The following is a 57,671-nucleotide window of genomic DNA, read 5'->3' as shown; positions in this document are numbered from 1 at the left end:
TACCCTTTAACTTAGAATAATTATCATACGGAGAAACTAGGATTGTGCCTACTGTCGAGCGTTCACTTGATAAGTTCACAGCGATTCCCGTTCCTAAACTATATCCCATCGAGACGATTTTCTTATTATCAATATCACTTCTTTTTGAAAAATAATCATAAATTGAATTAGCGTCATTGTATAAACTAATCATACTTGGTTTTCCTTCACTCAGTCCATACGATCTATAATTAATCAGAGCTACAGACCATCCATCTAAACCCTCAGCAATCGATAGCATATCCGATACTTCTTCCCCAGAACCGCCAAAGTATATAAGTAGCGGGGCTTCTTTAACACTCGATTTTTTAATAAGCCATCCGTACAAGTTTATATTGTCAGTTGTGTTGATTTTAATCTCTTCAGCATCACTATAAAGTATCCTAATCTTTTCAGCAGTAGATTGATCAATCTTTTTAGGTTGGTAAATAAGATGATTCATTTCAATAAGTTCGTCCAGATTTTGATAAAAAAAGAGACAAAGGATTAAATAGGTGCCAATTAATATAGAAGAAATTAAAGAGAATACTGCTATTAATTTTCTTGTATTACTTCGAATTATTCTCAATAAAATAAAAGTTGTAAATATACATAGAGTAATGGAACATATAGCGAAAATATTTATTGTTATTGTATGTTCGTTGAATATATCTAGATACCCTAGCTTTATTTGCTCTATATTCTTAACCCAAGAAGTAACTTTGTATGAGATAAATAAAACTGTTATTCCCAGAACACCCAAAAAAGCAGAAAGAATAGTAATCATATAAAATGCTCTCTTGCTAATTTTCAAATTTAAACCTCCATTCTCATCTTATAATTGTTATCATATTCATTTTATATTCTATATTTTGGAAATTCAACGAACTAATTTTACCTTTTCTTTAAAATTATTGACCTGATTTTTTTATGAAATATAACAAAAAAAAGGTAGATTCAATTGAACCTCCCTTTCATTTATTAAACTATAGAAGTAACGTTTTTCGTCTAAACTCCTCTACCCGTAACTTTAACGAGGCTGCCGCTTAATGCCGGAACTCAATCAGTTTCTTGTCTATCTCGCTAATCTTTCCAATATCCGATGTACCGTCCCATAAAATAATACACCTAGCTTCATCATTCTCAACAAAATCATCAAGTTGACTTAATTGACCCGAAAACAAAGCTCCATACTCTGTTCTTTCAGGGCCATGGTAACTTGGTTGAAGTCTAAATTTCATTAAACCTTTGAAGTAAACTTCATCGATTTTTTGATTGGTTTCCTCAAATAATTCCCTAATTACGCATTGCTTAGCAGTTTCTCCATCTTCAATAATACCTCCAGGCAATTCCCAACTGTTTCTCCATTTATTATGCATGAATAGGTACTTCCCTTGGTATTCCGCTACAATTAATGCATGTGTTAATGGGGCATCGAGTTCGGCAGCACTGAGTTGATCCTCATTGAATTCAAAGAATTCTAAGAATACATTTCCTTTTGCATCTGTTATGATTGCCATTTCTGAATACCTCCGTTTTCTATTTGTCCTGAAACAAAAAACGCGCTAGACCTTGTACCGAACAATAATCATCGGCAGCCTTCTCATTTTTTTGTTGAACTAGAGTTTTCCGATAGTTTAGCGTACCGTACTATTGAATGCCAGCAGTTCCAAAGGTGCTATTAATTATTTTTTTATAATGATCCCACTCAAAATAAAAAGGATCGATATTAATTTTTTTCATCTCAGGCTCAAGGAAAAAGTCCTTCCAAGTAACAACATTATTCTCCCTATCGATTTTTACAGAGATAATTCCGCAACCTTCATCTCCACACCACGAGCAAACCATTAAAGGATATCTGTACCACATTGTTTCGTGTGGTTTTCTCAGTAAAAAATAATCAATCATATCTCTCTGATAGTCATTACTCATCCAGCCTAGAGAAGGAACCTTATCATAGCTTATCAGCATTTTATAAAGCGATTTACCATCTATGATCAGATCAGCAAATCTTATGTTTTTCTCGCCCTCCTTGATCGTCTCAAAATCAGTGCGACATGAGGGCTTTGTTTCTAAGGTATTCATTCTCTTCATAGTTACTCCCTATATTTCAATATCGTTAGCCGTCCATTTTTCTGCTCAGCTATAGTCTCTCGTTAGCACAACGAGGAACAATTCCAACTTGATATTCATCTTCATAAATAAGTACGCCAGGAAGCTCTTTGGAAATGGACTCAATGATTTCGACGTTATATTTCTTAGCAATATTAATGAAGGACTCCAAGTAGACTATCATCTCTGGGGTCTTATTACCATCCTTAAACCATGTTACTGCATTCACTGAATTGTTATCATCGTAGAATGACGGATTGGGCAAATTCTGCTCGAACCATTCTTTGGTGTCTAGGTAAAGCTTGCTATCACTTTCCGAAAGCTTATCATCACGAAATAAGTGATAAATAACGACAAAGATGCCATAAGGTTGTTTAGTTTTAGGACTAGAATAATTACCATGAAATCTACTGTACAAAAATCTCTCCCCCTAAAATTACGTGGTTCGTAAACAAAAAAACGCGCTAGACCCCAATGGGTCCTGCGCGTTGTATATCGCAGGATGGGAAGCGCAAAGAGCGTTAACCCATCCCTAATCTCTAGGAATGTGTTAACGCCTGTCATGATGATGAAATTGTTTCAAAATCAAATTATACATGTAATTACCCCACCTCATAATATTATGGTAATAATAACCATTGTACTGTATTTCGTCAATACTTACATTTTCTTTTCAGATAGTGCAATGACGAACTGCCGCAGGGCAGCCGTTTTATGTTGAACTTACTTTGTAAAGATTGTATCTATCGCCAAAAAGCTCTTTTATGTAACTTAGCAAACAATTTTCTTCTAAAGTGAGCATGTAGAAACAAGTTCGTTTAGAGATTATTTAATGTTAGGACTAATAATACTCCAAAGCCACCTAAGAATCCTCCCATTGTGGGGGAAGGGTTGTCACGTTCTACTACCCGTTAACACATTAGCCAGCACTCGGCAGTCAATTAAGGTTTATTCAACTCGTTTTCCGTTAGCTCATAGAAATAAATTCATTCCAGGAGCATCAGATGCTCTAGATTGAAATCCAAATTTTTCATAAAACTCTTTTTTACCTTTTGCACAAGCTAATTGCACCCATCTAATACCATTGTTTTTACAATGGTCCAAAAGTTCGTTCATAATTCTTTTGCCGATTCCTCTATTCTGATACTCAGGTGAAACAATCATCTCACAGATAAAACATTGAATATATCCATCGGAAACTAGGCGACCAGATGCTACAAGCTTCTCATTATCGTAAAGAGTTACGATATACCAACTATTCTTTATTGCTTCATAAAGTATGTCGGCATTCCAAGCTCCATTTGCATTCCAGCCAGTTGTCTGAAATAAGTTGAAATAATCGGCTTTACTAGGAATATCTGAACGACAAGAAATACTCAAGTTTTCACACCCAGTTCATTTTTCTATTTCTCTTACTCTAGTCCTGTACATTCGTCTAATCCGAGCATAATGTTCATATTTTGAATAGCTGCCCCTGAGGCACCTTTTCCTAAATTATCAAATCTTGAAATAAGTAATATCTGGTCTTTATGACCAAAAACAAATATATCCAAATAATTAGTGTTATTGCATTGCATAAGATTAAAGAAACCATCTTCAAGATATGCCTCCGAATCGAAGGGGGCAACTCGAACAAAACGTTCATCTTTATAATAAGAGGCTAGCAGTTGTTGGATATCACTTGCCGTCACATTTTTTTCAAACATTCTAGGAAAGAGAGGAATACTAACTGCATCACCCTGATAATAATTTCCGACAATCGGAGTAAAAAGTGGTTCTGAGTTTAACCCAGAATATAGTTGCATTTCTGGAAGATGCTTATGGTTAAGGTTAAGTGCATATTGTCTTGGTGCAAAAAGCTGTTCTCTGTTTGAGTTCTGATATTCAGATATAAGTTTCCTACCTCCACCACTATATCCTGTAAGCGCATAACAAGACATTGGGTAATCCCTTGGTATAATTCCTTCAGCTACCAAAGGTTGTATAGCTAAAATAAATCCTGTTGCGTGGCATCCTGGGACAGATACCCTAGATGAATTTCGAATTATATTTCTTTGAGTTTTATGCAATTCTGGTAATCCGTATGTCCAGTTCTGGTTAGTCCTAAACGCGGTACTTGCATCAATAATTTTGGTCCTATTATTACTTATCATAGATATGGCATCCTTTGAAGCAGAATCTGGAAGACAAAGAAATACGACATCAGCTTCATTTATTAATGCCCTACGGGCTTCGTAATCTTTTCGATTTTCCGACTCAATTTTGATTACTTCTATGTTAGAAATCTTAGATAAGTAATCATTTATTTTTAAACCAGTTGTACCTTCTTGGCCATCTACAAATATTTTATATGTCACTTTTACACCCCATATCATTTAAATGTCAGCATAATTATACATTTTATTGTATAATTATTCAATAATTATTGTTGAAGTATACTGCCCATAAGCTAGAAAAGACAACCGATTTTAGTCAGTTGCCTTTTAGTCTGCATTGGGTTCTCATTCTTTCGTTAATTTAACCATCTTGTCTATATGAAAGGCTTGTAATCTTGTTCGTAGGATAATTTTATTTCTGCATATGTTGGAATTTCTATGATTTCAAAATGGTATTTTCTGTGATTTCCCACTGTGGATTCCAGACTACCTCCCATAAATGACCATCAGGGTCTTGGAAATAGCCAGAATAACCGCCCCAAAAAGTATCATGTGCCGGTACAGTTATTGTAGCGCCAGCATTCTTCGCCTCTTCCATTACTTTATCAACTTCCTCTTTACTCCCTACATTGTGTCCAAGGGTAAACTCTGTTGGGCTCGGTGAAGTCTGAATAAGCTTTGTATCATGAGCAATATCTTTGCGATTCCAAATTGCAAGCCTCAATCCCGGTTGTAGCTCAAAAAAGGCAACTGAACCATGTTCGAATTCTTTTCCGATGATTCCTTCTGTCGATAACCCCAATCCATCCCGATAGAATTGCAATGATTTCTCTACATCATCTACACCAAGTGTAATCACCGTAACTCGTAGTTTCATAATAACCTCCGCATATTGGTTTATTATTCTCTTTTGACTTATCCCTTTCCATTGAAACTAAACAACCCTTTGGTTGGGGAAAAGCCCCCGCTCCTTTTTGAGGTCTGGCATCTCTACTTTTGCATATTCAACTAAAGTTCACCGTTAAGGTAATAAGTAATATAAGTATCTTAAAAATATTTTAATCAGCAATATAACTAAAACTGCGATCCATCCAAAAAAGAAAACACCTATACAAGCACTAAACATTTGTTTCCCGAAACTTCTTTTTTCATCTGAGATCTTGAGTGTTAATATAAAACTTATAAATAATAGAAAAAATAAAGTCCAAAAAATGCTATTGAATAGAATGATGGCTCCGCCGAATATAAATGAAGCTACTATTAAATAAATTATAGATTCTTTCTTGTTCATTTTTCACCCTCGATTTATTATTCTTACTAATTACCTCACAGTAAATCTCATTTCAGAACTTAGCAAAGAGACTACCATTTCTCATACTATTTTAGTTCAATTTCTTCTTCACGTTATCCTGCACGTTATTTTAACAGACAACAGCAACAGTTAATTTTCACCAGCTGCCGTCAAGTAAGTATCTCAGAAACTGCACTTGTTTTTTAGTCCGAACACTGCCAATACAAAAAGCAGCAATCCATAAGTTTATATAACCTATGCATTACTGCTTTATATTAAATCTATTCGCTAGAATCCTTACTTAAATTCGAACGTCAGGAAAATCTCCAAACCATTCTGATCATGCTTTCAGCCACGAATTTGCCAGCGCAATCGCGCCTCTTGCCGCAGCGGTGTTCGCCAAATCGTTAAGCATTACGAAATCGTGAATAATGCCTTGAAAGCGAACAGCCGTAACGTGAACACCTGCTTCGCGAAGTTTATTGGCATAAGCTTCGCCTTCATCGCGCAGGACATCGGCTTCAGCCGTAATAATCAATGCTTGCGGTAACCCTGTCAATTGCTCTATGGTCGCTCGCAGCGGAGCAGCATAGATTTCTTCTTTATCGCTCGGTTTCGCCACGTACTGTTCCCAAAACCATGCCATCCCGTCTTGCCGAAGGAAGTAACCGGTTGCGAATTCCTTATAAGATTCCGTATCCAAGCTAGAATCCGTTACGGGATAGAAGAGCAGTTGTTTATGAATCCTTGGACCTCCCCGATCTTTCGCCATCAACGTAATAGCCGCAGACATGTTTCCTCCTACGCTGTCCCCAGCTATATAGAGGCGGTCCGTATCGAACCCGTTATCTTTACCATTATAGGCAATCCATTGCAGAACAGCGTAAATTTCTTCGAGAGCCTTCGGATACTTAGCTTCTGGTGAAAGACTGTATTTCGGGAATACAACGCACGCGTCCGTTCCGACCGCCAACTCACGGATGAGACGGTCATGTGTATGCGCGTTGCCAAAAACCCAGCCGGCGCCGTGAATGTAAAGAATGATCGGCAGCTTTGCAGTTACATTTGTCGGGCGTATTAGCCTGATAGGTACATGACCGCTCGGGCCTCCTTCGATCACTAAGTCTTGCATATCGACTTCAAGTTTCTTAATATCTCCGGATTGAACGTCATCGACGGTTTCGCGTCCCTTTTCCGGACTCAGATCAAATAGATAGGGTGGTTTATCCGTATCTTGCGCAAATTTAAGTGCGGCTGCTTCCAATACAACTTTAAGTTCTTTAGCCATGAATAACATCTCCTTTTGAAATGATCCACTCTAATTAATTTGCAATTGCTGAAGTTGCTCGCGCCTGGATCAATTGACAGCAAGCGGCCTCTCCTTTCCTTTTAACCGCAATAATGTGCAGTGAACCAAGTTGCCTCCGTATTCACGAATTGTCTCAGTTCCAAGATCCGCTAATTTATATCCGCTTCCCCTGTTAGCTTATTTTGCGTAAAAGAAAAGACACCCGATCCTCAGACCGACTGCCTTCTCAGTTAAATTAAAATCCATTAAGAACCACTGTACTTGTCGATCAGGTCGTTTAGCGGCATAAGCTGCTTCAGATCGATGAGCGGGTTCAGTAAATTCGGATCAAACTCGTCTTCTTTAATTTGAATATGGCTCTCTTTCAATATCCACATATGTCGAGCCTGCGTTAAAATCCGCTGCATAGAACTCTATTTTGCCAATGTCCGAAACAGCGTTTCTAAGTGTCCCTTGAGTCACCTTCTGGACTCCGTTAATATACAAATCAAATTTATCTGTGCCCGTATATATGACTAATTTCAGATCATACCATGTGCCAGCTGTAAATGTCTGTATGGTTTGCCAGCCCCCGTTGTTGTACGCTTTGATATTGCCATTATCAAATTGTATGGTTTCGGCCAATGTGGTTCCATCACTACTATACACATAAGGCATACACCACAGATTTGAGGTGCTTTCTCTTCTGACTTTCGCTTCAACCACCACTTCGCCAGCCAGCGGGGCAAACTCCTTGGACAAGGATGTTTTAGAGCCCGTCGCGGTACCTATTTTATTTAGCATTACACTCTTGTCAGATGAGCTTGGAACGTCCTGTACGGTTACCGTACCTACGCTTGTGTTTACGTTCCAACCTAAAGGTGCTCCTCCTGTGGGCATGCTATTAAAGTTACCGGAAGTAGAATACGGCTCACTCTCAACATCCACATACGTCGTTCCCGTGTTGAAATCCGCTGCATAGAACTCAATTTTGGCAATGTCCGAAACAGCGTTTCTAAGCGTCCCTTGAGTCACCTTCTGGACACCGTTAATAAACAAATCAAATTTATCTGTGTCCGTATTTATGACTAATTTCAAAGTATACCAAGTCCCTGCCGTAAATGACTGTACGGTCTGCCAGCCTCCGTTGTAGTATGCCTTGATATTGCCATTATCAAATTGTATCGATTCGGCAATCGTGCCATTACTGCTGTATACATAAGGCAAACACCACAGATTAGAGGTACTTTCTCTTCTGACTTTCGCTTCAACCACCACTGTGCCGCTTAGCGGAGCAAACGCCTTGGACAAGGACGTCATGGAGCCGGTTGTGGTACCTGTTTTATTTAGTAATACGCTCTTATCAGCTGAGCTTGGAATGTTTTGTACCGTTACCGTGCCTACACTTGTGTTTGTGTTCCATCCTAATGGCGCTCCTCCTGTGGGCATGTTATTAAAGTTAGCAGGACCACTATTGATTGGCGTCAACAAGATATAGTCTATCGCTCCACCGTAATCCGTAGAAGATGCATTTTTGCCTGTCGCGGTAAATCGGACAGGGTGCTTGCCGGCGCTTAAGGTCACCGTACCCATATCTAAATCTGCAAAGTTTCCTCCGGTCCCATACTGATCAAATGATGATCCCTGATTTATTCCGTCAATTGCCATTTGCAAGATGGCACGAGTGGTACCGGTTTTGTAGCCAATCTTAACGTTATAGGTGCCTGCTTCGGCAACATTAAAATTATTATATTGGACATATTCGCCTGCTGCTTTTAAATCGGCTTTACTCCAATTGCTATTGCTGGCATTCATGCCCGTCAGATATTGATATTCGGCCGTGAGCGCCCGGCTATTGCTTATCGTTGCGCCACCATTCAGGTTTTCAACCTCATATATCGTTGAAGCATCGCTAGTAGAAATATTACCGTGAACTCTAACGACTGAGAAGGAATAAGGCACCAGGGAATAATTGAGGAGATTACCGATTATACTTGCCGTCGTTGTCCCAAAGTCCACTTCATTCAGATCCGTGCTCTGGCCTAGTCCATCATTCCTGTAATTATCGTCCTTGGCATCCTTGTTGCCCTCCACTTTGGGCTTCAAGTAGGTAACATCAGCGGATGATGAGATGTTCGTCATGCCGTTCAACGTGATGTTCGAATTAATCGTATTCGCGCTGTTATTGATAAGCTTCAGGATCACATCACCGGTTTCATCGTCCTTGCCTGCAACTACCATAAGATTCGTGTCACCTGATTGCCTGAAGTTCACATTATAATCCGCCAAGTTTTCCGCCCACATCTTGTCTACGTGATGATAGTTGCTTTTGAATACATTGGCATTATCAAAATCGATTACTCTTCTCAGATGCGTAAACGCGGACATATCCAGAATATCGCCATTTTTCTCGAATACCGTTTTGTCTTTGGCCATATCCAGCGCATCATTGATAGTTGCATCTCTTGAATTAGAGCCATATTCGCCAATCATGACCTTTGGATATTCACGATTATAGCTATAAATAAAATCAATCCAACCAAGGCTGCCACGGGTAAAATAATAATGTGCATCGGTTTCGTAAGCGCCTAATTGAGCGCTGAAATCATACAAGGAATGAGAGTCCCCTGACGTTACAATTAGCTTAAGTGACGGATAGGCTTGATGAACCGCATTATATACTTTTGTAATATCCGCTCTTGCATTCGGAGTGTCATACTCCTCATTTCCCAATCCCAAGTACTCGATATTAAATGGTGCGGGATGACCCATGGCCGCACGTTTCGCTCCCCAAGTTGAAGTAGCACTACCGTTGGCGAACTCTACAAAGTCCAGCGTATCCTGTACAAGCTGGTTCAATGCGGCAGAATTGGGGTCAAGTGCAGAGCTGATATGTGTGACTCCCACCGGTAGTACCGGAACGGCAACCGTGCCTAGGTCTTCGATAAACTGAAGCCACTCGAACATGCCAAAACCGTTTGTTATATGTTCCCTGGGGTCCTGAGTAACCCACATGTTGGGATATTCCTTTCGTGTTTCGACAGGTCCCAATTGATCCTTCCAGTTGTATTGATAGGCAGAACTATGAATAATACAGCCGCCCGGGAAACGTATGAATTTCAGATGTAAATCCTCATATGCTTCGCCCATATCGATCCTCGCGCCATTCGGACGATTCTTGTAGGTTTGATCAGGGAAAAGAGATATAAAATCCAGATACACATTTCCTGTGCCATTGGCCGTTAAAACCAACTTAGCATTGGCATCGTTCGTACTCGACGTAAGGCTGCCTGTGTATTTCACCCAATCCCCCGTCAGTGAGCTGATCGTATTACTCCCATAAACTGTGCCGTTTGCACCTTCAATAGCTAGCGTTAAGGAAGAATTGAAATCAGATCCTTTCTTGGCGAAGAAAGAGTAGTTATACGTGGTGCTTGCTTTAACGCTCATTCCAAACCAGCCTGCATTGGAGATTCCGACTCCAGTTCCCGCTGCAGTAACATTTACATGCAAATAATGGGTATTTACCGTGTTAAGCGGACTACTGTTTTCCACTGTAATGGTTCCTGCTCCGCTGCCTCGGTTAACCTGCGTCCATCCGGTTAAAGGCGTATTATAGGGAGCCTTGTCCAGAGAGCCAAACTCGAAGGAGCGGTTAAAGACCTTTTCTGCATAAAGCCCCCCATCCACTGACAGATTTAGATCCTCAGTAAACCCGCCAACCAGAAGCTGCGAAACTTTATTTCCGATAATGTTAGCGTTTACAGTAACATCTGCAGTAGTTGTAGCCGCATAGGCCGGCTGCACGGTCGCAAACATGCCGATTAATATGGAGGCACTCAGAAACAAGAAGGCACATCTTTTAACATGTTTTCTTAAAACAGTAGACATGTAATATTCAACCCCTTCGATTTGATAACGTAAGTTACTCATTACTATGGCATACATTGATCAAACGCGGTTCAATCCTGGATTGGAGACCGGCAATTACTGTATAACCGCGGCACGTGCTGCACTCAGGATAATAAGTAATAACGCCAAACCACAAACAAACTTCCTAAACCTCCCCCATAATTCACCTCCACTTATTCATATAAGGATAAAGTAAAGGTTGAGGACCGCAGATCGTATGACGGCCCCCATTCTCTATGAAATGAACCTTGCTTATTTCTTCATTTGTTCTTGTTTGGCAACGGTCTCCCATAAATCTTTCATCATGAAACTGCTGTCCTTATTGGTTTTATACCAATCGATTATGAAATCATCCATTTGTTTGCCGCCCACTTTATCCCAAGAAGTCTGAACGTCCTTGTAGGCTTGTTCAACCGAGTATTTATCCCCGCTCAGGACTGATTTCAACCACGTATCGGTAATTTGCTTTTTGACAGTGTTAAATGACGTTTGCATATCTTTTGGGAAAGATGGTATCAGCTCTTGCATAGTGATGAAACGATATTTTTTAGTCGAATCGAGATATAAGGACTCGGCTTTGTTGAACATATCCAGTCCTGCTTTTTGTTCTGGAATGTCAGGATTGAATTGATTTTGGAAGAACGAACACTTGCCTAGCAGCAAACGGGAATAGGATTGCGCATAGTCGCCCGCCCAGCTAATTTCTGCTTTCGTTTTATTCGGATCGATGATTTTCGGACATCCGTTTGCATCCTTCTTATAATGCGTACCTTCCAATCCGAAAAGGATGCTGGTACCCGTTGAGACACGATTCATAAAGTCGATATATTTGATCGCTGCAACCGGATCTTTCGTCTTTGCATTAATCGCAGTTGTCATTTGCACTGGACTTTGTACATCCGGAATAAATTCGCCAACTGGACTTTTTGGCAGTGCGATAGGGATCACACTGGCATCTGGCACTGCCTTCTTCAAGGTTTGTATATCCGTTACTGTCGAATCAAACCAACTGCCTACAAAAGTTGGAAAAATGCCCAACTTGCCATTCAGAAAGTCTTGTTTGGCTTTAGCCCCATTTTTGTCATTCACAAAGTCTTTATCGATTAGTCCCTCATCGAACAAACGTTTTTTGAACTCTGTCGCCAATTTCGCATTCTCAAATGCACGGGTCGGTTGATCGTTCACAAGACCGTATTGCTCCACAGGGTTTCCGAACATCATATCGATCGCAAACTCCGAACGATAACTCAATGCCATACCGTATGTGTCCTTCTTTCCGTTACCGTCAGGGTCTTGCTCCGCAAACGCTTTGGCTACTTTATACAGATCCTCGGTCGTTTTCGGTACGTCGAGATTTAATTTTTTTAACCAATCTTCACGGACGAAGACCGCATAACTTGGAAATGACTCCAGCACCCGACCAATTTTGTACATTTTCCCGTCAGGACTGGTCCCTACTTTCTTCAATGCGGGATAATCCTGAAGAATCTTCTTATATTCAACACTGTACTTGTCGATCAGGTCGTTTAGCGGCATAAGCTGCTTCTGATCGATGAGCGGGTTCAGTATATTCGGATCAAACTCGTTAATAATGTCAGGCGCCGAACTCGATGCAAACAGTACATTGAATTTTTGTGCCGAATCGTTGCGCGGAATTGGCACATATTTGACATTCGCAGGGCCATTCTCGTTTATGAATTTTGTCCAACGATTATCTTCTAATGTGCCTTCTGCTGCAGGAATATTTCCACGGTCATAAACCGATACGGATATATCCCCTTTCTTAGCTGGCGCTGTTGATGCAGTTGGGGTTGATGCAGATGGAGTTGTTGAATTAGCAGAGGAACTCGGCTCTACGGTAGATTTCGTACTGCATGCCGTGAGAACCATTGAAATCGATAATGCCATCGTTAGTGATGTCGCAATCCATTTTCTCATGTTTGATAAACCCCTTTTGAATGAAATTTCTTATTCGTTATTAGTTGATTTAAGCTTACCTTATCGGATCTTTGGGTACCAGATTCTTCTTAGTAGCACCACCTCCTTATCGCTTTCATGCTTCCTTAGCCTTTCACAGAACCTAGCATAACGCCTTTAACAAAGTATTTTTGCAAAAATGGATAAACCACCAGCATCGGGGTAATCATGACAATCACGCCTGCAGCTTTAATGCCCTCTTCCACCACATGAACCTGATCGTCTGGCTGCACCATCATGGTTTGCTGCAGCACGCTCTGGCTTTGAATCATTTGTTGTACGAGAACGGTTAAGTTGTGCTTATCGGTATCGTTGATGTAAATCAGCATACTAAAAAAAATATTCCAGTACGCAACACCATAGAAAAGCGTTAATGTCGCGAGTACAGGCATAGAAATGGGCAATACAACTTGAAGTAGAAGCCGTACTTCGCTGCAACCATCCATTCGTGCCGCATCGTCAATTTCAGACGGGATGTTCTCGAAGTACGTGCGTAGAAGCAACATGTTATAGGTACTTACTAAACCCGGTAACCATAGCGCCCAATAGGAGTTAACCAGTCCCAAACTTTGGATGACAAGGAAAGTAGGGATAATGCCTCCCGTAAAGATCATCGTAAAGATCATTGAAAGCGTAAAGAAGCGTCGTGCATAAAAATTGGGACGTGATAAGGGATATGCAGCCAAAATCGTGGTGAGCATGCATAACGTAACACCTACGAATGTGATCACAGTACTGTTGCTGAAAGATCGGATGAGCGGTGTTCCCTTGATCAAAACGTTAAATGTTTCCCAGGTGAAGCCGATGGGCCATAGATTTACTTTCCCGGTTTCGATGGCGGATGAACTACTAATGGAAAGCGCAATCAAATGAAGAAGTGGAAACAAGCTAGAACAGGCAATTAAGGCTAATACGATATAATTTATGATGTAGAAGATGTTATCTCCATTGGATGCACGCATCTCGATTCCTCCTTTCTAAAATAGACCCTGCTGAAAGCGACGAGCAATCCAATTGACAGAGAGCAGTAGAATTAAAGCAACGACTGATTCAAACATGCCCATTGCTGTAGTTAAACTAAATTGCGCGCCTTGCAGTCCAACGCGATAAATATACGTGGAGATGACATCCGAAACGTCGTTCACCGCAGCATTTTTCAAGACGTAAATGGGGTCGAATCCCACTTCCATCACCCGCCCCATAGAAAGTATAAAGACCAAAATGATGGTCGGCGCAATTCCGGGAATCGTAATATGAATAATCTGTTTCCCTTTATTAGCACCATCCATACTTGCTGATTCGTACAAAGACGGGTCGATTGTCGTCATTGCCGCCAAATAGATGATGGCGTTAAAACCCATATCTTTCCATATCCCTGCACCAACAAAGATGGTGATCCATGATTTGATATTGTATAAGAATGGAAATGGTTCCAGCTTAAAAAGGGTCATCAAATGACTTAACCAGCTTCCTTCGATTCCGAAAATACTAAAGACGATCCCACCGACAATAATCCATGAATAAAAGTAAGGTAAATATACAAGCGTTTGAACGATTTTCTTAAACCACATTTTTCTCGCTTCGTTCAAAAGAATAGCTAATAGGATCGGAAACGGAAATCCCACGAATATATTTAGAGAGCTAAGTAGAAGTGTGTTTCGGATAATTTTCAGCGAATTTGGGTTACTGAACAGCTTTTGGAAATGTTCAAATCCAACCCAGGGACTATGGAACACCCCGTCAAAAAAGTTATAATCTTTAAAAGCGATGATCAGTCCAGCCATTGGTGCGTATTTGAAAATTAAGTAAAATAAAATGACGGGTATGAACATTAGGAGTAGTGGCATATTCTCCCTTAATCTCTTCATGTCGATTCGCCTTCGGTGTATTGCTTTCATATTGTTCCCTCTTTCTTTGTAGTTGCCTGCGATTCAACTGTACAACTGAAAGGTAAGGTGGAACAATCGTTCATTTTCCCTCGATCAACAATATTCGCAAATAAAAAAAGAACCGTCATCCCTGGCTTTTTCACCAGTGAATCCGATCCTATGGCCATCCAAATCCTATTCATCAACAAAAATATATCAATCAATAAAGTTCTTATTTATGATTTCACTTGAGCAGTCTTCCGAAAGTCTCCTGGTGTTTGACCAACCAGCTTTTTAAATGATCGAATGAACGTGTTCGGATGCAGATATCCGATTCTGACCGTAATCTCTTGTATGGAGTGTTCGGTTTGAACCAAAAGCTCTTTCGCATGTTCTGTACGAATTCGAGTCAAATAATCAATAAAATTCTCACCAATTTCTTCTTTAAATGTACGACTAATACTTTTCATATGTACATGAAACACATCGCTTAAATGAAGCAATGATAAATCTGGATTCTGGTAATGTTCCTCCATATATAATTTAATTTTACGAATAAGCATATGGTTGCTGCTCATCTCACGCAACGTCACCATCGCTTCTGTTGTTTTCGTAAAAACATTTCTTAACATATCCTGTAATTCATCCACCGTGTCCCAGTCGTCTACTGCCTTTTGCAGTTTATCCTTCAAACCGTCTGCCCCTATTTTTTGCACACCCGCTCGTAAGTCTGTAAACTCCTTATCAAGGAAAAATATCATGTAGCTCATTAGGTTGTCTAATTCCTTACGCGCATATAGACCGGCTCGAATACCATCAAAAAGTTGTGTGAAGCTAACCTGCCAATCTCCCTCCCCCGTTCGTAATGAAAATGCAATCGCGCGGATATATTCGAGAAGATCGAGTGACTGTTGCTTACTTTCAGGTTTAATCTGCCAATAACAGATCACACGATCCTCACCTAGTGTTGGTTTATATTGAAGTGCTTCCAACGCTTCAACGTAGGCATAATGTACAAGTTCAATACGATCGACTGCTGAACCTATGCCCATTGTAATATTAAAATCAAGGTAGGTCTTCACCCATTGCATCATGTCATTGGCTATATCACTCGCAATCTGCTCGGGCGTACTTTCAGGCGGTACTTTCTGGACCAAGTGCAGCAAAGTCAATTGATCTTTGGACGTCCACTCGGTCCATATGGTTACATTTCGGCCAAATGCGATTTCCTTTACTACGCTACATAAAACGAATTTAAGCAAATTTTGATCATGATCTGAATAAAGATTTGCGAATTTACTATATTTATTAATTTCCAGCACACTAACACATAGCGAGTCAAAATTGCATGGCATTCCGAGACTCTCCATCTCCTGTTGCCACTCTTCGAACTTCAAGGGACGATTCCCATCCACCCATTCGAAAAAGAAGTGTTTTCGCTTAAAAACTAAATCTTCCTCGTGCTGCTTCTGATAGGCATTTGACCGTTCCATCAAATTTACCAAGGCCGTATCGATGAACTTAAATTCGTCTTGATTGCCTTTACGGAACAGTTCGGCGCTTTTTTGCTGGGAGAATAATTGGATACGCTGTATGATCGTTTCTACAGGCTTATAGTTCCGCCTGGTAACTACAACAATCCATATCACACCAATACTAAAGAAAATTGCACAAACAAATATCCAATATTTCGATATTGCGGAGACAAGACGAAACAAATTACCATTCGCCACACTGCTGAAAATAGCCCATTCGGAATAATCAGAATGCATCTCCGTCATCAGGGAATCGTTCCCATGAATGTCACCATAAATAGGCGTCCCCTCGCGGTCATAAAGGCTGAGATGATTGGAATTTTCCGTCGTCAGTGTTTGAACGAAACGGGAAATCGCTTGAAGCTGCACATTAACTACGATTAGTCCGTCATTACCAGAATTCAATGGGACATATCTCACTAAAGATACAAATTCGGTGGGTTCTCCTTGCTCCGTGAAACCTTTCCGCACATCTGACCATTGTTGATTTAGTCCGGATTGCTTCAAAGCTTCTACAATCAATTGTTTATCATTAAATGCAGCTAGCTTGGAAACGGAGTATGGTGTCTGCACTCTATCGTCTGACAGCCTATATAAATAGATCGAGTCGATGAGCGGCATCGTTGCCATGAGACTTTTCACTTTGACAGACGACAAATAGCCCGAATAAAATCGGTCGTCGCGTAAAGCAGGATTAAAAAAAGCCGATAGCATATCATCATCGCTTGCGATCTCATTCGTAATCGTGTTATCGATCAACTTCATTTGATTGTCAATGGACTGGAGCACTTGCTTGGTGAAAATTTTATTGGATTCGACGGCGGTTTTTCGAGAAAGCTCACTGAATGCCATCAATAGGATAAACATGAGTAGAGGCACAATAAAAAGAAAAATCGTTACATAGGAAAACAGGAGACGACGAAACCATGTCTTGTTCAGCGAGATGTTCTTCATCATCGTTTACTCTCCTTTTTTTCAAATATTTATTATGATCATTGTCTAATTACCCGAACCTGTTGCGCGAAATCCTATGCCCACTCAGTCCGATCATTTCCTCAATCAGTCTCCGACTTTCGGGCATCGATATGTTCCATAGACCTAAACCAGGTATCCGTTATCCAACGTGCTTGCCAATGTTTAGACAAATCTTATCACTCCCCTAAAGTTCAATTTGTATAGTTAGTTTAACAAAAGAAAAAAATCATGCTTTCCAACTGTACAACTAAAATGTGGGTAGAACAATATTTCATTTTCCCTCAATCAACAATATTCTCACATAAATAAAGAAACGGTTATGAATCGCCCTTCATAACTTAACCTAAATTAAGCAACTAACAAATACAATAACCCTTAAAAGCAAAAAAAGTGAAAGTTTACAAAAGTAAAATTTCACTAACGAATTCTATTTCTACTAACGATCTTTATTTTCCTTGATCAAGTGGAACTTGCACACCCACCTCAGATTGCGCCAAAGTGGTTCTATTTCTCCCATTATTTTTGGAGACATACAGGCAAGTATCTGCATGATGATACCAGACTTCGAGCGTCATGAGCGGATCGATAAGCTCTGATACCCCGATGCTAATGGTATAGGCGATTTCGCTTTCACTACCCATCGATACCCAACGCAGAGGTTCTTGCTGCAACCGAAGGCGAAGCTGCTCAGCAGCTTGATAGGCCTGTGTCCCGTTCGCACCAGGGAGGACCATGGCAAATTCTTCTCCACCAATACGCCCGACAGCCCCGCCACTACGAACCGCATCCCTCATTAATCCGGCAAAATGCTCCAGCACACGATCGCCTACGAGATGTCCATGGTTGTCATTTATTTTCTTGAAATTATCCAAGTCAATTAAAAGCAAACTAACGGATTCACCGTTTACTCTACTTTCATTCATCGCAGTGTCCAAAATCTCCAGAAACGTACGTCGGTTATATAAATTCGTTAACCCATCCAGTGTCGATTTTTTGATCAATTCATTTTCATAAACCTTACGTTCGGTGATATCTGTTAAAATGAGGAGTGATCCGGTACGCTTAAATCGAATTTGGATTGGAATGAAACGCACAGCCCAATGTCTGCCGCTGCTTTCCACTTCCATCTCATCTTGGTTACCGTTGTTGTAGAAAGCTTGCAGGGTGGGGTGATCTTTCAGATGAGTCAGGAGCTGAGTGCCCTTCAGTTTATTATCGCCGGCTAAGCTTGCCATGATGGGGAATGCTGCTGGATTCGCATCGATAATCATTCCTTGCTCATCCACAATTAAGATTCCTTCCGTCATGTGCTCAAGCACTTTTTCTTTGACCATGGGAGGAACTTGAAGAAAGTTATATGTATATAAAGCATAGAAAAGCAGGAGTCCTGAAGGCAGCATGGATACAGCTACCGTGACTTTGATTCCCATGAAACCGGCCAACTCTGGAACAAAAAAAGGTGAAAGTATAGCTATCATCAAGAGGACATGCTGTGTTCGTTGTGTGCCGACAACTTTTCGGTAATTAAGCAACAACAGCCCCAATCCCCACAGTCCCATCATTTTTTCAAATATAAAAAATAGAAGTCCGAAATGCGTTCGCTCCAACCGCAGGACACCTTCTTGGCCATTTCCCTCAAGTGACGCCGATACGCGAATAAGGTGATGCAGGGGATCGGTAAACAGCAGGATCCAATAGCTCAGCATAATAAAACTCAAAATAACCACGCTTCGAACGACAACACGTCGATTTATCCCAATAAAAGACAAAATGACTCCCAAAATCATCACAGGTGAGTAATAGAGAGGAATCTGCTGGACATTGCGCCAAAATAATTTATCTTCGAGCGTAACAGCGAGGATTTCGAATATGCTAAACAAACCTTGTAAAGACATGAGCGCCGTGGTCACTGTGAAAAAAATTCTTTCTGGTGATTTCCGAAAACGGAACGTTAACAAGAATAAAATGAAGAACACGATACAGCTAAGAAGAATAGGGAATGGATATCCGCCTTTTAAAATCATCTCATAGACCCCTCTGTCTTTCATTATGACTCTCTTTGTATCCTAGCATATCAGAAAAAGTTAGAAAACAACTGTTTTGAGCCCAAAAGAAAGAGCACCCTCTCGGGCGCTCATCCATGTACTTATTATTTATTTCTTCGCAGCAACATACAAGTCGTTCATTTCCTTCACCAAATCATCCCCGCCTGATTTCTTCCACGTGTCAAATGCAGCCTTCAGAGCCGCTTCATCACTTTGACCGACGATAAATTTAATACGTGCATCATTGATGATGTTATCCAGCTGTTGGCCTTTCTGCGAATAAACCGCCGAGATGAATGGCTCGACAGGGTTAGCCACAATGACTGCTTCCGCTTCTTTTTGAATCTTCGTCGTTTGCAAACGAAGCGGGGTTTGCTTCACTTTCAAGCCGCGATCTTCCGGGATAAATGGCAGCATTTGGTTCAAACCTTCTACTTCGGATTCGAGAAGAGCTGTATCCTTGCTTGCCACAAGAGCATCGCCATCTTTGGTGTAGTGCTTACCTTCAATCCCATATCCAGCTAGGGTTTGAAGATCAGGCTCGTTCATTTGATCCAAGAATTTCAGAACTCGCTTCAGCTCTTCTTCTGTTTTCACACTGGACTTCGAGATCGCTAGGATACCTGCAAAACCAGAAGTAGGTAATGCTTTCAGGCCATTTTTACCAGTGACACCAATCATATTATCTACATAGTGAATATTAGGATTATCTTTACCATCTTTCGCTAGTGCTGCGTGAATGCGATCATCAATACGTGAGGCTGTATCTGTAACGTCTACGATAACCCCTGCTTGATTGTTAACAACAGGATCGTTCCACTTTGCTGAATCAAAGACCGCAAAATCTTGATTAATCAGCTTTTCATCATAAAGCTTCTTCATAAATTTAAGCGCTTCCATATATTCGGCCGTTTGATGCTCAGGTATGAGCTTACCGTCTACGACACCCCATTTGTTTGGCGCTCCGAACCAAAGCTTCATGGTATCAAACCCGCTTGCCCATTGCCCTGTCCATTTGACCAGAACCATACCATAGGTGTCATCTTTACCGTTCTTATCCGGATCTTTCTCCTTGAATGCCTTCAGCATCGCATAGAAATCATCAATCGTTTTCGGTTGCTGCATACCTACGGCTTCTAACCAGTCTTTCCGATAACTGATCCCATTGCGACCTAGCGCGCGACCGCGATAAATCCCATAATTTTTCCCATCAATGGATGAGTTGTTCATAATGACTTGGTTGGCTTTGCTTAAGTTCGGGTAATCCTTCAGATATTTCCCAATTTCCCAGAATGCGCCTGATTTCGCCGCGTTAACGAAACTTGGGTTCTTCACATCGCCAACATAAATAATTTGAGGCAGCTTGCCTGAAGCCAATGTAATATTAAATTTATCTGTGTAGGAAGCGTTCGGGACCCACTCCAGATGAATATTGGTGTTGGTTTTCTTCTCAATTTCGGTTGTAACAGGACCATCATCTTTCGGGAAATTCGTTTTGAAAATAGGAAGCATGATGCTTAGCTCCAGTGGTGCTAGATTCTCTGGTGCCTTGGTCTGCGTAGCTGCTTGTGTGGTTGAGGCAGCTGCTGCTGGTGTAGCTGTACTCTCTTTGTCACTGCTGCAACCAACGATGGTTGTCATGACAGCTGTGCCTACGGTTGCTACGGTAACCCATTTTTTCGCATTTTTCTTCATCTAAACATGCCTCCTCTAAGTTATGGACTTGCCTCTATCGTAATCCGTTACCCCTTGACCGAGCCGATCAAGACCCCTTTAGCAAAATGTTTTTGCAGGAACGGATAGACAAGCAAAATCGGAATCGTGCCCACGACGATAACAGCCATTTTGATCGACTGTTCGGGCGGTTGTACGAAATTTGGATCCATGGCGTTAATATCCCCAGCTGCCGCCTGTGACAGCAAAACAATTTGTCTGAGCATGACCTGCAGCGGCCATTTGGAGGGATCGTTAATGTACAGTAAAGCAGAGAAGAAGTTGTTCCAATGACCCACGGCATAAAATAACGTGAAAGTTGCCAACACAGGCATCGATAATGGCAGCACAATGCGCCACAGCAGGCCAATCTCCGTGCAGCCATCGATCTTCGCTGCTTCCTCTAATTCCGGAGGGATCTCTTGAAAAAAGTTTTTGACAATAATCAAGTTAAAAGCGCTAATCGCGCCTGGAATCATTAAAGCCCAGTAGGTATCCAACATATGCAGCTCACGTACAACCAGGAAAGTCGGAATTAAGCCGCCGCCAAACAACATGGAGAAAATAATCAGATTGAGTACCGTATTCCGTCCCATTAAACTCCGCTTCGATAGCGCATATGCCATCGTAACAGTGAAGAATAAGTTTACGAAGGTACCCACAACCATTACATAAAGCGATACCCCAATACTTTTTAAAATCGTACTAGTTGAGAAAATAAAGCGGTAAGCCGCTAAAGTAAACGTCTCCGGTATAAGGAATACTGCTCGCCTCGTCAACTCTGCATCTGAAGCAAACGACCCTGCTATGACATAGAGAAATGGCAGTATGGCCACGATACCAATGATACCCAGAACAATATAATTGCTTACATCGAAGATGGTTCCGGGAACGCTCTTATATTGCTTTGCCAAAACCCCTCTCCTCCTTTACCTATAATATTCGTATTAATAAATGCCGGATTGTCCGAACCTCTTCGCTGTCCAGTTGGCACCTAGTACCAAGATGACACCAATGACTGCTTTAAACAAACCAACAGCTGTACTATAACTAAAAGCGCCCTGTGTGATCCCCATCATATAGACATAGGTATCAAATACTTCAGCTACTTCCCTGTTCAATGGATTCAGCATGAGGAAAATTTGCTCAAAACCGTTATCCAACACATCGCCCATCCGCAGGATAAGCAGAATAACGATCGTGCTGCGAATCGATGGCAGGGTAATATGCCACAGCTGTCTGAAGCGGTTAGCGCCATCTACGATGGAAGCTTCATATTGTTCCACATCGACACCAGCTAACGCAGCTAAGAAGATAATCGTGCCAAACCCGCATTCCTTCCACATCGTTTGTATAATAATCATCGGCCGAAACCATTCCGGACTAGCTAAGAAGTCAATTTTATGACCCACATATTTCTGCAAAAGCTCATTTACCAACCCGCCTTGTGTCGTTAGAAAAACATAAGTTAAGCTGGCCACGATAACTAATGATATGAAATGCGGCACATAAATTAATGTTTGAATGGTTCGTTTATACATATTGACCTTGATCTCATTCAGTAAAAGTGCAAGTACAATCGGTGCTGGAAAGTAAAACACCAAATTATATAACGAAAGCAACAGCGTATTGCGAAGGAGCATGAAAAACTCTGGATTCTGAAAAAACACACGGAAATGCTCCAAGCCAACCCAGTCACTCTTCCAAAAACCTAGAAAAGGCTGATAATTCTTAAAGGCAAGCAGTACGCCCCACATGGGCACATATTTAAATATAATGAAATACAACAAGCCCGGCGTTAGCAATGCGTAGATCCATTTATCCTTGCGCAACCTTGCCCACACCTGTGATCTGCGAAGCCCTTTCGCCTCGCTCACCTGAACCAGCTCTCTGTTGTTAGGAGCAGCTGCCTGCTTCATCCTTTTCACCTCCATGTCATGATCGCCTTGTGAGCGTTTGTAGCCTTATTATGCATCTCCTGTGATTAACCGCCTATCAGACATTCTTGTAAGCCCTTCCAAGCGCATGAATGTCTACTTATACAAGAAAGTGCAAACCGCTCAAAACAGTTGAAACTTCCTTATTTACCCAGCAAGAATGTGTTATTGCCCTTGATTACAATAGCATTTATAGTAGAAACTAACTTTCTGATGAAGAGGATGGATGATGGTAATGGGTAAAAAACTATATCATGGTGCGGCTTGGTATCCTGAACTTTGGGAACAATCAGTCATTGAGCAAGATATTGAACTTATGAAGCAAGCTGGCATGAATGTCGTGCGAATTGGCGAATTCGCTTGGTCGAATATGGAACCTCACGAGGGTGAGATTGATCTCGGATTTTTTGTACGCATGGTTACCCTCTTGCATGAAAATGGGATAGAAACCGTTATGTGTACGCCGACACCTACACCACCGATTTGGTTCACACAGGGTCATCCGGAACGGATGTATGTGAATGAGCAGCTGCAGGTCATGGGACATGGGTCGCGTCAACATGCGTGTACGAATCATCCCTATTTTCGTGAAAAAGCTTCCATTATCACCGCGCACATTGCAAGGGCTATTGGACGCTTACCCGGCCTCATCGGTTGGCAGATCGACAACGAATTCAAAGCGCATGTATCCGAATGCATGTGTGGAACGTGTCTTGTCCAGTGGCATGAATGGCTTGAAGCGCGTTATGAAACCGTTGAAAAGTTGAACGAGGCGTGGGGCACGCAAATTTGGAGCGAATACTACCATAGCTTCGAGCAAGTTCCGCAGCCTGATCCGGTGCCGTTCTTACACAACTCTTCCCTCAGTACGATGTACCAACTATTTTCCATGGAGAAAATCGCTCAGTTCTCAGACGAACAGGCGGCGATTATCCGCCAGTTCTCGGACGCGCCGATCACGCATAATAGCAGTGTCGCTTTCAGTGTAGATAATGAGCGTTTATTCCGTGAGTTGGATTTTGCGTCGTTCGATACGTATGCTACTTACGATCATCCAGCGAACTACTTATTAAATAACGACCTGTGGCGGAACTTTAAGCGCGGTCGCGATTACTGGATCATGGAAACAAGTCCATCCCATGCAGCCTCACTTGCGAGTTACGCAAAGCCGCATCCAAACGGCTATCTTAAAGCCGAAGCCGTTGCCGCTTATGCGCTGGGAGCCGAAGCCTTCTGCTATTGGCTGTGGAGACAGCAGCGGGCAGGATGCGAACAGCCACATGGCTCTGTTATCAGTACATGGGGCAAGCCTACGGTTGGTTTCCCGAATGTGTTAGAAGTTGAGCAAGCTAGAAAAGAAATCGAAGCCACGATCTTAGCTACTCGCCCGACTCAAGCAGAGGTTGCTATGACTTATTCCGATCGTGCCAAAGCGTTTCTGAAAACCGAGCCGCATCAGAAGCTGAATCATCGCGGTCTTGTAACTAGTTTCTACGAGCGAATACTCCATCTAGGTATTCACCGCGACATCGTACCAGAAGGTACAGAACTGGATGGGTACAAGCTGTTGTTTACGCCATTCCTCCCTTATATCTCAGAGGATTTGATGAAGCGTGCTTCTGCATTCGTAGCCGAAGGCGGAGTTTGGGTGGTTGGCCCTCTCTCTGGCGGACGCACCGAAGAACACACCATGCATACGAATGCTGCACTCGGTGAATTAGAGCACCTTGCCGGTGTGGACACAGTCTATACGTTCCCCATGGATGGCAGCGGATCGATTGGCAGCGCCTTTGGCGTCGCTGCTCCGCTTTCGTTATGGAGCTCCGTCTTTGAGCCGAAGGAAGCCGTTGCCGTCGGAACCGTCGAATCGGGGCTGACACCGGGGCTAGCCTTTATTACTGAGCGCGCGTATGGCAAAGGCAAGATTGTCATGCTTGGCTCTATGCCAACCGGCGAGGAAGGCGAGCAATTGTTGAACAAGCTTATCCTGCGGTATGCGGATGATGCTGGGGTGCAACTGCGGACTGATGTAACAGCAGGTACGATTGTCGCTCCGAGACATGGCGATGGCTGCGAGGTATGGGTCGTGGTTAACATGGACGGTGCAGGCGGCAACGTGACGCTCCCACGTGATGGCGTGGATCCAATCACAGGAACCATCTACCGTAAGGGGCAGCTTACACTTAGCCGGTATGAACACAAAGTAATTCAATTCACAGCTGAGTAGCAAAGTCATGTAAGAGAGTATCTAAGCAAATTTGATTGACCATCTGGGTATAAGCACTGACAAGCAGCGCGCACCTCACATACGCTGTCTAAAAAGAGGTGTACTCCCTATGCCCAGGTATAAAAGCAGTTCAATCAAGAGTAAATGGCGTAAAACCAAATGGCTGCTTCAACAACCTCAATTGCGCCATTATGTCCCTCGAACATTGCTTTTTACGAGAACTAATTTGCATACGATGCTAGATGATTATAAAACAGTCTTTTTCAAGCCTACAGATGGTTCCGGTGGTTCAAATATAATCCGCATCAAGTGGAAGCCTAAAGGCTTCCAGACCCAATTGAATCGCACGAAAAACTTCTATACCACGCGGAAGCAGCTGCATAGTAAATTATCCAGACATGCGGGTAAGCGTTCCTATTTACTCCAGAAAGGGATTAAGCTCGCCAAGACGAAAGGCAGACCTTTCGATATTCGCGTCATGGTGCAGAAAACGAATCAAGGTGAATGGGTCAGCACTGGCCTCTTCGCCAAAATCGGTAGACAAGGTAAAGTAGCTACGAATTATAATCAAGGCGGGACTATAGGCTATTTCAAGCCCACCATGCTCGGAGCAGGCTACTCCTCTTCTGACATTAAAGAACGAGAAGCGCAGTTGAAGCAGTTAGGTGTGGCGGTCGGGTATGCTTTTGATAGTCACAACCGTGGATTCCGAGAACTGGGTCTCGATGTCGCGATTGATTCCAAAGGGATTCCATGGATTCTAGAAGTGAACACCAGGCCTCAGTTCTATCCGCTGAAGAACATGTCTAATCGTAAGCTGTATCGACGCATGGTGGACATTGGGAAACAGTATGGAAGAAAGAAGTAGAGGATTGGTTTCATTTCACTAACTATCTGCCGATTATGGAAAATAGATGGAAATTCTCCATCTATTTTTTCGTTTTTCCTCAGTTTTTAGGAAATAACAGGAAAACCTCCAGCTAATCTTGGCGTTTCTGTGCGTTTCGCAGAGAATGACCGAAATTAACTGGAGGTTTTCCATTTAAACTTAATTTTTAACGGATTTACGCAGAAATAGCTGTATATTTTCCATTTAATCATAGCGCGGGAGGCCGCTTGAGGCGCTAGACTGGGTTGGGCTGAGCTGGGTTGAGCTGGTTGGTCTGGTTGGACTGGTTGGTCTGGTTATGCTGAGCTGAGTTGAGCTGGTTGGGCTGGTTGGGCTGGTTGGACTGGTTGGTCTGGTTAGGCTGAGCTGAGTTGAGCTGGTTGGGCTGGTTGGGCTGGTTAGGCTGGTTAGGCTGAGCTGAGCTGGTTGGGCTGCTTAGGTAGGATAAGCTTGCCACGTTGGGCAAGCTCTTTACCGCTACTCTCTAACAACCGTTGCCGAAACTATTTTTCTTCGAATTCAGCACCTCAGCGAGGAATGTCAAGGTTAACCCTTGCCCCCAACCTTGAATACGTTTGTCGGGCACGCCTTTGTAGCCTTCTGCATTTTTCATAACAGCCGTTCCCGCGGATACACCAGTTACGGTGCCTTCCTCGGTAATTCGCGCTAAAATACCGTCGATCGACTTCTGTGTGTATTTGTTGTACAGTCTGCCGCGCGTAAGCAAAGCAGTGGCAATTCCGGCTGATCCTGAAGTCTCTAGCGGAGCTGTCGGATCATTGAGAATGGTGTGCCACAAGCCTGATTCATCTTGCAATCGGACAAGCGCGCTGAGTTGATCACGCAATGAACCATCAATAATCATGAACGAAGGATGCGTAACTTCGACGAGATGTAGTGCTCGTGCCATCGTGAGAGCTGCCCAAGAGTTCCCGCGAGCCCAGAACATGGCCGACATATTATTTTGAGCGATATTGTCCCATCCATGATAGTACAGGTTTGTTTTCGAATCTTGTAGGACGTTCTCATGTCCATGATACTGCTTCAATCCTAGCTCGAAATAGTCATCATTATTCAGCAATATACCAACACGAAGTAGGAAGTAACCCGCCATAAACATCGTATCTACCCATGCTTGTTCTGGAAAGTTATACGTTTCGGAATTAACCGTATGTTGAAGAATGTCGTCCCCGAACCGCTCCGCTTGTGTCGCTAGGAATTCCGCCATTTCCTTCACAGTATCTAGGTATTTCTCTTCTTTTGTCACTTCGTATAGGGTAAGAAGGGAGTGTCCGATGGACACCGCATTGACCGAAAGCCTCGGCAAGCCATCCTCCATATTTTCATCCACCCAAGCCTTCAGCCTAGTTAGATACGATTCGTTTCCTGTAGCCGCGTAAGCTTCGCAAACTCCATAAAATGCGACACCACCTGGCCAATCCCATCCAAAATCCATTCGAAACGTGCGATCTACCACTCGGTCAAGGGCTGATCTGATGTCATTTTCCTCAAATACTAATTTCGGCATGTCTATAAGTTCTCCTCTCATCCTCTATCCTTTCAAGCCGCTTGTGCTAATCCCTTCAACAATGTACCGTTGGAAAATGAAGAACACGACAACAATCGGTACCAATGACGCGGATGCCATTGCGAACATGCCACCCCAGTTGTTCACTGACTCGCCATCCAAGAAAAGCTTCAAGGCAAGGGATACAGGGTACATACTCGGTTTATTTAAGTAAAGCAGCGGGTTTATGAAATCTTCCCAACGCCAGTAGAAGGAGAAAATCGTTGATGTAATGAGCGCTGGAACGATAAGCGGAACCAAAATACGGAAAAAGATGCTGTATTTACTGCAACCATCCATTTTAGCAGCTTCATCAAGCTCGATGGGAATCGTCCGAATGAACTGCATAATCAGGAAGATAAAGAAAGGAATCGCGAAGAACTGAGGCACGATAATTGGTTTAAAGGATCCGATCCATTCTAATTTCGCAAACAGTACGTATTGTGGAATGATTGTAACGTCATGTGGCAGCATCATCGTTAGCATCATACAACCGAACCAGAAGTTTCTACCGAAGAATGGTATACGGCCAAAAGCATAAGCAACAAGGGCTGAACTGGCCACCGCACCGATCGTAGAAAGGATCACGATATAGAACGAGTTCATGAAAAAGCGGCCGAATGAATTGCCTGCGAAGCCTTTCCAGCCTGTTTGAAAGTTCTCCCAAGCAATCTTGCTCGGAATCAAGCTGTAAGCGGTTGAAAAAATTTCACTGTTTGGCTTTAGCGAGCTTGCTAGCAACCAAATGATGGGGTACATCATCACAAGCGAGCATAGGACTAAAAGGAGATGATAGCCAAAGCGTTTGTAGTTGTTTGAATAGGCCATGTTATTTCTCTCCTTTGTTTTCGTAGTAAACCCAATATTTCGAAGTTTGGAAAATAACGAGTGCAATGATACCGACAAGTATTAGCATTACCCACGCCATCGCGGAGGCATAACCCATTTCGTAGAATTGGAATGCTCTGCGGTATAAGTACAAAGAATAAAGTAAAGTATTGTCTAGCGGTCCACCTTCGCCGCGTGAGATGATATAGGCGGGCGTAAAGGTCATGAACGCTGAGATGGTTTGCATAATCAAGTTGAATAGGATAATCGGGCTGAGTAGCGGCAGGGTAATTTTGAAAAACTGGCGAATCTTATTCGCGCCGTCTACGCTGGCCGCTTCATAATAAGAAGCTGGAATGTTTTTGAGACCCGCAAGGAAGATGAGCATGGAAGAACCAAACTGCCAGACGGACAAAGCAATCAGTGTCCATAGCGCCGTGGACGGGTTCCCGATCCAAGACGTATCTGTGTGAATCCCGATAACGCCTAGGGCTGAATTGACTAATCCTTTATCTCCAAATACTTGCGTCCACATAATGGAAACCGCCACGCTGCCCCCAATCAAGGAAGGTAAGTAGAACGAGGAGCGATAAACGCCGATACCTGAGACAGCTTTATTCAACAGTACCGCCACCATTAAGGCGAATGCGAGTCGTAATGGCACGCTAGCGAACACGTACGTGAAGGTTACACTAACGGATTTCCAATACTTATCGTCCGCGGTAAACATTTTTTCATAGTTGTCAAAGCCGATAAAATTCGGTGCATCAAACAAGTTGTAATCCGTAAATGAATAAAAAAGTGATGAAATAATCGGATACAGCGTGAAGATGAGAAACCCCAGAATGAAAGGGGAAGCAAATATGTACCCCACCAGGTTATCGTTATAACGCAGCTTGTTCATTGGTGATCAACCCCTAACCTTGATTTATGAAGTGGAAGCCTCGCTTCCTCTCTTCTCTACCTTTATTATAAAAGAGTTCATCCACAGCCAGAAGGCAAAAAACCGTTCTGTTTGTATAAATAACAGAGTGATAATAGCGGTTACATCGTCCTTTCCCTCTGCTTTTTGGCATAAAAAAGCCCCCGCACTTTTGTGGTGTGCGGAGGCTTTCAGACAAGCTTATTTTTTGTTTTTAGCTAAAATTGCGTTTGCGTCCTTACGGAATTTCGCTGCGCCTTCTTCAACTGTCAACTTTTTGTACATGATTTGTTCAGCAGTGTCTTTCAACAATTTCTCTACTTCAACGGAGCCAATTGGGCTTGGCGGATCCATTGGAGAAGCGTTTTTCTCTGCCCAAGCTACGTACTCAAATACTTTCTTTTGCTCAGGCGTCAGTAACGGCATCAAAGCTTCTTTTACTTTGGAAGAAACCGGTACACCACGCTCGCCCATGATGATTTTGTTAGCATCGATATCATTGATCAAGAAGTCAACGAATTTGGCTGCTTCTTCTTTGTTCTTAGAGTTTTTGGACACAGACCAAAACATACTCGGTTTCAAGAACAGTGCTTTGTTTTGACCCCAGCTTGGTGTTTTCATGATATCCAGTGAACGCTTCGCAGCTGTATTGAAACCAATGAACTGGTTAGACCAAGCGAATGTTGCAGCCGCATTACCTAGCACCATTTCATCGTCTTCCGCTGTTCCTTTTTTCTGTGCTAACTTATCTAGCGGCAGCAAGTAACCGGAATCATACCATTTTTTGTACATCGTGTAGTAGTCTACAAAGGCTTTATCATCGGTATAGCCTAGGCTAGCGCCATCTGCCGCGTATAGCTTTTGACCAACGCTTCTCAGATAGAACGGGAAGTATACGTCATGACGAAGGTCACCAGCAAGCAGCTTGCCTTTGGCTTTCAGTGTCGCCCCTACAGCGTCTAAGTCACCAAATGTCCAATCATCCTTCAAGGTAATGCCATTGTCTTTCAACATTTGCGGATCGATGGTACCACCTAGAGCATTGGATCCTGCATTCATTGCAACTAGTTTACCGTCAATTTTACCACCTGAAAGACTGTTTTCTGCAATGTCTTTCACATTCAAAACACCGCTTGTTGTGAATGGTGTCAAATCTTCCAATTGCCCTCTAGTTCCATATTGCGTGAGGTAGGAAACGTCCATTTGGAAAACGTCTGGCAATCCGTTAGCAGCGGCTTGTGGAGCAAGCTTCTTCCAATAGTCGTCAAATGCGGCGTACTCGGATTCGATTTTCACGTTCGGGTGCTTCTGCTGATACAATTCAATCACTTTCAACGTATAGTCATGACGTGCTTGACCGCCCCACCAAGAAACACGCAAAGTAACTGGATCTGCTTTAGAAGTTGTCGTAGGTGCTGTGCTTGCGGCTGGGCTAGCACCTGTGCTTGGTGTGCTTGTTGATCCGCTTGAACCGCTTGTCCCACAACCTGCAAGTAATAGCGCGGCCGAGATGACCGTAAACATGACTTTTTTCATCTGTTATTTCCTCCCCAAAGTTGTAATCGTTTTCTTTCTACTCGTATTATGCCGCTGGAAGGAGCAAACGTTAATCCAAAATACAGACCTATTTGTTTAAAATGCAGAGGTGTCTGCCGATTTCATATATTCAGATGGGGTTGAACCACGATATTTTTTGAATACTTGACTGAAATATTGGGGATTGTCTCCAAAGCCTAGTCGCTCAGCGAGCTCGAAAATTTTGATATCCGCATCTTCAGCGATCATCTCGGTGGCACGATTAATTCTTGTTTTCATGACATAGTTAGAAAATTTCTCGCCTGTTTCCTTCTTAAATAACTTACCAAGATAGTCTGCATTCATGTATAACATATCATGTGCTACCCAATTCAAGCTAAGTTCCGAGTTCCCTAACTGAGAATTAATCACATCCATCACCTTTTGAACAATCGCACTATGTTTCACTTTGTTAAGTCCATAGAAACGTTCGGTCATCGTAATCACAACATTTTCCATAAACGTTTGAATCATTTGCAGCGTGTTCATTTCCACAATCAAAGGAATTTGCGTAAAATAGTGATTCATTTCCTCTGGTGCGCACTGACGAACGAGGGATACAAACTGCTGAATGACATAGGATTTCGTTGCATCAATATCAAGCTGCGCTTCTTTCAAGCCCCCAATAAAAGCACGTAAAGCGGCTTCCGCTTCCTCACGATGACCAGATCTCACCGACATATTGAGACGTTCCTCATCCCAACCCAACTCCTTCGGTGAAGCTTCCTGGGAGACTTCAGTATCCTTACGAGTTATGAGACTGCCCTCCCCTAAATAAAAACGATAATTGAGCAGATGCAGACATTGTCTATACAGTGTTCTCGCTTGCGTGATGTGGCTCGGCTCACTAAGGGCGATCGTAACATCCCTTTTATAATAGCTTTGGAAAGTGTCTCGTATATGATAGATCCGCTCATGGAGTTGATCGATTTGATCGGATTCTTCCAGTAAAATTAATACATGATTCCCAATTGTTGTGCTAAGCAGAGGACTTACTAGGATTTCCTGGGCAATATTCTTAATCGCAAACAGATGCTCAAACTCAAACCCTTCTTCCAACTGAAACAAGAGAAGTCGGATTTGGTAATCGAAGTCAAGTTTAAATAAGTTTCGGAAATAGTCCCAATCCACTTTGCCATACGTCTTATTCGTCACAAACTCCTTGAGGAATTGTTCTTTCACATGGGGCATCACTTTCTCTAGTTCCGCCTTCATATTCCGAACGAACGACTCCTTACTTGTCTCCTGTTCAAGCTCCGCCACGATTTCCTTGAGCGCTTCACCGATCTTTCCTTCATTCGTAGGCTTGAGCAAATAATGCTTCACGCCATACTGCATCGCTCTGCTTGCATAGTCGAATTCACCAAACCCCGATAACAGGACGAAACGAATATGGGGATACGCCTCACTCACTCGCGCCACTAGCTCAAGCCCATCCATCCCGGGCATTCGAATATCACTTATGATAATATCAGGAATCTGCTGCTGTATGCGTTCAAAGGCTTCTACACCATTACGCGCAGTCCCCATAAGCTCTGTTTGCAAGGATGGCCAATCCACCATACGCGAGATGCCATCTAGAATAATTCTCTCATCGTCAACTAATAATACTTTATACATCCATTATTCCTCCAATCCCTTGGGTAAACTTAAAATGATCGATGCTCCTTCTTCCGCTGTCTCATCCACTCGAATACCATAAGCTTCGCCAAAAGCAAGCTTAATCCGGTCATCAATATTCAGCAGCCCAATCCCTTTCCCCTTTGTCGTCACTTCACCACTACGCAACCTTTCAATCATCCCTTTTGGAATGCCTGGTCCGGTATCATCAACTGCCAGGAAAACGCCTTCTTCCGTGCTCCAGCCGCGGATCGTAATTTCACAAGGCTCGATAGTTGACTCCAGCGCATAATGAATCGCATTCTCCATCAACGGCTGGAGGGTCAGTTTAGGAAGTGGCCGGCTCATTAATTCTTCAGGAACATCCAGCCTAAATATCAATCGCTCTTCGAAGCGAATTTTCTGAATTGTCACATAGCTGCGAACAATATCGATTTCCTCACCAAGTGTAATGATAGGTTCCTTCAAATCAACAGAATGGCGAAGCAAATACGCCAATGCCTCCACCATCTCGGAAATTTTGGATTGTCGATTTACTTTAGCCATCCAATTAATCGACTCCAACGTATTGTAGAGGAAATGCGGGTTAATTTGAGATTGTAACGCCTTAAATTCCGTCTCCTTAATCAGAAGGCGATTGGCATAATTCTCCTGAATTAAGGTGTTAATGCGTTCAATCATGAAACGGAAGCTTCGCTGCAAGAGCCCAATTTCATTCATAGCAACATGACCGCCAGGCGGAAATAAATTCGCCTCTTCGAAATTTCCTTTCTCCGCCAGTTTCATCCGCACCATAAGTTCATCGATCGGCCTAGTTAAACCGTAAGAGAAACGTATGCCTAACAATATCACGACGACGAATATGGCAATAAAGACGAAAACGACCATTTCCTTAATAAAAATGATTCGGTCAAAGATTTGATTAAAAGGTGTAATGTTCAAGTACGTCCAACCTGTATTCAGAGACTGGATTTGGGCAATAAAATATTCTTCCCCGTTAATGTCCTGGATTTCGTAGCCTTTACCAGCGTTCACGGGCTTCGTAATTCGACCCAAATCGAAGGAAGGTTCACTAGGAAAGATCACATGTTCATCAGAAACAATCATAACATCGCCCTCTTCAGGTGCGATATCGCGAACTAGCTTCTCAATATTAATGCGTAGGACAAGTGTCCCTAGATAGTCCAAATCAAAGTTTGTTTTGTGAAAGGAGCGAATTTCCCGTGTTGCAATCAATGCAGAATCTTTGCTTTCAGGATATATCCAACGATTTTCCCCATTGCCTTCTGCAGCTACATTCATAATCTGCCTTTTCCGTTCAGGGTCCATTCTCAGAATATTGCCGCCCTCATGCTCATTTCCATTGGCATCCATAATTTGAATGGAATACAAATAGGGTTCTTCACCCGAATAGCTAATCAGTCTATCTACCAAGTATTGACTAATGATGAGTCGATCATAATCGGACGGATTTTTTTTAAGTGAAGTTAACCATTCCTGAACCTGCTCCTCTGCTAAAATCCGATAAGAGAGCTGTTGTAATCGCTTGAGCTCCGTTTCAATCGCAGTAGATGATAAATTAAGGACGCGTGAAGATTTATCATAAATTTGCCCATCATAGATCGAGAATACATATTGCTGGATCAGAATTGTAAAGGCTAAAGAAACCGCGATAATCATCGTAATCAAAATCGACAACTTATTTTTAATCTTCATATGCCGATACGTATCAAGGACTGAACGTAATCCCATAGTTGGTCGACTCCCTATTTCGTTTTATCATCGATTATGGCATTCTGAAGGGCAACGGTCAACCGTCAAAAGTAAAATAGACCGCCTCCCTTGGATACCAAGGAATTGCGGTCTTGTTTACATTTTATTCATAGGCTTAGAACAATGCGTTCTCCTTACTAGCCTTCCTCACGGACGTATTCACAATGATAATAATGATGAAATTCAATACGGACTGGTACACGCCAACGGCTGCTGACATTCCAAATTCCTGCATATCAAGGAGGGCACGGAAAGCGTAAGTATCGATGACATCTGTTTTATCGAATAGAATGCCATTCGTACCAATGAGCTGATAGAACATGCCGAAATCGCCTCGCGCGATTTGACTAATTTTCAATAAGAGAAGAACCATGATGGTTGGGACAATAGACGGTATTGTAATATGAATAATACGTTGAAAGACGTTCGCGCCATCGATTTTGGCAGCTTCATACATTTCTGTATCAATGCCAGCGATACTGGCCAAATAAATCACGGTTCCATAACCAACTGTTTTCCAAGCACTGAAGAAAATAAGAATATACGGCCATAGTTTCGGACTGTTATAGAAGTTCAATGGCTCGAAACCCACAGATTTCAGTAATGTATTGACTGCACCAAACTCATAGTTTAATAGATTATAAACGATAGCTCCAGCAACAACCCAAGAGATAAAATAGGGCAGGAATATAACAGACTGCAGAATTTTCTTAAAATACTTCCCAGCTAACTCGAACAGAATAATTGCTATAAAAATTTCCAAAAAGTTATTCACGATGAGAAAAATGAAGTTATACATGATCGTGTTTTTGGTAACAAGCCACGCCTTGCCTGATTCAAAGAAGAAGGAAAAATTATCAAGCCCGACCCACGGGCTTCCGAAAATCCCCTTGGTATACGTATAAGATTTAAAGGCTACAACCAATCCTGCCATAGGTAAATAACTAAATACAAGAAAGAATAGCAAGGCTGGCAAAATCATGATGTACATCGTACGATTTTTGATTATATCTCCCCATAGTCTCTTTGCGATCATCCGAATAACCTCCTAGTAGCCAATAACAAGAGAGACTGCCCGATAATAGGCGCAGTCTCTCTTGCTCCCATGATCTCTCTTTTACTTATTATTTTTCAAAAAATCATCAATTTGTTTTTGTGCTTCCGCTTGAATTTTTTCTAAACCGGCTTCTTTGTACTTCGCGTTTAGCGTTTTGACAGCTTCAGTCGCATCTGCAAGAACACCAAGATTAATTGGATCACGATATTGATCCTTCACGTTTTTAATCGCAGCTAATTCATTCTTGATATTCGTTGTATCTAGTACGAAGTTAAGCAATGGATTCGTTATAGCTGTTTTCGTCCATGTTTCTTTAATTGCAGTGAAGGCAGCTGGTTGATCTGATAATGCTTTGTAGAGACCTGCCGTTCTCCAGCCCCAAGGTGACCCTGAATCCGGCTTGTAGCCTGAATCCGAACCGTTTAGTGCTTGAACTTTTTTATCAGCTGTCAAGTCATAATGCTTACCTTTGATACCGTATGTTGTTAGGTTAAAGTAGTCTTCATTGTTGCGGAATAGATCCAGCATCATTAGCGCCCGCTCCGGATTTTTGGAGTTCGCATTAATCGACATCCCATTGGACGAATAATTGCTCACATACGTTGGTTTACCGTTGTATAGGTCAAACATTTCGGCTTTCCATTCAGGATGTTTCTGGTTGGCTGCTGTAACCGTATTGCTCATATCCAAGGAATTCCCCGCCATAGAGGAGCTTTTACCTGCAAGGAAGGAATCTTTACTTGGCGTTTTATTGACAAGCGCATTTTTGGACCAGAAGCCCCGTTTGCTCCAATCCGCCATCTTCTTCGCGTATTCCAAATATTGCGGCGTCTGTCCAACATCGATGAGTTTACCTGACTTATCTTTCAAATCCAGAGATAGTAAGGTATTGCTTACAGTAACCTTCGTTGACGTTTCCGCACCAATGATCATGTCATACAAGGCATACCCTGCTGCATTCTCGTCAAACGGAACCAAGCTAGGTTCATTTTTGGCAATCGTGTCTAAATATTTCTCGAAATCGTCCACGGTTTTAAGTGGAGCGATCTTGTATTTCTCACGCAGATCTCCCCGCACACCTACTGTAGCCATCGCGAAATCTTTATTGGAACTAGGAATCATGAAAATTTTGTTCTGTACTTTTACTTGGTCCCAAGCTTCCTTCGGAATTTCTTTCATCGTTAGCGGTGCATACTTATTTAACATGTCTGTTGTTAACTCTTTGTAAGAGCCTTTATTGGCAAACTCACTGTATTTGTACCAGTTCGCTGCGTATATCAGATCAAAATCTTCGCCAGTTGCGAACAACAGCGGGTATTTTTGAACATAATCGCCCCAAGATAAAAAGACCGGCTCGACGGTGGCATTAATATCTTTTTTGAGCATTTTGTTGACTTCTTCATAGACAAGACCTAAATCTTTAGGTGCGTCTCCAATCAAATACATTTTTAATTTCACTTCTTTGGAGATGTCAGGCTTGTTGGCTGCTACAGTTGCAGCTGCAGTTGGTTCTGTACTACCTTTTGGCGTTGCTTCAGTAGCGGTTTTGGATGTACAACCTGCAATTAGCATGGAAGCGGTTAAACCTACAGCCATAAGAACTCTTAAATTTTTCATTGATAAATCCTCCCCTTACTCTCATTATACTTGAAGTCATATGATAAACCGGCATCAACCGGATTCACCCTTTTACAGAGCCAATCGTAATTCCTTGAATAAAGTATTTTTGCACAAATGGATACAATAAAATGATAGGACCTGTTGCCACGACAGTCATAGCAAGCTTAAACGATTCCTTCGGTGTATCCATGACGACCGAGCCTTGTGCGGCAACGGAAGAGTTGGAGAACGTAATACTATTTAATATTTTGTACAAGAAATACTGCAGTGGGAACAAATTCTCCTTATTTACAAACAAAGTTGCATGGTACCAGTCATTCCAATAATTCAGCGCAATGAATAGACCAATTGTGGCAAGTGCTGGTTTAAGCAGTGGCAAGATTACAGAAATGAAAATTCGGAAATCGCCTGCTCCATCTATTTTCGCTGATTCACTAATGGCATCTGGGATTGTTGAACTAATGAAGCTTCTTAATATAATGATGTAAAATACATTCAACAACAACGGTACAATCAAGGCAAGAATGGAATCCTTGAAGCCCAAGTATTTGACAATCAAGATATACCAAGGAACTAACCCACCAGAAAACAAAGTGGTGAAAAAGAAGTAGAAGGAAATCACATTGCGATACGTAAAATCTTTCCTTTGCAGCACGTAAGCCGTCATCGCCGAAAGAAACAAGCCAATAATCGTACCTACTATGGTTACCAAAAGCGTAATCTTATACGCATTCAGTATTTGCTTTGGATTCTTAAGTATGAAGGAATACGCTTCTGTCGAAAACATTTGCGGGAACAATCGATAACCATGTTTTACGATCTCTGACTCCTCTGTAAATGATCCCATAATAATCATGATAAATGGGATAGCACACAGGGCAGCGAATGCCATAATCATTAAGTATCCGACGATGTTAAATGTATATTTCTCTATAGTATGTTTACTCTCCATGCAGACCCTCCATCTCTCAGATGTGTTTTAGGATGACCGGTTTCCTACTCTTATCCTAGCTCATGTCACAATTTGTTGTATACTTCACAATCCCTTGAAAACACTCAACATTTTTGAGAAATACAGCTATACAAATTTGTACATCTGTATACTTTTTGCGAATAGACTTACGCAATATTGTGATTATCATTATAATAATGTGTACATGGATCATGTAAAATGAAGGAGCAATGACATTTGAAGAAAATTACAGAAGCTCGCACCTCGAAGAAGTTATATGCCAATATTTTTCTCTCGCTCATCATTTGCATTATTGTAACGATTGTTACGCTGTCTTTCGCTCTGTACGCTAATTTCGAGAAAATCGCTCTCTCTAATATTTATGCTTCCGAGAAAAGCAGCCTTTCACAATCTAGTTATAGTGCCAAATCTATGATTGAAAGTTCGACAAATTATGCCATTCAGATATATGCGGACCCACAGTTCGATAAGCTATTGCACTATACGGCACCTAACACGCTAGACACGACTAATGCGCTCAGTCGATTAAGCACTTATATGAATGTCAGTTATTTCTTTCATTCCATTTACATTTATAGTAAGAACTCCAAAACGGTCTATACCACTTCGCAATCATCTATGAATGCGATTCAAAGCATTGATCATTTCTCAGATCCAGAGGCGGTCAATTTTATTGAAAACTTTTCCTTGTATAAGCGACTTGCTCCAATCCCGCGGACGATCCAGATTGAAACTCCGTTCTTGGGTGTTGAAAAGACCGCGAATGTGTACACGTTCGTATTTTATGATTTACAAGGACCAGCCAAGGATCTAGACAATGTTATTATGCTTAATGTATCTGAGCGTTGGATGAAAGAAGCCATCATGAGCTTGGATACCGACAAAACGGGCTCAACATTTATTATTGATAGTCATGGCAAAGCGGTAACTAGCACAGAAACTATGCCTTTTCTTTCCGATTTAAATGACCGCTCTTACATCCAGAAGGTGTTAACCGCTTCCACCAAGCAATCCTCCGATTATTTCGTAGGAGATGTGGAGGGGAAGAAGTCCCTTGTCGTCTTTTCCAAGCATGATCAATCGGGATGGACGTTCATACGTGTTCTTCCTTACGATACCATCATGGGGAAAATCGAAGTCATGAAGAAGAACGTCCTTGTTGTTTGTTCCATTCTATTATTAGTAGGATTGACAGTCTCCTATGTCATCTCCAAATCCTTACATAAACCAATCGATAAAGTAATTTCCAATATTAATTTTCTGACCAATGAGAAACGAAACAATCAGTTTAAATTGAAACAGGAATTTTTGCGGCGATTGATTTGGGATAGCAGCTCTAAGCGCGTTACCGATATCGAAACCAAACTAAAAGAGTTTGATATCCGTGTTGACCCATATCGTGATTTCATGGTTATCCTGCTCACCATAGATCATTTCGATCAATTTTCCAAACAATACAACTTTGAAGATCGCTCTCTTCTTAAATATGCTACGATGAATATTGCAACTGAGATATTCGGGAGCTATGGCAAATGTGAATGTATTGATATGGATGAGAAAAACGTAGCCGTGCTTCTGAATGGCGATTTTGAAGAGAATCTCCCGCTTCGTGAACTGGCTTTACGTGTGCAAGAATCAATTCAGGCCTATCTAAATCTATCTATGAGCATTGCCATCAGTGAAGTTGGCGATAATGTATTTGAAATTTCCGATCTTTACAAAGAAACCGTACAATTGCTTGATAATAAATTCGTCTTCGGCTACCGTAGTATTCTACAAGCTTCCCATGTTCCGCAACTTTCGCAACTGGCATTTGTTCATCCTGTTGCCCTGGAGAATAACATGCTCGAAACGCTCAAGCTGGGGAAAGCAGATGAGACGAGGAAATGGTTCAATGATATTCTCACTGCAACGGATTATCAATCTTACATTGTCTATACGATGCTTTTCCATCAATTGGCCTATTCGATCTCGACAACTGCCATTAATTTAGAGAAAAGCTCCGGTCTTTCTTTCAACTATGATTTCACGAATTTCGTCCAGCAACTTCATAAGTTGGAGACCTTGCAGGACGTCCGCAATCATTTCAATGAGTTAATTGAATGTATCTGCGCTGGTTTGAAGGACAGAAAGGGTTCCAAGCATGACAACCTTGTCGCTTCCGTGGATAAAATTATTCAACAGCACTATGCGGACCGAGAATTGTCTCTCTTTAAAATAGCCGAACTTATTGATATGTCCCCCGCTTATTTGGGTCGTATATTTAAAAAACTGACAGCACAATCCATTCCTGATTATCTGAATGAATATCGGATAGATCGTGCGAAGGAATTTCTTTCCACAACGCATGACTCCATTGAAGAAATTTCGCAGAAAACTGGGTACAACAACAGTACCTACTTCTATAAAGTGTTTAAAAAGTATACGGGCATTACACCCGCCGAGTATAGGAACGGGACATGAGGAAAAGGGCTTACACAGTGTTTGCTGTGTAAGCCCTTATATCTATCATGACTGGCTATCTATTTATGTCTGAAATGCTCGGATGAGTCTAAGCAATTGATTTGTCGTAAATTGCAGACACGTCCCTGTTGTTCTGACATCCATCGCTTGTTCAAGTGACATGGGTTGATTCACAACTGAAAAGCAAGACGTAATGCCGACACTATGCATGTAAGATGTGTTGACTGGCACGCTGCCTGCCAATACAATCATCGGGATGCTGTGTTCTTGCGCATGATGAGCAAGGCCCGATAAAGCCTTCCCCATTAACGTTTGTTCATCCAATTTGCCTTCTCCTGTGATGATTAAATCAGTTCCCTTCAAAGTCTCTTTGAATTTGTTCGCGTCCAATATAAGTTCGATCCCCGATTCAAGACTTCCATGAAGTAAGCCTGCAAATGCGCCCCCTAATCCTCCTGCGGCCCCTGCCCCGGCAATTTGCTGAATGTCTTTGCCTCTCTCGTTCAGAACAACCTCCGCAAAATGCTTCAAGCCCTGATCAAGTTCTCGAACCATTTGCGAATCGGCACCCTTCTGTGGTCCGAAGACGTATGCGGCGCCATTTTCCCCATAAAGTGGATTGTTCACGTCACAAGCTACTCGAAAGGTACACTGGGCCAAAGTCGGATTCGCTTTACTTTCATCGATGGACCGTATATCTCGTAACCATTTCCCTCCAAACCCAATTTCCTTTCCTTCCCTGTTTAGAAATCGATACCCAAGGGCTTGCAGCATACCTACTCCTGCATCATTCGTTGCGCTCCCGCCAAGTCCAATAATGAAATGAAGACAGCCTCTACCAATCGCATCCGATATAAGTTCACCTACGCCATAAGAGGTGGAAAGCAGCGGATTCCTTTGATCTGTCGGAATTAAGGAAAGGCCGCATGCTTGCGCTACTTCAATGACTGCGGTTTTGCTGTCATCCATAATACCGTACACAGCATTCACCTTTTCTTGCATGGGGCCTGTCACATCAAGGGAGATGAAACTTCCAGCTGTCGCATGAATAAGTGCTTGAACAGTCCCCTCTCCACCATCGGCAAGAGGGAAAGTAACGACTTCAGCATGGGGCACGACATCCCTGACACCAGCAGCTATCGCAAGGCTTCCCTCCACACTCGAAATACTGCCTTTAAATGAATCAGTCGCTATAACGATCTTCATCTTCGTCTCTCCCATGTTTTCCAAACAGATCTCTCCAGATATCTTTCCAGTAATTCCCTCGGTTTTCACTGGCAGTTTGTTCCTCATCTTCTTGCCAAAACAAGAATTGACAAATGAAATCTGAATCCATACCGTTCTCGCCTCCTAGGCACACGACATCCATTTCTCACGGGAACCTTGCATCGTTTACCATGGAACCTTCTGTCCTCCAACCGCATTATTGACATTATTTTCCATATATTTAGCAATTTCCTCCTGAACGTCCTCAATCGTTCTGGCATCATCTTTGAGAAAATAATCCATCCACTGTTTTCCGTAACGAACGTGATTCGACTCATCAGACCAATCTACATCGGCAAACAACTGCGAACGTGCATCTCCTTCTTGCTCGTAATATCTTACCCTTACACTTTTGCGTGGCATAAAATAAACCTCAAGTCCTAATGTCAAATAACAAAGCCGGTGAAGCAACGGCAACCCTTGCGAATTATCAAACAGTACCATATTGACTACCGAAGGCTCGACGCCTAATTCACGCAAGCGAATTGCCCCAAATTCCGCATGCCTGACTTCGTCCCAGAAATGATGTGCGATATCCATGAAATATTGACGAGGGGCATCTAATTTCCATGAATCATATATAATCGTAGCCAGTAAGGCAGCAGCATAAAACTCGTTGAAATAAACTTTAAATTCTCCTATCGACCGATCTCTGAGTGGCAAGTCAAGCTTAGATTGATAACTTCCCAAATCAGCATGAACAATTCGGCCATCAAATACCATTGGTGACGGCCAATCAAACTGGGCCTTCTCTGGGCGTAATGCGCTCACGCTCTTCCCGCTACGAAGTCCTAATCCACTTATGCCACCGGCTTCTTCAATTAGCCCTTCCAAATATTGTGTCCAATGCACTGTATTCACCTGTGAATTCCCGTACTGTTGCTTCTCTAACTCTTGGAGGGAGTGCAGCTCATTCTCCACATCAACTTGTAACCTAAGCAAGATTCGGATCTCCAGTGCATTCGCACTTGCATCTGCTACCTCCAAATGTTCTTTGTACACATGCACGAGATGGCCCAACATCCAAGATAAACCGGCAATAAAACTGTGATCGTCTGGCGCATGAACCAATTCTTTACCAATCCGTGCTAGCCCTGGCTCAATATTGGCATCACGATGACGTCCGCCGCGCAACTCTTCCAAACGCGTACCGAGTTCATTCAGCCGCTCTGCATGAGCATAAAGTTGATAACCGAGTATAATCTTCGTCTCCCAATTCGGCAACTTAAGAAACCACCCGGCAAGTGCTCTGATACAGCTTTGCTCTACATAAGCGTACCGCCTAAATAACTCAACGGATTTGCTAATATCCATCCCCTTTTGTCCCCGACGATCTACATAAGCGCGTAAATTTTCATTCATAAGCAACACTCTCCTTTTCGATCTCATAGAATGATAGCGATTACATTTCAAGGTTCACGCCGATTCATTTGACGGAATGCGGTTGGAGACATTTGAGCTAATTGTTTAAAACTTCTGTAAAAAGTCGGCAACGATTCGTAACCTACCTCAAAGCAAAGTGAAACAATGTTCATATCGGTCTCAGCCAGCAGATTCTTAGCTAAGCTATGCCTAATCTCGTTTAAATATTGGATAGGCGTCTGCTTATAGCGTTCTTTGAATATCGTATTCGAGTAGCGTGCGCTGACTCCAAACTTTTGTGCCAACTGCTCTGCTGTCAGCGACTCGTAATAATGCTTATCTATATAATTTCGAATTTTCTCCGCTCGGAGGCTATTCGCATCTTGCATACAGTCTGACTGTCGTGCTCTGCACAATCCCAATAAGATTTCGCTCAGATGCGTACGCATAGCCCAGTCATGATACAGCCCCTGCTGTCTCTCTTCATAAAGAAGCTTTCGCAGCAGCAATTTGATTTCATTCGCTTGCAGATGAGCAAGTTTGCAACAAAACGAACCTGTAAAACCAATATCCTCCTTGTTTAACGGTGTGAACATGCCGTCCAACATTCCTTCATCAAATGATAAAACCAATAAGGTCATACGTGTATTGGAGGAAACAGCGTGCTTCGAGTACGGAAATATGACAATCGTCGAATGTTCCGATATGTGGTGTGATTCCCCTTCCAGCAGGATGCTGCCTTCCCCGTCAATGACGTACAATAACTGATAATGATGATGAAAATGAACGCGGATATTATAGCTCTCGGTATGCTTACTTTCGTACAAGTGGATACCGTTCACGGTCGCAGCACCTCCAGAATACTCTTACAGCGAAACAGGACGAGGAGCGATTTGCTCGCTCTTCATCCTTATTATAACGAACACCTCCTGATTATACATGCTCTAAATAACGGTTCTTCATCAGTTCCAGCACCTCGTCGCCTGAACGGTCCCATATTGCTTGATTAAAAATTTCCACTTCAATTGGCCCTGCATATCCTGCGGCTTCTACAGCTGCCCTTATTCGGCGCAGCTCGATGACCCCGTCCCCCATCATTCCGCGTCCCAGCAACAAATCTGGTGTGGGGACAATCCAGTCTGATACATGAAAACCTAGGATACGTCCACTTGCTCTTTCCACTTGCTGGTACAGAGCGGGGTCCCACCAAACATGGAACACATCAACTACAACCCCAACTTGTGAGGGAAGAAATTTTTCAGCAAGGGTATTCGCTTGCGCTAATGACACAACGACGGATCGCTCTGCTGCATACATCGGATGAAGTGGTTCAATTCCGAGTTTAACCCCATGCGATTCCGCAAACGGAACGAGTTGTTCCAGTCCTTCAGCAACCCATTGTCTGGCACTGTCAATGTCACGATCCGGTGCTGGTCCGCACACGAGTACCAGCACCTCTGTGCCTAACTCGGCGGCTTCTTCGACCGCACGGCGGTTATCATCAAGCTTAACCTTGCGTTCGGCAGCCGTTGCAGCGGGAAACATGCCGCCACGACAAAGACTCGATACTTGTAAGCCGGCGTCTCGTATGATGCGCTTACTTTCTGCTAAACCGATCTCCGCAACCTTATGGCGCCAAGGAGCAATCCAAGGAATCCCTGCTCTTGCGCTCCCTTCCACAGCCTCTTTCAAACTCCAATTGGACGTTGTGATTTGATTTAAGCTGAGACGTTCCCAATCTCGTAGTAACTGCATGCACCTTATCCTCCTTGAATTCCTGATAATCCCAACGCCAACTTCATTCGCTGAGTCGCCAACTCAGGATCGACCAACAAGCCTGCCTGGTCGGCGAGTGTAAATAGCTTCGAGAGATGTATGATAGAGCGAGACCCTTCTGCTCCGCCGATCATTCTGAAATGGGACTGATGCCCATTTAAATACGCCATAAAAACAATGCCTGTCTTATACGCGTAGGTTGGCTTCTGAAAGATATGGCGAGATAATGGTACCGTCTTAGCAAGTAAGTCGTTATATTTCGCGATATTCCCTTCATCTAATGCATGCATAGCTGAAGCGGCAGCTGGAGCAATCGCATCAAAGATCCCAAGCAATGCATGACTAAAGCCTTGCTCATCGCCTTGAATAAGCGAAGGATAGTTAAAATCGTCCCCCGTGTACATCTTGACACTAGACGGAAGACGCCGTCGCATCGTGATTTCTTGTTCGGCATCCAGCAGGGAAATCTTGATGCCATCGACTTTCTCAGCGTTTGCGTGAATAACACGGAGGCATACCTCCATGGCCTCGTTTACGTTCGCATGCCCCCAATATCCTTTGAGCGCAGGATCAAACATATCTCCCAGCCAATGTAAGATCACAGGCCTCGATACTTGGCGCAAAATATGGCCATACACTTGCTCATAGTCCTCGGGGCCTTTCGCACAACTTGCAAGCGCCCGGCTTGCCATCAGGATAATAGAGCCGCCATGCCCTTCAACAAACTCACATTGTTCTTCGTACGCAGTAATGATGTCCTCAATTGTTACACTAGCACCTGGAACCAAGTGATCCGTTCCCACTCCGCTTGCGACTCGTCCTCCTACCGCCTTCGCCTCGGCTATGGAACGAGCTATCAGCTCTTTGGACCGATCCCAGTTCAAGCCCATCCCTCGTTGTGCGGTATCCATGGCTTCAGCTACGGATAAACCCATTGACCATAAGTACCTACGGTAAGCTAATGTCGCTTCCCAATCTATTTGAGCGTTAGCGAGAGGATCCGTATCCGCATAGGGATCGCAGACGACATGGGCCGCTGAGTAGGCAATCCGGCTATTAAACGTTTTCCCACTCGGCAGCTCGAATGCTCCTGCACGACCTGCCTTATAATCGTAGATGGATCTGTCTTCTCCAATCAATTTCAAGCTAATAGACATAGGCTCCCCCCTCCTACACGTTCAAATCGGGCACATCAACCCAGCGTCGTTCGTTCCATGAGAGCAGTCCCAAATCGGATAATTGCGTTCCTTTTGCCCCTTCGAGCAAATCCCAAGGAAATGGCGTATCCAGCACTATATGCTTAAGGAATAACTCCCACTGTACTTTAAAACCGTTGTCGAACACTTGATTATCTGGTACTTCCATCCATTGCTCTTTGAAATTAAACGGATTCGGGATGTCTGGATTCCAAACAGGTTTACAGGTGTTCACACGATGCTGCGTCTTGCAGTCACGCAAACCTGCAACAGCGCTTCCCTCTGTCCCATCTACCTGAACCGTTAGTAAATCCTCACGATTGACACGCACTGCCCAGGAAGAATTTGCTTGCACGATAATACCGCCCTCAACTTCGAAAGTCGCATACGCAGCATCATCAGCTGTGCAGTCATACTTGTTACCGCTTTCATCAACTCGGTGAGGGATATGCGTATAGCCTAAACAGGATACCGATCGCACTTTGCCAAACAGATTATCGATGACATAACGCCAGTGGGCAAACATGTCGACTATAATTCCGCCACCGTCTTCTTTGCGATAATTCCAAGATGGACGTTGTCCTGGCTGCCAGTCCCCTTCAAAAACCCAATAGCCAAATTCCATCCGAACCGTCAATATCTTTCCGAAAAATCCGGAATCTACCAGTCGCTTAAGCTTCATCAACCCAGGGAGAAACAGCTTGTCTTGCACCACGCCGTTCTTCACACCAGCCTCTTTCGCAAGGCGTGCCAGATCTAGTGACTCGGCAAGACTCGTTCCCGTCGGCTTTTCACAATAGATGTGCTTTCCTGCGAGGATAGCCTTACGAATACTCTCAGCACGGAAACTCGTCATCTGCGAATCAAAATATAGGGTATCCTGCGGGTTTGCAAGGCATGCATCTAAATCTGTCGAGAATCGAGTAATTCCGTGAGCTTCTGCCAACGCTTTCAATTTATTCTCTTGGCGGCCGACCAGTATCGGATCCGGCATAATGACATCCCCATTAGGCAATTTGACACCGCCTTGATTGCGTATTGCTACAATCGAACGGATGAGATGTTGGTTCGTTCCCATTCGTCCTGTAACCCCATTCATGATAATGCCTACTTGATGGATTGCCATAGCTAAATTACCCCTTTCAACTTTTCGTTGGCAGTTCGTTCCTTCCTTCTGCCTCACGTCCTACCTTCATCATACGTTCGTTACCATTTCCTGTCATACGACTTTAAGATGTAAATTCTCAATTTCGGAACTATTATTTGCCCGAGGTTTCACGTTTATCTGCTTCTTCTCCTGCTACTTCACATCCTATGGAAAAAATTCTACTTTTAATTCTTTCGTGGGGTTGGGTGGGGTTGGGTGGGGTTGGGTTATCAATACAATCCCCCCGATTAGAAACCTTAATGGAAAAAGTACAGTTAAATTCGCCATATATCACCTTAAAAGTGGAATAACTGGAAAATATGCAGCTAATTTCACCCATTCCCCTCTGAACTAACGAATACTCGAGAAATACCTACACTTTTTCCATCTAATTGCTATATTCATCAAGATACAGTAAAAATAGATGTACTTTTTCCATTTAAAAAGGCTACTAGACTTTCACTTGCTAAAAAAAGACTTGCGCCACTATCACGCAAGTCCTTGTTGTTATCAATTACTGTAAGTAATACAATTTATAAAGTAATACGGCTGCTTCCGCGCGGGTGGTATTCCCTGTCGGGTGCAGGTTCTGCCCATCCCCCTCAACCAATCCCTGTTGAATCAAGGTTCTTATACTATCCTTCGCATAGCTTGCAATGTTCATGAAGTCAGTGAACTTGTTCATATCAACAGCACTGGTAACTGTCCGATTATTCCCAGCGATTCGAATTGCTCTTTCTACCATAACCATCATATCCTGCCGGGAAATAAAATCCTGCGGATTAAGCTTATTATTTCCTACGCCTGCTGAGATTCCGAGTTGTCTAGCCAATCGAGCTTCTTCGTAATAATAATCCGATGGTTGAACATCGTCAAAATTGCCCTCTACTTCTGCACTCAAACCTAATGTCTCAACTAATAACTTAAGGAAATCTGCTCTCGTAATGTTTGCACTTGGTGTGAATGTGGATTCAGTCGTGCCATTAATTACACCTTTCGAAGCTAAAACCTCAATCTGCTTTTTCGCCCAATGCACACTCTGAATATCATCATACGTAGTTTCCTCATACGTCACGGCATACATACTAAAGTGCGTAGTTGCGAAGGTCACTTCGCCTGTCGCAGCATCATATTTACCCGATGGCACCTTAATGACTTTGCCATCACCATCTACATACCAGATCACGATATGTTCTGGATCCTGAAGCTCCTTCGCCGTTGGTGTATAGGCTACACGAACGGTAACAGGCGCATCTTTATTTTTCCAGGTAACCACTTCCCCATTGATCTTGACAGTCAGTTCAATAATTGGCTTATCCTTCGTTTTCTCTTTTAACTTTGGTGAGAATGAGCTGGTATCCGCCTTGGCAATGGAAAACTCGATTGAAGAGGGATTCGTTCCGATATCCTTCAATTTGAACATATTATCAGGTATGGTAAGCGTTCCAAGCGGAGACTGAATTTCTACTTTCTTATCCGACTCCTGCGCCTTATGCTTCGTAGCGTTGAAAGCTTCCTTTGGCAAACTCACCACATATTCTTTGACGCCTGCTTCAGGTTTAAGAACAACGGTGACAACTTTATTCCCTTTTTGATCCATTGGTGCTTGTCCAAGAGCTGCGGTGTAAGTTGATGCATCTAGTCCTGCTTGAGCGGATTCACCATGTTTAATTGGCTGAACTTCAACTGTTCCTGCCCTTGGTGCTGTAGTTGGCGGGTGATTTCCACCACCGCCACCACCTGGTGGCGAACTAGTAGTTGCTCCCACAGTGACCGCTTTGGTTACATTAGGCGTAAATTTCGTTGCAGCTAGAATGGGCGGTTTCAAAGCCTTTACGCCAACAAGAGTGACATCAGCGGAACCAGTAGCAATGCTTTTGAATTTAAAAGTTAGAATGGGCGTCGAATCTGCAGATACGACACTAGGAGAGGATCTCGTGACGGCCACTTTAGCATGATTGCCCTCCAGATACTCGGCTTGATAGGTAAATTGTTGCGAATTCGCATCGCCATGAATAAAACTCAGCTTTGTTGCATCAAAAGCAACCTCCGCTTCATAGCCTTTAAACAGCTGCTCGCCAGCTCCGGTCATCGTCACAACCACCTCATCTCCACTAACAATGATGGTTCTGTCAAGATGTATATCAAACGATGTTGCAACAACAGCAGCATCGGCTCTTTCGATAGGACTTGATAAACTAATAACTAAGGAGGAAAGCAGTAGTACATGCAACAATTTAGAAAACTTCATCTATATCGCTCCTCTTCATAAATATGGATAAGAAGGCCACTTGCGCAACCTTCCTATCCCCTGTTTGTACGATCAATTATTTGTGAATATATTTCTCTACAACAAATGTTATTTCATAAATATCAATGATACCGTCATTATTGATATCCATTCGTTTAACTTGGTTCCAGTCAGACAGCCCCACATGTTTACCAAACGCTGGAGCCACTTTACCTAAATCGCCAAGGTCATACCCGAGAATGTCATTAAAGTCACCAGTATGACTTGTAATTACCAAGCTCTGGAAGGTACTGAGCGCATCATTCAAGCTAGTAATGGCAGCTGCAACCTGAGAAGTACTGGAAACCTCATCTCGTACTACAGTAGCTGCATGAATGGCAGTCACCAATTGCTCCTTCGTGCCTGCCGGATACTGACCGTTCTCCAGTCCTTCAACGGCTGCGTCATAGACGGCTTGAGCAGATTGAATGGTAGCAATTAAAGCCGTTTTGTCTGATCCAACAGTTATCGACTTGCTTGCTAGTTGAGCCCCGAGAATATCTCCTTGCGCATTGGATAGCTCAATGGCAGTCACAGCGATAGAACCGTTTCCAGAAGCTAGCGGACTCAACGTAATTTTTAAGATTTCAGGTACATCACCTGTGATTGCATTGTGAGCACCGGAATGTAACACAATGAAGCGAACTTTTCCTTGCTCTGGCAAACTTTCCAAGCTTTCAATCGTTGTACCACTTTGAACAGCGGTTGCCGCTTCGAAACGGAACAATGTTTTGTCATAGGTAATCGTAATATCCTGTGCCGTAATATTCTGCGCACCCGCAAGACCATAGAACAGACTAAGTGGAATGGTGGGTTCAACCATACTCACCCCAGTTAAGGTTACCGTGCCGCTCATGGCTCCTGCTTCTGTTGTCACCGACAATGGATTGCTGGTTGGTGACACTTTACCATTGGAATCCTTCGCTACCACTGTAAACACATAATCTCTATGAGGATGCAAACCTGAAATGGTATAAGCGGCATTCGTGATGTCCGATGTGTTCACTTTCGTTCCATTTTGGTATACATCATAGGTGATTACTGCTGCACTCTGATTGGTAGAAGCATGCCAAGTCAAACTTACGGAATTTGCCGTTTTACTGCTCACTTGCAGACCAGTCGGCTTACTTGGAGCTGCTGCGAAAATTTGAGTTTCAATAATACTATTGAAACCAAGTCCATAACCTGCAACCGAATGTCCGTGACATAAGATACGAACATATTTAGCAGTCACAGCATTAAATTTATAGGTTTCTAATCCCTGCGTTGTGCCGCTTGTTACGCCAGATGGATAAACAGTCGTCCAGTTGATGCCATCACTAGATACCGTAATATCAAAGTAGTTTCTCCTTACATGGCCATTAGAGAAAGCTAGCGAAACTGCGTTAATTTCCTTGAGTTCGCCCAGGTCGTACTGAATCCACTGTTCTTTTTCGGCTGACCAACGAGATTCAGGATCCAGATCGCCATCAATCGTATTCATTGCAATATATTTAGGATCCACATCCAAGCTTGCTGTTACTCCAGCAATATATAAGAAAGGAGTATCCAGTACAACACTGCTTTCATTAGAAGGCGTACCTGCACCATTGGCATTGTAAGGCACGATAGTAAAGTAGTACGGTCTTGAGGTTGGCGGCAGATCCACAACATAACCGGAATTCGTCACGTCAAAGGTCGTACCCAGATAATTTCCGCTCGACTTTCCAACCTTAATCTTGTAGGACGTATTTTTAGGATCGGTTGTAAAGTTTACGGTAACCTTGCTTCCATCAGCAATTAAACTCGTAATGACAGGTGTCACAGCATCGGGCGCTTTAGGTGTACCCGATTTCTCATTCGAAATCTCACTTTCGCCTTGTGCAGTGACCGATGAAACAACAACATAGTACGTTGTATCGTTCACAAGGTTTGGAATGATCGGTGTTGTACTGCCTGTCGTAATACTGTTCGTATAAAGACCAGAAGTCGTTCCATACTTGACTTTATACTTCAGTGCACCATCCACCGGTGTAAAGTCAATGCCTAAGCTGCCGTTCCCCACGTTAACAGAATTCAATACTGGTTTATCAGGTAGTGTGTAAGAAGCCAGAAGGCCATCGAATTTCGTACTCGCACCCGTTGCAGTCATTCCCACATATCCTGTTGCAAATGTTGCATCCTGCGCAGTTAGCTCTTTTTTGCCATTCACATACACATTAATGGTACCATTCGTTAGCTCTGCCCGTAATCTATGAGCCTTCGCTTCTACAACAGTATCCTTCCAGCCCCATGGGTTAAAGTAGAAAATAGCTCCAAGTCTAGTCGTTGGTAACGTGAAAGCCTTCTCCGCAATGATGCTGAAGCTGCCATTCACCTTTTTCTTGATGTAGAGCTTATCTTGGGTATACGAAATTTGATAATAGTTGTTGGCGTCTGTGACCCGCGCAAGGATTCCCGCTTCGCCATTGCCAATGGCAGGTGTGCTCATCCAAGCATAATAGTTAATGTTAGCTAATTTCTTCGCTGTATTGTAAGCAATGACAGGCGAAGCACCTCCATTTAACGTAAATATTTTCTCATTCTCGTCATAGTTATGACCGCCAACGACGGAAGAATTCGTGACCGTTTTTTTGTTGAAAGGAATGATGTTGTCATGCGTTACTGACGATACCGCTTGATCAACCACCCAGCCTTTGGCAGTCATATCCCCAACACTGCTGTAATTGAACGTATCATTAAATGTTGTTGCTGTAATATTTCCCGTCGAGAATAGCAGTTCCATTAAGAAAGACCAGACATCATTCGCTAGCGTATACGTATGGGTATCGATCCAGCTTTGACCAAAATACCCATTGACCAATTTAGCATACAGATCATTAGCTGCAACTTTCTGTAATTTCTCGATGTGATTTGCTAAATCTGTGCTTATTGGTGTATGCAAATAACCAAAATGATTTAATAGAACGGTATTGGAAATAGCCGGTTCCAATCCAAGAACGACATAACTCGGCGATTCTCTTGGCCCGCCTTGATCGGCTGATTGGAATTCAAACCCCATTCCGAGCTGACCTTGGAATTCTCCGTCTTCTGCCAAATACGGCCAGTTAAAGGCTTCTTGGGCTGCATGAATTTTCAAAGGATCTTCCAAGAATTCATTTAACGTAACGTTCATAAATGACCATTTGCTTGACTTCAAGGTTGCTTCTACTCTTGCCGCTTTCTCTGTCAGTTTTAAGGCATCCGTCGCAGCTGTAGAGAAATTATTCGTATTTTCGAAGCTAGCTGCAATCGTTGTTAAGCCTTTGCTTTTTAACTCCGCTATAAATGCCTTGTGGTCATACGCAGCAATGATCGGTTTAATATTTTCCAGTCCCAGAGCAAAAGCCGAAGCAAAGAAGCTCGTCAAATGAGGTTCACCAAAGTTACCCGTAACCCCGTTATTGGAATCTCCATTCATCGCTAATCTTCTTGTGGTATGTCCAATATAATTGCCATCTTTATCATAATCGTTTAACATGTACATCTCGGCAATCAGTGCAGCTTTCATAAATGTGATTAAAGTTTCTTTCTCGTTCACGCTCAGTCTGGAAGTAATCCGTGTATCGTTCCAGAGAAGCGCAATCGCATATACAATTGGAGATTGTGAGCGATCATCAAGTCCTGCTTGAAGATTTGGCATTTTGGCAGGCACAGACAAGATTTTTTTGAGTGCGTCCACATATTCATCAATCAGAACAGAATTATTGTTTCCAGCTGCAATAGCCTGGGCTACAACTGCAAATCCTTTAGCGTTCTCAGTCTCAGGAGCACTACCTTGCCCATTGTTCATATTGGCAAATGCAATATTCCGAATATGGAGTAGGGCATCATCCAAATAATGTTGTGACGGCTCTGCGTAAGGGTAAGCGACACTTTGTGCAGCGAATGCTCCTACCACTTCCGCAGTTGTGAAACCAACTGTATCTTTAAGCGCGGAAGCAAGTATTTTGACCTTTTTATTACTTCCAGTAACTGGCTGCTGCAGAATAATATTTAACTGCTTAATCCCAATTTCAACTTTATCGTTAGCACCCAATGCTTGATACGTTAAGCCACCATCGGATGATAGCTGAATGGCATTTTTTAAAGCCACAGCATCTGCCAAATTATTCATAATGGGTTCATCGAAAGCTACTTTAATCGTTTTGTTAAAGTTTACGGTATAAACCGCAGCCAGTTTCGGTGGTTGCACGTCTTCAGAGAAGGAGCTTGATATAAACTCGGCTACTGAATTTCCGCTCCCATCCTTTAATGTAGATGCCGCCACCTTTATTTTGTAGTCTGAACCCGAGAGCTTAGTTGCCAGCGTTACAACGAGTGAATTTCCGTTGATCGCTACGGTATCTCCTTGTGCCAAAGGTACAAATGCCTGATTGCTTTGGCTTATCGTAACAGCTGCTTTAAGTGCAGCAGCATCAGCCACCTTACTAATTAAAGCCTCATTAGCTCGGAGGGTAATCACTTTATTGCTTGCATCCAACGTAACGTTTGGTTCAAAAATGGGAGCCGCTACATCAACCACAATAGGTTGAGTTTCAATAGCCACGCCATTGGCATTACCGAATGTATCCGCTAAAGTTCCCGCCGCTACTTTAATGGATAATGAGGATACTGTAATTTTTTGAGCAAAATTAATTGTCAGCTTCTTATCGCTAATGCTAACGGTATCTCCCCCAGCAAGTGCGGTGAAGTCAGTACCATTGGAAGATGTGCTAATCGCTGTTTTTAAATCTGGAACCTTATTATAAATACTTTCATTGAATGTTACTTCAACTTTTTGGTTATCCGTAACAGCAACACCAGAAATAGCAGGAGCTTTACTGTCATAATCAATTGCAAGCTGTGGATAAATGGTTCCAACAGCCGAGCCTTCTTTCGTTTTAAAGCTTCTTGCTCCTGTCGTCGATGTTGAATCGTTCATAATCATGATACTGGCAACGCCATCTTTCGCTTTCTGCTTACTCAGATAATCCGTGATATCCACTTCGTACCAAGTATCTGTCCGATTGGCACTAATCTCTGCAGTACCGAGCAATTCCCCGTAAGCAGGCTGATTCGCATAGGTCATACCCGTCTCTGTCCAGCTGTCATCTTCTACCGCATAAAATAAAGCAGTGCCAGCTTGTGTTGTCCCATACTGCAGATAGACTCTCAATTTACCGGTATTGAATGTTCCCAAATTTGCGATATCGAACTTCATGAAAGATCTTGCTTTCGCAGCCCCAATCACATTAGCACCTGAAACTTCTCTAATGTACATGAGCGTTTCATTACCGAAATTTTTGTAATAAGGACTGTTTGCACTCACATCAGAAGTCCCAACACCGCCACCTGCATCGACATACGTGTCGGCTGCAACTTTTACAGTTACAAGCGCTGATAATGGCGCAGGAACATTTAGCGTAGTGGTTATCACATCCGTTGCTAGTGGTAAATTACTGGCAAGTGATTTAATCGTATTGCCGAGTACTTTCACCTTGAAGTTGTTACCAATAAGCGTAGAACTGAATTGAATACTGACCGAACTACCTTCTATTGTGACGTTGTCATTTAAGCTTAATGCTTGATACGTATTACCACCGTTGTCAGAGATCTGGAATCCCGTTTTCGGATTGCCTGAATGCCACGCAATGGCTTTGTCGAAGTTTAACTGGATGGTCTTGGCAGTGCCCCCAACGACAGCTGTCAAATAATTAGGAGGCAACATACTAACTTGTCCTATGAGCAAATTCGTGACTACTTCCGTAGAAGCGATATTGTTATAGCTGTCCTTTAACGTACTCGCCAATACTTTGATTCGATTATTCTCTCCGACAAGTCCTGTTTGTAGGTTCACTTTTAAGTAAACATTATCCGTCACAGTAACCGAGTCATTCGCTCCTAACGGATTGTATGTCGTGCCATCTGTCGTGAGTAACACCTTACTTTTCAAACTTCCACCTGAATTATCCAAAATAGCCTCATCATACTTCAGACTAATATTCTTATAATCCGGACTAATTTCAGCAGATTGGTAGATCGGGGCTTCCGCATCTCTGAGGTAGATCAATCCTGGTTGTTTAATAGCCTCCCACGTTCTTTCTTTATTCGTGAAAGCTCGCCATGAAGCAGATGTGCTTACGACGACTAGACTTGCTTTACCATCTAAAGCCTTCTGTTGTTTAATATAATTTGTAATATCTATATCAACAGTTCCGCCTGCTGCAGGTGCTTGCTCCAAATTGAACGTCGTAATTAGTGAACCATAGGCAGGTTGTGTGTTCCAGGTCATGGCTGTCTCTGACCACGTATCATCGGCAACCGCGTAGACATTAATTGCAACAGTGGCAGCGCTAGCGACATAGTTATTAAATAATCGAAGCTTAAATGTTGCTCCATCCAAGTTAGTTGGTAATTGGGATAGATTGAAGCGAAAAAACGGATATTGTGTGTTGTTTTCCCCTGAAGTTCTCAGGTGCAGCTGATTGGCTGTAGGTGCTATATTGTAGTTGACATCTCTCTCAGCTGGAACGCTAGATACATAGGTATCCGCTTCTGGTAAATATTTGGTCTCTGCTGCATCCACCTTATTCAGCGGACTCGTCAGAAAGGTGTTGCAGGTACCCATCAGCAATGTAGCTAAAAGAATCTTGCTTACCATCTGTTTGAATCTCATTTTTGGCATCACTTCACTCCTCAACTTCAAAATATAGGATGTTCATTTCACTCTTCTATCGACGCATTCTCATTGCCAGTTTATAAGAAAGCGCTATCAAGGATGCGAGCTATGCTAACCTCCTATCTTTTCAGCTTAAATTCTTCAACGCCTCATGTATACTTGACTAACTTGTCAAAACTCTGCACTTTTTAACAAAATTCATGTTTCTACGTTTGAAAGTTGTCATAGTCACAGCTTCTCTCCTACACATTTTGGTGAATTCACTTCACTTTTCAGCAAAATGAAATGTCGCTGGTCTATCTTCCTAGTCTTATGCTAGAATGCAAAGTAACAAGATACATCTCAACTTGTCAATGTCATCTAGTTCACTAATTCTTCCCTTTAAGGCGGTGATTGAATGATCTACCGAACGAAACTCCATGCACCTCGTAAAAAGGTTTTTTACCGCTTGTTTACGTCAAATGTTATCATGCTGTTATTTCCTCTCCTTATTGGATGGGGGATGTATACGCAACTTGAGAAGATTATTTATGAGAACGCTTACGAAGCCAACAGTATGCTCATCAGTCAACTCCGTCAAAATGTGGATCATCGCATTACTGAACTCCAGCAATTCGGCTATTTAATTTCCGTAAATCCCAAGATTCAAACCCTATTGGCTGAATTCAAGCCTGATAATCCACATAAAGATTATGTCGCAAGCCAATTGCTTACCGAGCTTCGAAACTATTCCCAGGTCAATAGCATTATTGATGACTTCACAATAAGCAGCGAGCCCTTAAATAGTATTTTCACTACTAATGCGCGCATGGATACACAATTCTACTATGAGCACTATCTCCCCTTTAAAGATCTAACCTATGCGGACTGGATGAAATCCTATGTGAATGGATATAGCTATCAACACTATTTGCCCGCTATCCAAAGCACTTCTGGCCAATTCATGTTAACCTACACATCATCCATACCTCTTGGCGATCGAACCCATTCGCTAGGAAAATTAATCATGACGATGGACCAATCCAAGCTGCTAGACACAGCAGAAATGTCATCCACATCAAACCAAGTGCAGTTCTACATCCTGAATAAGGATAAGCAAATTATTATGCGTACATCAGATACCCCTCTGCAAGATGAGATTTTGAAAACAGTTGCTCTTTCCCCATCCGGTTCGCTCACAACATCTTCCGATAAAGATAGTTGGATGGTTAACTATGAGAACTCTAAGCAAACAGGTTGGACCTTTATCGCTACTGTACCTGAGAAATCCTTCATTGCTCCTGTTTTGCATGTCAAGTATGCTGCTTTGTCAGCTGTTGCTGCGTGCTTATTAATCGGCCTTATTGCTGCTTACATGTTGACGGAAAGAAATTATAGCCCTTTACGTAAATTGATCGGTGTGATCAATCCTAAGACAACGCAAACTTCCCGATCCGGCAAATGGGACGAATGGACAGCGTTGCGTAATTCCATGGAAGAGTCTATGGAAGAGGAACGGCAGTTGCGAGGTCAGCTTCACAAACACTTTCCTACCGTTCAATCCAGCTATATTCACCGGCTCATTCGTGGACGTGTTGAAAGTGAATCTATTCAAGAATCAGCAACCGAAATGAT

General features: G+C 42.7%; 40 protein-coding genes (2 of these 40 cut by a window edge). 4 read left to right on the top strand and 36 right to left on the bottom strand.

The annotated features are described in order from the left end of the window. From HQN88_RS27860 to HQN88_RS27780, 18 genes are all read right to left on the bottom strand, one after another. Positions 1 to 832: the 5' portion of an alpha/beta hydrolase gene (locus tag HQN88_RS27860; RefSeq protein WP_173118660.1), read on the bottom strand. The gene continues 281 nt to the left of window position 1, outside the view; only the first 832 of its 1,113 coding nucleotides appear in the window; it begins with the start codon at positions 830 to 832; its stop codon lies off the left edge, out of view. A gap of 232 nt (positions 833 to 1,064) precedes the next feature. Next, positions 1,065 to 1,538: an NUDIX domain-containing protein gene (locus HQN88_RS27855; RefSeq protein ID WP_173118658.1), complete on the bottom strand. Its 474-nt coding sequence runs from the start codon at positions 1,536 to 1,538 to the stop codon at positions 1,065 to 1,067. A 130-nt stretch (positions 1,539 to 1,668) separates the two neighbouring features. Further along, a complete protein-coding gene (locus HQN88_RS27850) occupies positions 1,669 to 2,103 on the bottom strand; it encodes an oxidoreductase (RefSeq protein WP_337995192.1) in 435 nt (144 codons plus the stop codon). A 58-nt stretch (positions 2,104 to 2,161) separates the two neighbouring features. Then, positions 2,162 to 2,548, bottom strand: a complete 387-nt coding sequence (locus HQN88_RS27845) for a hypothetical protein (RefSeq protein ID WP_173118654.1) — start codon at positions 2,546 to 2,548, stop codon at positions 2,162 to 2,164. 554 nt (positions 2,549 to 3,102) lie between these two features. Beyond that, a complete protein-coding gene (locus HQN88_RS27840) occupies positions 3,103 to 3,510 on the bottom strand; it encodes a GNAT family N-acetyltransferase (protein ID WP_173118652.1) in 408 nt (135 codons plus the stop codon). 32 nt (positions 3,511 to 3,542) lie between these two features. Next, a complete protein-coding gene (gene argC / locus HQN88_RS27835; RefSeq protein ID WP_173118650.1) occupies positions 3,543 to 4,487 on the bottom strand; it encodes an N-acetyl-gamma-glutamyl-phosphate reductase in 945 nt (314 codons plus the stop codon). A gap of 235 nt (positions 4,488 to 4,722) precedes the next feature. After that, positions 4,723 to 5,163, bottom strand: coding sequence for a VOC family protein (locus HQN88_RS27830; RefSeq protein WP_173118648.1), 441 nt, complete (start codon positions 5,161 to 5,163; stop codon positions 4,723 to 4,725). Positions 5,164 to 5,917: 754 nt separating this feature from the next. After that, the gene (locus HQN88_RS27825; RefSeq protein WP_173118646.1) at positions 5,918 to 6,865 is read right to left on the bottom strand and encodes an alpha/beta hydrolase; all 948 of its coding nucleotides are present in this window, start codon (positions 6,863 to 6,865) and stop codon (positions 5,918 to 5,920) included. Between the two features lie 266 nt (positions 6,866 to 7,131). Beyond that, positions 7,132 to 7,263, bottom strand: a complete 132-nt coding sequence (locus HQN88_RS38185; protein ID WP_274319515.1) for a hypothetical protein — start codon at positions 7,261 to 7,263, stop codon at positions 7,132 to 7,134. Further along, positions 7,229 to 10,756: a carbohydrate-binding domain-containing protein gene (locus tag HQN88_RS27820; RefSeq protein WP_173118644.1), complete on the bottom strand. Its 3,528-nt coding sequence runs from the start codon at positions 10,754 to 10,756 to the stop codon at positions 7,229 to 7,231. Before HQN88_RS27820 ends, HQN88_RS38185 begins: the two co-directional genes overlap by 35 nt. Before the next feature lie 273 nt (positions 10,757 to 11,029). Then, positions 11,030 to 12,715 carry an extracellular solute-binding protein gene (locus HQN88_RS27815; RefSeq protein WP_173118641.1) on the bottom strand — a complete coding sequence of 562 codons (1,686 nt, stop codon included), beginning with the start codon at positions 12,713 to 12,715 and terminating at the stop codon, positions 11,030 to 11,032. Between the two features lie 125 nt (positions 12,716 to 12,840). Next, positions 12,841 to 13,716: a carbohydrate ABC transporter permease gene (locus HQN88_RS27810; RefSeq protein ID WP_173118639.1), complete on the bottom strand. Its 876-nt coding sequence runs from the start codon at positions 13,714 to 13,716 to the stop codon at positions 12,841 to 12,843. 15 nt (positions 13,717 to 13,731) lie between these two features. After that, positions 13,732 to 14,622, bottom strand: a complete 891-nt coding sequence (locus HQN88_RS27805; protein ID WP_173118637.1) for an ABC transporter permease — start codon at positions 14,620 to 14,622, stop codon at positions 13,732 to 13,734. A gap of 236 nt (positions 14,623 to 14,858) precedes the next feature. Next, complete coding sequence (locus HQN88_RS27800) at positions 14,859 to 17,114, bottom strand: helix-turn-helix domain-containing protein (protein WP_173118635.1); 2,256 nt, start codon at positions 17,112 to 17,114, stop codon at positions 14,859 to 14,861. 464 nt (positions 17,115 to 17,578) lie between these two features. Next, positions 17,579 to 19,180, bottom strand: a complete 1,602-nt coding sequence (locus HQN88_RS27795) for a histidine kinase N-terminal 7TM domain-containing diguanylate cyclase (RefSeq protein WP_173118633.1) — start codon at positions 19,178 to 19,180, stop codon at positions 17,579 to 17,581. Positions 19,181 to 19,285: 105 nt separating this feature from the next. Continuing rightward, positions 19,286 to 20,872 carry an extracellular solute-binding protein gene (locus HQN88_RS27790; RefSeq protein WP_173118631.1) on the bottom strand — a complete coding sequence of 529 codons (1,587 nt, stop codon included), beginning with the start codon at positions 20,870 to 20,872 and terminating at the stop codon, positions 19,286 to 19,288. Positions 20,873 to 20,919: 47 nt separating this feature from the next. Then, on the bottom strand, positions 20,920 to 21,804 hold the full coding sequence (locus tag HQN88_RS27785; protein ID WP_173118629.1) for a carbohydrate ABC transporter permease: 885 nt from the start codon (positions 21,802 to 21,804) through the stop codon (positions 20,920 to 20,922). Positions 21,805 to 21,837: 33 nt separating this feature from the next. Continuing rightward, entirely contained in the window at positions 21,838 to 22,809 is a 972-nt protein-coding gene (locus HQN88_RS27780; RefSeq protein ID WP_173118627.1) for an ABC transporter permease, read from the bottom strand. A 253-nt stretch (positions 22,810 to 23,062) separates the two neighbouring features. Between HQN88_RS27780 and HQN88_RS27775 the strand changes: the two genes are divergently transcribed. Together HQN88_RS27775 and HQN88_RS27770 are read left to right on the top strand one after the other, a co-directional pair. Then, a complete protein-coding gene (locus tag HQN88_RS27775; RefSeq protein ID WP_173118625.1) occupies positions 23,063 to 25,054 on the top strand; it encodes a beta-galactosidase in 1,992 nt (663 codons plus the stop codon). Positions 25,055 to 25,163: 109 nt separating this feature from the next. Beyond that, on the top strand, positions 25,164 to 25,922 hold the full coding sequence (locus tag HQN88_RS27770; RefSeq protein WP_173118623.1) for a YheC/YheD family protein: 759 nt from the start codon (positions 25,164 to 25,166) through the stop codon (positions 25,920 to 25,922). A gap of 505 nt (positions 25,923 to 26,427) precedes the next feature. Here HQN88_RS27770 and HQN88_RS27765 read toward each other — a convergent pair. The 9 genes from HQN88_RS27765 to HQN88_RS27725 all read right to left on the bottom strand — a co-directional run bounded on the left by HQN88_RS27765 (position 26,428) and on the right by HQN88_RS27725 (position 37,857). Next, on the bottom strand, positions 26,428 to 27,471 hold the full coding sequence (locus HQN88_RS27765; protein WP_173118621.1) for a glycoside hydrolase family 88/105 protein: 1,044 nt from the start codon (positions 27,469 to 27,471) through the stop codon (positions 26,428 to 26,430). Between the two features lie 24 nt (positions 27,472 to 27,495). Further along, positions 27,496 to 28,272, bottom strand: a complete 777-nt coding sequence (locus tag HQN88_RS27760; RefSeq protein WP_420794178.1) for a carbohydrate ABC transporter permease — start codon at positions 28,270 to 28,272, stop codon at positions 27,496 to 27,498. Positions 28,273 to 28,339: 67 nt separating this feature from the next. Then, the gene (locus HQN88_RS27755) at positions 28,340 to 29,242 is read right to left on the bottom strand and encodes a carbohydrate ABC transporter permease (protein ID WP_056613083.1); all 903 of its coding nucleotides are present in this window, start codon (positions 29,240 to 29,242) and stop codon (positions 28,340 to 28,342) included. Between the two features lie 219 nt (positions 29,243 to 29,461). Beyond that, positions 29,462 to 30,796, bottom strand: coding sequence for an ABC transporter substrate-binding protein (locus HQN88_RS27750; RefSeq protein ID WP_173118617.1), 1,335 nt, complete (start codon positions 30,794 to 30,796; stop codon positions 29,462 to 29,464). Positions 30,797 to 30,892: 96 nt separating this feature from the next. Further along, positions 30,893 to 32,455, bottom strand: coding sequence for a response regulator transcription factor (locus HQN88_RS27745; protein ID WP_173118615.1), 1,563 nt, complete (start codon positions 32,453 to 32,455; stop codon positions 30,893 to 30,895). A gap of 3 nt (positions 32,456 to 32,458) precedes the next feature. Further along, positions 32,459 to 34,207, bottom strand: a complete 1,749-nt coding sequence (locus HQN88_RS27740; RefSeq protein WP_173118614.1) for a sensor histidine kinase — start codon at positions 34,205 to 34,207, stop codon at positions 32,459 to 32,461. A 136-nt stretch (positions 34,208 to 34,343) separates the two neighbouring features. Further along, positions 34,344 to 35,264, bottom strand: a complete 921-nt coding sequence (locus HQN88_RS27735; protein ID WP_173118612.1) for an ABC transporter permease — start codon at positions 35,262 to 35,264, stop codon at positions 34,344 to 34,346. Positions 35,265 to 35,345: 81 nt separating this feature from the next. Then, positions 35,346 to 36,902 carry an extracellular solute-binding protein gene (locus HQN88_RS27730; protein WP_173118610.1) on the bottom strand — a complete coding sequence of 519 codons (1,557 nt, stop codon included), beginning with the start codon at positions 36,900 to 36,902 and terminating at the stop codon, positions 35,346 to 35,348. A gap of 64 nt (positions 36,903 to 36,966) precedes the next feature. Then, positions 36,967 to 37,857, bottom strand: a complete 891-nt coding sequence (locus HQN88_RS27725) for a carbohydrate ABC transporter permease (protein WP_173118608.1) — start codon at positions 37,855 to 37,857, stop codon at positions 36,967 to 36,969. A 237-nt stretch (positions 37,858 to 38,094) separates the two neighbouring features. Here HQN88_RS27725 and HQN88_RS27720 point away from each other — a divergent pair, with 237 nt between their 5' ends. Next, complete coding sequence (locus HQN88_RS27720) at positions 38,095 to 40,341, top strand: AraC family transcriptional regulator (protein WP_173118606.1); 2,247 nt, start codon at positions 38,095 to 38,097, stop codon at positions 40,339 to 40,341. Between the two features lie 63 nt (positions 40,342 to 40,404). Here HQN88_RS27720 and HQN88_RS27715 read toward each other — a convergent pair whose 3' ends face one another. The 9 genes from HQN88_RS27715 to HQN88_RS27675 form a co-directional block, all read right to left on the bottom strand. Next, positions 40,405 to 41,547: a glycerate kinase gene (locus tag HQN88_RS27715; protein WP_173118604.1), complete on the bottom strand. Its 1,143-nt coding sequence runs from the start codon at positions 41,545 to 41,547 to the stop codon at positions 40,405 to 40,407. Then, positions 41,525 to 41,677, bottom strand: coding sequence for a hypothetical protein (locus HQN88_RS27710; protein WP_173118603.1), 153 nt, complete (start codon positions 41,675 to 41,677; stop codon positions 41,525 to 41,527). The genes HQN88_RS27715 and HQN88_RS27710 overlap by 23 nt, the downstream gene beginning before the upstream one ends. Before the next feature lie 56 nt (positions 41,678 to 41,733). Further along, a complete protein-coding gene (locus HQN88_RS27705) occupies positions 41,734 to 42,969 on the bottom strand; it encodes a DUF455 family protein (RefSeq protein WP_173118602.1) in 1,236 nt (411 codons plus the stop codon). A gap of 47 nt (positions 42,970 to 43,016) precedes the next feature. Further along, positions 43,017 to 43,811, bottom strand: coding sequence for a helix-turn-helix domain-containing protein (locus HQN88_RS27700; protein WP_173118601.1), 795 nt, complete (start codon positions 43,809 to 43,811; stop codon positions 43,017 to 43,019). 91 nt (positions 43,812 to 43,902) lie between these two features. Beyond that, the gene (locus HQN88_RS27695; protein ID WP_173118600.1) at positions 43,903 to 44,724 is read right to left on the bottom strand and encodes a sugar phosphate isomerase/epimerase family protein; all 822 of its coding nucleotides are present in this window, start codon (positions 44,722 to 44,724) and stop codon (positions 43,903 to 43,905) included. Positions 44,725 to 44,729: 5 nt separating this feature from the next. Beyond that, the gene (locus tag HQN88_RS27690; RefSeq protein WP_173118599.1) at positions 44,730 to 45,902 is read right to left on the bottom strand and encodes a dihydrodipicolinate synthase family protein; all 1,173 of its coding nucleotides are present in this window, start codon (positions 45,900 to 45,902) and stop codon (positions 44,730 to 44,732) included. Positions 45,903 to 45,915: 13 nt separating this feature from the next. Next, positions 45,916 to 47,067: a Gfo/Idh/MocA family protein gene (locus tag HQN88_RS27685; protein ID WP_173118598.1), complete on the bottom strand. Its 1,152-nt coding sequence runs from the start codon at positions 47,065 to 47,067 to the stop codon at positions 45,916 to 45,918. A 535-nt stretch (positions 47,068 to 47,602) separates the two neighbouring features. Beyond that, positions 47,603 to 49,339 (bottom strand): S-layer homology domain-containing protein, encoded by a 1,737-nt coding sequence (locus tag HQN88_RS27680; RefSeq protein WP_173118597.1) that lies wholly within the window; start codon positions 49,337 to 49,339, stop codon positions 47,603 to 47,605. Between the two features lie 76 nt (positions 49,340 to 49,415). Further along, positions 49,416 to 56,063, bottom strand: a complete 6,648-nt coding sequence (locus HQN88_RS27675) for a CBM96 family carbohydrate-binding protein (RefSeq protein WP_173118596.1) — start codon at positions 56,061 to 56,063, stop codon at positions 49,416 to 49,418. Between the two features lie 391 nt (positions 56,064 to 56,454). On the opposite strand from HQN88_RS27675, the gene HQN88_RS27670 reads away from it, so the two are divergent. Then, positions 56,455 to 57,671: the 5' portion of an AraC family transcriptional regulator gene (locus HQN88_RS27670; RefSeq protein WP_173118594.1), read on the top strand. Its footprint extends 1,102 nt past the window's final position; the window shows 1,217 of its 2,319 coding nt (coding positions 1-1,217); it begins with the start codon at positions 56,455 to 56,457; its stop codon lies off the right edge, out of view.

The organism is Paenibacillus qinlingensis (genome assembly GCF_013204845.1).
In the GTDB taxonomy this organism is placed as follows: domain Bacteria; phylum Bacillota; class Bacilli; order Paenibacillales; family NBRC-103111; genus Paenibacillus_E; species Paenibacillus_E qinlingensis.
This window is presented reverse-complemented; position numbering and strand designations above follow the sequence as displayed.

Coding starts and splice junctions, on each gene's coding strand:
- HQN88_RS27855 (WP_173118658.1), bottom strand. CDS start 1,538: ATGGCAATCATAACAGATGCAAAAGGAAATGTATTCTTAGAATTCTTT.
- HQN88_RS27850 (WP_337995192.1), bottom strand. CDS start 2,103: ATGAATACCTTAGAAACAAAGCCCTCATGTCGCACTGATTTTGAGACG.
- HQN88_RS27830 (WP_173118648.1), bottom strand. CDS start 5,163: ATGAAACTACGAGTTACGGTGATTACACTTGGTGTAGATGATGTAGAG.
- HQN88_RS27825 (WP_173118646.1), bottom strand. CDS start 6,865: ATGGCTAAAGAACTTAAAGTTGTATTGGAAGCAGCCGCACTTAAATTT.
- HQN88_RS38185 (WP_274319515.1), bottom strand. CDS start 7,263: ATGTGGATATTGAAAGAGAGCCATATTCAAATTAAAGAAGACGAGTTT.
- HQN88_RS27820 (WP_173118644.1), bottom strand. CDS start 10,756: ATGTCTACTGTTTTAAGAAAACATGTTAAAAGATGTGCCTTCTTGTTT.
- HQN88_RS27815 (WP_173118641.1), bottom strand. CDS start 12,715: ATGAGAAAATGGATTGCGACATCACTAACGATGGCATTATCGATTTCA.
- HQN88_RS27810 (WP_173118639.1), bottom strand. CDS start 13,716: ATGCGTGCATCCAATGGAGATAACATCTTCTACATCATAAATTATATC.
- HQN88_RS27805 (WP_173118637.1), bottom strand. CDS start 14,622: ATGAAGAGATTAAGGGAGAATATGCCACTACTCCTAATGTTCATACCC.
- HQN88_RS27800 (WP_173118635.1), bottom strand. CDS start 17,114: ATGATGAAGAACATCTCGCTGAACAAGACATGGTTTCGTCGTCTCCTG.
- HQN88_RS27795 (WP_173118633.1), bottom strand. CDS start 19,180: ATGAAAGACAGAGGGGTCTATGAGATGATTTTAAAAGGCGGATATCCA.
- HQN88_RS27790 (WP_173118631.1), bottom strand. CDS start 20,872: ATGAAGAAAAATGCGAAAAAATGGGTTACCGTAGCAACCGTAGGCACA.
- HQN88_RS27780 (WP_173118627.1), bottom strand. CDS start 22,809: ATGAAGCAGGCAGCTGCTCCTAACAACAGAGAGCTGGTTCAGGTGAGC.
- HQN88_RS27775 (WP_173118625.1), top strand. CDS start 23,063: ATGGGTAAAAAACTATATCATGGTGCGGCTTGGTATCCTGAACTTTGG.
- HQN88_RS27770 (WP_173118623.1), top strand. CDS start 25,164: ATGCCCAGGTATAAAAGCAGTTCAATCAAGAGTAAATGGCGTAAAACC.
- HQN88_RS27765 (WP_173118621.1), bottom strand. CDS start 27,471: ATGCCGAAATTAGTATTTGAGGAAAATGACATCAGATCAGCCCTTGAC.
- HQN88_RS27760 (WP_420794178.1), bottom strand. CDS start 28,272: ATGATGTACCCCATCATTTGGTTGCTAGCAAGCTCGCTAAAGCCAAAC.
- HQN88_RS27755 (WP_056613083.1), bottom strand. CDS start 29,242: ATGAACAAGCTGCGTTATAACGATAACCTGGTGGGGTACATATTTGCT.
- HQN88_RS27750 (WP_173118617.1), bottom strand. CDS start 30,796: ATGAAAAAAGTCATGTTTACGGTCATCTCGGCCGCGCTATTACTTGCA.
- HQN88_RS27745 (WP_173118615.1), bottom strand. CDS start 32,455: ATGTATAAAGTATTATTAGTTGACGATGAGAGAATTATTCTAGATGGC.
- HQN88_RS27740 (WP_173118614.1), bottom strand. CDS start 34,207: ATGGGATTACGTTCAGTCCTTGATACGTATCGGCATATGAAGATTAAA.
- HQN88_RS27735 (WP_173118612.1), bottom strand. CDS start 35,264: ATGATCGCAAAGAGACTATGGGGAGATATAATCAAAAATCGTACGATG.
- HQN88_RS27730 (WP_173118610.1), bottom strand. CDS start 36,902: ATGAAAAATTTAAGAGTTCTTATGGCTGTAGGTTTAACCGCTTCCATG.
- HQN88_RS27725 (WP_173118608.1), bottom strand. CDS start 37,857: ATGGAGAGTAAACATACTATAGAGAAATATACATTTAACATCGTCGGA.
- HQN88_RS27715 (WP_173118604.1), bottom strand. CDS start 41,547: ATGAAGATCGTTATAGCGACTGATTCATTTAAAGGCAGTATTTCGAGT.
- HQN88_RS27710 (WP_173118603.1), bottom strand. CDS start 41,677: ATGGATTCAGATTTCATTTGTCAATTCTTGTTTTGGCAAGAAGATGAG.
- HQN88_RS27705 (WP_173118602.1), bottom strand. CDS start 42,969: ATGAATGAAAATTTACGCGCTTATGTAGATCGTCGGGGACAAAAGGGG.
- HQN88_RS27695 (WP_173118600.1), bottom strand. CDS start 44,724: ATGCAGTTACTACGAGATTGGGAACGTCTCAGCTTAAATCAAATCACA.
- HQN88_RS27690 (WP_173118599.1), bottom strand. CDS start 45,902: ATGTCTATTAGCTTGAAATTGATTGGAGAAGACAGATCCATCTACGAT.
- HQN88_RS27685 (WP_173118598.1), bottom strand. CDS start 47,067: ATGGCAATCCATCAAGTAGGCATTATCATGAATGGGGTTACAGGACGA.
- HQN88_RS27680 (WP_173118597.1), bottom strand. CDS start 49,339: ATGAAGTTTTCTAAATTGTTGCATGTACTACTGCTTTCCTCCTTAGTT.
- HQN88_RS27675 (WP_173118596.1), bottom strand. CDS start 56,063: ATGCCAAAAATGAGATTCAAACAGATGGTAAGCAAGATTCTTTTAGCT.